This window comes from Streptomyces sp. NPDC002730 (assembly GCF_042888805.1).
Taxonomy (GTDB): Bacteria; Actinomycetota; Actinomycetes; order Streptomycetales; family Streptomycetaceae; genus Streptomyces.
Window position 1 is genome coordinate 1 of sequence record NZ_JBIAQG010000022.1, and the last position, 45,947, is coordinate 45,947.

42 protein-coding genes, 1 tRNA gene and 12 pseudogenes are annotated in these 45,947 nt (G+C 67.5%); 25 read left to right on the forward strand and 30 right to left on the reverse strand.

Annotation, left to right across the window (positions count from 1 at the left end):
* Positions 1 to 247: 247 nt before the first annotated feature.
* The 7 genes and pseudogenes from ACFYXH_RS38680 to ACFYXH_RS38710 all read right to left on the reverse strand — a co-directional run bounded on the left by ACFYXH_RS38680 (position 248) and on the right by ACFYXH_RS38710 (position 5,196).
* Entirely contained in the window at positions 248 to 1,024 is a 777-nt protein-coding gene (locus ACFYXH_RS38680; RefSeq protein ID WP_389573514.1) for a hypothetical protein, read from the reverse strand.
* A 72-nt stretch (positions 1,025 to 1,096) separates the two neighbouring features.
* Positions 1,097 to 1,528, reverse strand: coding sequence for a transposase (locus tag ACFYXH_RS38685; protein WP_389573516.1), 432 nt, complete (start codon positions 1,526 to 1,528; stop codon positions 1,097 to 1,099).
* Positions 1,521 to 1,844: a hypothetical protein gene (locus tag ACFYXH_RS38690; RefSeq protein WP_389573517.1), complete on the reverse strand. Its 324-nt coding sequence runs from the start codon at positions 1,842 to 1,844 to the stop codon at positions 1,521 to 1,523. Before ACFYXH_RS38690 ends, ACFYXH_RS38685 begins: the two co-directional genes overlap by 8 nt.
* Positions 1,845 to 1,892: 48 nt before the next feature.
* A pseudogene (locus tag ACFYXH_RS38695) lies at positions 1,893 to 2,084 on the reverse strand (transposase); the annotation flags it as partial.
* A 1,052-nt stretch (positions 2,085 to 3,136) separates the two neighbouring features.
* On the reverse strand, positions 3,137 to 3,637 hold the full coding sequence (locus tag ACFYXH_RS38700; RefSeq protein WP_389573520.1) for a type II toxin-antitoxin system Phd/YefM family antitoxin: 501 nt from the start codon (positions 3,635 to 3,637) through the stop codon (positions 3,137 to 3,139).
* A 543-nt stretch (positions 3,638 to 4,180) separates the two neighbouring features.
* Positions 4,181 to 4,355, reverse strand: a pseudogene (locus tag ACFYXH_RS38705) (HAD-IB family hydrolase); the annotation flags it as partial.
* A gap of 562 nt (positions 4,356 to 4,917) precedes the next feature.
* Entirely contained in the window at positions 4,918 to 5,196 is a 279-nt protein-coding gene (locus tag ACFYXH_RS38710) for a hypothetical protein (RefSeq protein WP_389573522.1), read from the reverse strand.
* 674 nt (positions 5,197 to 5,870) lie between these two features.
* Between ACFYXH_RS38710 and ACFYXH_RS38715 the strand changes: the two genes are divergently transcribed.
* Complete coding sequence (locus ACFYXH_RS38715; RefSeq protein ID WP_389573525.1) at positions 5,871 to 8,573, forward strand: FG-GAP repeat domain-containing protein; 2,703 nt, start codon at positions 5,871 to 5,873, stop codon at positions 8,571 to 8,573.
* A 240-nt stretch (positions 8,574 to 8,813) separates the two neighbouring features.
* Here ACFYXH_RS38715 and ACFYXH_RS38720 read toward each other — a convergent pair whose 3' ends face one another.
* Both ACFYXH_RS38720 and ACFYXH_RS38725 read right to left on the reverse strand, forming a co-directional pair.
* Positions 8,814 to 9,182 (reverse strand): VOC family protein, encoded by a 369-nt coding sequence (locus ACFYXH_RS38720; RefSeq protein WP_389573527.1) that lies wholly within the window; start codon positions 9,180 to 9,182, stop codon positions 8,814 to 8,816.
* A gap of 8 nt (positions 9,183 to 9,190) precedes the next feature.
* Positions 9,191 to 9,774: pseudogene (locus ACFYXH_RS38725) on the reverse strand (IS5 family transposase); the annotation flags it as partial.
* Between the two features lie 167 nt (positions 9,775 to 9,941).
* On the opposite strand from ACFYXH_RS38725, the gene ACFYXH_RS38730 reads away from it, so the two are divergent.
* Complete coding sequence (locus ACFYXH_RS38730) at positions 9,942 to 10,415, forward strand: hypothetical protein (RefSeq protein ID WP_389573687.1); 474 nt, start codon at positions 9,942 to 9,944, stop codon at positions 10,413 to 10,415.
* Here ACFYXH_RS38730 and ACFYXH_RS38735 read toward each other — a convergent pair.
* From ACFYXH_RS38735 to ACFYXH_RS38745, 3 genes and pseudogenes are all read right to left on the reverse strand, one after another.
* Entirely contained in the window at positions 10,372 to 11,268 is an 897-nt protein-coding gene (locus tag ACFYXH_RS38735; RefSeq protein WP_389573688.1) for an IS5 family transposase, read from the reverse strand. The two genes, ACFYXH_RS38730 and ACFYXH_RS38735, sit on opposite strands and share 44 nt — an antisense overlap.
* A 161-nt stretch (positions 11,269 to 11,429) precedes the next feature.
* Positions 11,430 to 11,933, reverse strand: a complete 504-nt coding sequence (locus ACFYXH_RS38740; protein ID WP_075026644.1) for a GNAT family N-acetyltransferase — start codon at positions 11,931 to 11,933, stop codon at positions 11,430 to 11,432.
* An 85-nt stretch (positions 11,934 to 12,018) separates the two neighbouring features.
* Positions 12,019 to 12,396 (reverse strand): annotated as a pseudogene (locus tag ACFYXH_RS38745) (transposase); the annotation flags it as partial.
* 35 nt (positions 12,397 to 12,431) lie between these two features.
* Between ACFYXH_RS38745 and ACFYXH_RS38750 the strand changes: the two are divergent.
* The 3 genes and pseudogenes from ACFYXH_RS38750 (at position 12,432) to ACFYXH_RS38760 (ending at position 14,044) form a co-directional block, all read left to right on the forward strand.
* Positions 12,432 to 12,821, forward strand: a complete 390-nt coding sequence (locus ACFYXH_RS38750; RefSeq protein ID WP_389573530.1) for a hypothetical protein — start codon at positions 12,432 to 12,434, stop codon at positions 12,819 to 12,821.
* 56 nt (positions 12,822 to 12,877) lie between these two features.
* A pseudogene (locus ACFYXH_RS38755) lies at positions 12,878 to 13,251 on the forward strand (hypothetical protein); the annotation flags it as partial.
* Between the two features lie 358 nt (positions 13,252 to 13,609).
* Positions 13,610 to 14,044, forward strand: coding sequence for a hypothetical protein (locus ACFYXH_RS38760; RefSeq protein WP_389573532.1), 435 nt, complete (start codon positions 13,610 to 13,612; stop codon positions 14,042 to 14,044).
* Positions 14,045 to 14,342: 298 nt separating this feature from the next.
* On the opposite strand, the gene ACFYXH_RS38765 is transcribed toward ACFYXH_RS38760, so the two are convergent.
* The gene (locus tag ACFYXH_RS38765) at positions 14,343 to 14,639 is read right to left on the reverse strand and encodes a hypothetical protein (RefSeq protein WP_389573534.1); all 297 of its coding nucleotides are present in this window, start codon (positions 14,637 to 14,639) and stop codon (positions 14,343 to 14,345) included.
* 351 nt (positions 14,640 to 14,990) lie between these two features.
* Between ACFYXH_RS38765 and ACFYXH_RS38770 the strand changes: the two genes are divergently transcribed.
* On the forward strand, positions 14,991 to 17,582 hold the full coding sequence (locus ACFYXH_RS38770; RefSeq protein ID WP_389573537.1) for a hypothetical protein: 2,592 nt from the start codon (positions 14,991 to 14,993) through the stop codon (positions 17,580 to 17,582).
* A 16-nt stretch (positions 17,583 to 17,598) separates the two neighbouring features.
* On the opposite strand, the pseudogene ACFYXH_RS38775 reads toward ACFYXH_RS38770, so the two are convergent.
* Positions 17,599 to 17,735: pseudogene (locus ACFYXH_RS38775) on the reverse strand (IS5/IS1182 family transposase); the annotation flags it as partial.
* A gap of 1,127 nt (positions 17,736 to 18,862) precedes the next feature.
* Here ACFYXH_RS38775 and ACFYXH_RS38780 point away from each other — a divergent pair.
* From ACFYXH_RS38780 to ACFYXH_RS38790, 3 genes are all read left to right on the forward strand, one after another.
* Entirely contained in the window at positions 18,863 to 19,384 is a 522-nt protein-coding gene (locus ACFYXH_RS38780; RefSeq protein WP_389573539.1) for a hypothetical protein, read from the forward strand.
* Positions 19,385 to 19,449: 65 nt separating this feature from the next.
* Positions 19,450 to 20,061 carry a hypothetical protein gene (locus tag ACFYXH_RS38785; RefSeq protein WP_389573542.1) on the forward strand — a complete coding sequence of 204 codons (612 nt, stop codon included), beginning with the start codon at positions 19,450 to 19,452 and terminating at the stop codon, positions 20,059 to 20,061.
* Positions 20,062 to 20,243: 182 nt separating this feature from the next.
* A complete protein-coding gene (locus ACFYXH_RS38790) occupies positions 20,244 to 21,830 on the forward strand; it encodes a PucR family transcriptional regulator (protein ID WP_389573545.1) in 1,587 nt (528 codons plus the stop codon).
* A 257-nt stretch (positions 21,831 to 22,087) separates the two neighbouring features.
* Here the strand turns inward: ACFYXH_RS38790 and ACFYXH_RS38795 are convergent, their stop codons facing one another.
* Entirely contained in the window at positions 22,088 to 22,252 is a 165-nt protein-coding gene (locus ACFYXH_RS38795) for a hypothetical protein (protein ID WP_389573547.1), read from the reverse strand.
* A gap of 498 nt (positions 22,253 to 22,750) precedes the next feature.
* Here ACFYXH_RS38795 and ACFYXH_RS38800 point away from each other — a divergent pair, with 498 nt between their 5' ends.
* From ACFYXH_RS38800 to ACFYXH_RS38820, 5 genes are all read left to right on the forward strand, one after another.
* Positions 22,751 to 22,933, forward strand: coding sequence for a hypothetical protein (locus tag ACFYXH_RS38800; protein ID WP_385311086.1), 183 nt, complete (start codon positions 22,751 to 22,753; stop codon positions 22,931 to 22,933).
* A gap of 295 nt (positions 22,934 to 23,228) precedes the next feature.
* Positions 23,229 to 23,888, forward strand: coding sequence for a lysophospholipid acyltransferase family protein (locus ACFYXH_RS38805; protein ID WP_389573551.1), 660 nt, complete (start codon positions 23,229 to 23,231; stop codon positions 23,886 to 23,888).
* 288 nt (positions 23,889 to 24,176) lie between these two features.
* Positions 24,177 to 24,434, forward strand: coding sequence for a hypothetical protein (locus tag ACFYXH_RS38810; RefSeq protein ID WP_389573553.1), 258 nt, complete (start codon positions 24,177 to 24,179; stop codon positions 24,432 to 24,434).
* Between the two features lie 87 nt (positions 24,435 to 24,521).
* Positions 24,522 to 24,737, forward strand: a complete 216-nt coding sequence (locus ACFYXH_RS38815; RefSeq protein WP_389573556.1) for a hypothetical protein — start codon at positions 24,522 to 24,524, stop codon at positions 24,735 to 24,737.
* Positions 24,738 to 24,858: 121 nt separating this feature from the next.
* A tRNA-Met gene (locus ACFYXH_RS38820) sits at positions 24,859 to 24,932 on the forward strand.
* 1 nt (position 24,933) lies between these two features.
* On the opposite strand, the gene ACFYXH_RS38825 is transcribed toward ACFYXH_RS38820, so the two are convergent.
* Positions 24,934 to 25,107, reverse strand: a complete 174-nt coding sequence (locus tag ACFYXH_RS38825) for a hypothetical protein (protein ID WP_389573559.1) — start codon at positions 25,105 to 25,107, stop codon at positions 24,934 to 24,936.
* Positions 25,108 to 25,445: 338 nt separating this feature from the next.
* Between ACFYXH_RS38825 and ACFYXH_RS38830 the strand changes: the two genes are divergently transcribed.
* Genes ACFYXH_RS38830 through ACFYXH_RS38840 form a run of 3 tightly spaced genes read left to right on the forward strand, consistent with a single transcriptional unit; the run spans position 25,446 to position 26,506 of the window.
* Positions 25,446 to 25,922, forward strand: coding sequence for a CbrC family protein (locus ACFYXH_RS38830; RefSeq protein ID WP_389573561.1), 477 nt, complete (start codon positions 25,446 to 25,448; stop codon positions 25,920 to 25,922).
* The gene (locus tag ACFYXH_RS38835; protein ID WP_389573564.1) at positions 25,856 to 26,029 is read left to right on the forward strand and encodes a CbrC family protein; all 174 of its coding nucleotides are present in this window, start codon (positions 25,856 to 25,858) and stop codon (positions 26,027 to 26,029) included. The genes ACFYXH_RS38830 and ACFYXH_RS38835 overlap by 67 nt, the downstream gene beginning before the upstream one ends.
* A 36-nt stretch (positions 26,030 to 26,065) precedes the next feature.
* Complete coding sequence (locus ACFYXH_RS38840) at positions 26,066 to 26,506, forward strand: hypothetical protein (RefSeq protein WP_389573567.1); 441 nt, start codon at positions 26,066 to 26,068, stop codon at positions 26,504 to 26,506.
* 553 nt (positions 26,507 to 27,059) lie between these two features.
* Here ACFYXH_RS38840 and ACFYXH_RS38845 read toward each other — a convergent pair.
* From ACFYXH_RS38845 to ACFYXH_RS38855, 3 genes and pseudogenes are all read right to left on the reverse strand, one after another.
* A pseudogene (locus ACFYXH_RS38845) lies at positions 27,060 to 27,184 on the reverse strand (IS5/IS1182 family transposase); the annotation flags it as partial.
* 96 nt (positions 27,185 to 27,280) lie between these two features.
* Positions 27,281 to 27,859, reverse strand: a pseudogene (locus tag ACFYXH_RS38850) (helix-turn-helix transcriptional regulator); the annotation flags it as partial.
* A gap of 298 nt (positions 27,860 to 28,157) precedes the next feature.
* Entirely contained in the window at positions 28,158 to 29,669 is a 1,512-nt protein-coding gene (locus ACFYXH_RS38855) for a serine/threonine-protein kinase (RefSeq protein WP_389573570.1), read from the reverse strand.
* Positions 29,670 to 30,236: 567 nt separating this feature from the next.
* Between ACFYXH_RS38855 and ACFYXH_RS38860 the strand changes: the two genes are divergently transcribed.
* From ACFYXH_RS38860 to ACFYXH_RS38870, 3 genes and pseudogenes are all read left to right on the forward strand, one after another.
* The gene (locus ACFYXH_RS38860) at positions 30,237 to 30,428 is read left to right on the forward strand and encodes a DUF6381 family protein (protein ID WP_389573573.1); all 192 of its coding nucleotides are present in this window, start codon (positions 30,237 to 30,239) and stop codon (positions 30,426 to 30,428) included.
* Between the two features lie 349 nt (positions 30,429 to 30,777).
* Positions 30,778 to 32,028, forward strand: a pseudogene (locus ACFYXH_RS38865) (IS256 family transposase); the annotation flags it as partial.
* A gap of 64 nt (positions 32,029 to 32,092) precedes the next feature.
* Positions 32,093 to 32,698 (forward strand): GAF domain-containing protein, encoded by a 606-nt coding sequence (locus tag ACFYXH_RS38870; RefSeq protein ID WP_389573576.1) that lies wholly within the window; start codon positions 32,093 to 32,095, stop codon positions 32,696 to 32,698.
* Positions 32,699 to 32,726: 28 nt separating this feature from the next.
* On the opposite strand, the gene ACFYXH_RS38875 is transcribed toward ACFYXH_RS38870, so the two are convergent.
* The 8 genes and pseudogenes from ACFYXH_RS38875 to ACFYXH_RS38910 form a co-directional block, all read right to left on the reverse strand.
* A complete protein-coding gene (locus tag ACFYXH_RS38875) occupies positions 32,727 to 33,356 on the reverse strand; it encodes a hypothetical protein (RefSeq protein ID WP_389573578.1) in 630 nt (209 codons plus the stop codon).
* 168 nt (positions 33,357 to 33,524) lie between these two features.
* On the reverse strand, positions 33,525 to 33,701 hold the full coding sequence (locus ACFYXH_RS38880; RefSeq protein ID WP_389573581.1) for a hypothetical protein: 177 nt from the start codon (positions 33,699 to 33,701) through the stop codon (positions 33,525 to 33,527).
* A gap of 85 nt (positions 33,702 to 33,786) precedes the next feature.
* Positions 33,787 to 34,044 carry a hypothetical protein gene (locus tag ACFYXH_RS38885; RefSeq protein WP_389573583.1) on the reverse strand — a complete coding sequence of 86 codons (258 nt, stop codon included), beginning with the start codon at positions 34,042 to 34,044 and terminating at the stop codon, positions 33,787 to 33,789.
* A gap of 421 nt (positions 34,045 to 34,465) precedes the next feature.
* Positions 34,466 to 34,615 carry a hypothetical protein gene (locus tag ACFYXH_RS38890; protein ID WP_385311141.1) on the reverse strand — a complete coding sequence of 50 codons (150 nt, stop codon included), beginning with the start codon at positions 34,613 to 34,615 and terminating at the stop codon, positions 34,466 to 34,468.
* A 332-nt stretch (positions 34,616 to 34,947) separates the two neighbouring features.
* A complete protein-coding gene (locus ACFYXH_RS38895; protein ID WP_389573586.1) occupies positions 34,948 to 35,580 on the reverse strand; it encodes an AAA family ATPase in 633 nt (210 codons plus the stop codon).
* Positions 35,581 to 35,681: 101 nt separating this feature from the next.
* Positions 35,682 to 35,918: pseudogene (locus ACFYXH_RS38900) on the reverse strand (aspartate aminotransferase family protein); the annotation flags it as partial.
* A gap of 168 nt (positions 35,919 to 36,086) precedes the next feature.
* Positions 36,087 to 37,226, reverse strand: coding sequence for a transcription termination factor Rho (rho, locus tag ACFYXH_RS38905; protein WP_389573589.1), 1,140 nt, complete (start codon positions 37,224 to 37,226; stop codon positions 36,087 to 36,089).
* A 634-nt stretch (positions 37,227 to 37,860) separates the two neighbouring features.
* A pseudogene (locus ACFYXH_RS38910) lies at positions 37,861 to 38,732 on the reverse strand (ABC transporter substrate-binding protein); the annotation flags it as partial.
* A 65-nt stretch (positions 38,733 to 38,797) separates the two neighbouring features.
* Here ACFYXH_RS38910 and ACFYXH_RS38915 point away from each other — a divergent pair.
* From ACFYXH_RS38915 to ACFYXH_RS38930, 4 genes and pseudogenes are all read left to right on the forward strand, one after another.
* A complete protein-coding gene (locus ACFYXH_RS38915; protein WP_389573592.1) occupies positions 38,798 to 39,310 on the forward strand; it encodes an MBL fold metallo-hydrolase in 513 nt (170 codons plus the stop codon).
* Entirely contained in the window at positions 39,307 to 39,669 is a 363-nt protein-coding gene (locus ACFYXH_RS38920; RefSeq protein ID WP_389573595.1) for a hypothetical protein, read from the forward strand. Before ACFYXH_RS38915 ends, ACFYXH_RS38920 begins: the two co-directional genes overlap by 4 nt.
* Positions 39,670 to 40,023: 354 nt before the next feature.
* The gene (locus ACFYXH_RS38925; protein WP_389573598.1) at positions 40,024 to 41,256 is read left to right on the forward strand and encodes a hypothetical protein; all 1,233 of its coding nucleotides are present in this window, start codon (positions 40,024 to 40,026) and stop codon (positions 41,254 to 41,256) included.
* Between the two features lie 111 nt (positions 41,257 to 41,367).
* Positions 41,368 to 42,148 (forward strand): annotated as a pseudogene (locus ACFYXH_RS38930) (IS5 family transposase); the annotation flags it as partial.
* 12 nt (positions 42,149 to 42,160) lie between these two features.
* On the opposite strand, the gene ACFYXH_RS38935 reads toward ACFYXH_RS38930, so the two are convergent.
* On the reverse strand, positions 42,161 to 43,714 hold the full coding sequence (locus tag ACFYXH_RS38935; RefSeq protein ID WP_389573601.1) for an oxidoreductase: 1,554 nt from the start codon (positions 43,712 to 43,714) through the stop codon (positions 42,161 to 42,163).
* Positions 43,715 to 43,797: 83 nt separating this feature from the next.
* Complete coding sequence (locus ACFYXH_RS38940; RefSeq protein ID WP_389573604.1) at positions 43,798 to 44,187, reverse strand: hypothetical protein; 390 nt, start codon at positions 44,185 to 44,187, stop codon at positions 43,798 to 43,800.
* Between the two features lie 194 nt (positions 44,188 to 44,381).
* Between ACFYXH_RS38940 and ACFYXH_RS38945 the strand changes: the two genes are divergently transcribed.
* Complete coding sequence (locus ACFYXH_RS38945; protein ID WP_389573606.1) at positions 44,382 to 45,017, forward strand: hypothetical protein; 636 nt, start codon at positions 44,382 to 44,384, stop codon at positions 45,015 to 45,017.
* A gap of 423 nt (positions 45,018 to 45,440) precedes the next feature.
* On the opposite strand, the gene ACFYXH_RS38950 is transcribed toward ACFYXH_RS38945, so the two are convergent.
* Entirely contained in the window at positions 45,441 to 45,746 is a 306-nt protein-coding gene (locus ACFYXH_RS38950; protein ID WP_389573609.1) for a hypothetical protein, read from the reverse strand.
* Between the last annotated feature and the right edge of the window lie 201 nt (positions 45,747 to 45,947).

Genomic DNA, 45,947 nt, shown 5'->3' on the forward strand with positions numbered 1-45,947 from the left:
CAGATGTCGCAATCCACACCAGGCCAGAAGGCCCTCACCCATTTCAAGATCACTCAGCCGAGACCTGCGTCACCAACCTCCGTGGACAGAACACCAGGGCCCGGGCAGCTTTGGGAGCGGACATCAGCACCTCATAGCGGTTGGTGGGGCGGATTGCCGGTCGTGCGGGTACGGCTGATGGGGCTCGTTGAAAATGGTTCTGACCGCAGTTTCGTGAACGATCTTCGAATGAAGACCCGATCGCTGGTTAGAACGGAAGGTCGTCGGCATCGCCCCAGTGAGCCGGTTTCGCCGTCGATGATGCTGTGGTGGTGTCTTGCGGGTCGCAGACCTCGAATGCGTCTCGTCGCACTTCCAGGCCCGCGGTGTCCTCGCCCCACGCTTCAAGCGTCTCGATCGCCCGTTCGCGGTACTGCCAGAGCTCGCTCACGGCCAACGGGTCCCGGAGAAGCGGGATCAACTCGGTTCGGTGATGGTTCAGGCGCGGGTCGTCCAGCAGAGGGATGCAGGCGGCGACGGCCGCTTCACGCACATGCGGGTCTGGGTCGTCGAGGAAGGCTGCGATTGCGGAGTAGAGCGAGGGGCGAATCTGGCAGGTCTGGACGAACGGCGGGTACTCCTCCGGCGGGAAACCGAAGCGACGGCTGACCGAGGCAGCATCGTCACTGGCGGATTCGGCGACCGAGCCCAGCCAGCCCAGCAGTTCGGCGCGCAGAGGCCCTGGGAAGTCGTGGGGTCGCTTGTCGACGGGTAGGCCGGCTCGCGGGTCGGTGAGTATCGCGGACACGTAGAGCGCGGCGGGGACCGTCGCGGCATACAGGGTGTTCTGGTGGTGCACCACGTGATGCAGGTAGTCCAACGCCTCGGACCTCAGGCGCTGGTCGGCATGGAGCAGCGCGGCCAGATTCTGCGGTGTGTCCTCGGCCAGTCCCATGGCGTGCTCCAGGGCACCCCAGTCGGAGCCTGCCAGCACCACAGCCGGATCGGGTAGGTCTGCGGATACACCCACAGCATCGCTCGTCATCTGCGGATTGTGGCAGGGCTCACCGAAGCCGACATCACCGGCTGTGAACCGCCCGGACTGGCGGCGGGCAGATCAGGCCTGCCTGAGGATCCGGGTACGAAGGAGCGCGAACGAGGCCCGGCCGTACATGACTCTCTTGATCGTTTTCACTCGGTTCACATGCCCCTCGACGACACCCGAGCTCCACGGCAGAGTCAGGCCTGCTGTCACGGCGTCGAAGTCTTGTCTCAGGGAGCCGGCGAGGGACCAGAAGGGGGCGAGGTCGCTTGTCTCGGCCAGACGGATCCACTGGGGCAGCATGGTGCCGCCGCGGTGGCGGACGAGGTCGGTGAAGGCTCGAGCCAAGTCGCAGGCATGAGTGATGTCAGGGCAGGCCAGGCGGACCTGGTCGAGCTGCGCCACGTTCTTGGTGGGGAGGCTGTCACGCGGTCGTATGATCCAGCCGGTGATCGTGCGGGGGCTTGGTAGGTCGGCGGGTGCTGGGGCGGCGGTGTTCTTACGCATCGTGTGCGCGAGGGTGGAATACCCCCCCACGGTATCCACGTTCGAGAAGTTCCTGGTAGAGCGCGGCAGCATTGGTGTTGCACGCAGCAAACTGGGCCTGCAGGAAGGGCTTGTGGCGATCGAGCGGGGAGTCGCGACGGTCTCGGGCCGAGGCGATGAGAATGTCGAGCTCGGTGTCGCGGTACCGACGCACGGTCTTGCGGTCCAGGCCGAGGCGCCGTGCGATCTCGCTGAGCGGATAGCCCACTTCGACCATACGGTTGACCTGCCCGTATCTCTGCTGGACGCGATCGACGATCAAGGTCTTCGGCAACATGTCAAGGGGCGACATCCGGGGGGTGACCTGTGGGCCCTGTTCTGCTTGTTTTCGCAGGCAGGCTCGGTGCTGATGGCAGACCTTCTCGACCGCGCGGGAAAGGTTCTGAAGCAGGTGCCACCGATCGGCTACCTCAGTGGCGCCTGGGGCGGCGTCCTTGACGGCGCGGGTGTAGGTGCTGGCCCGGTCACGGCAGATGACCTCAGCCCCTGGATGCTCTCGCAGCCAGGCGGCGAAGGTTTCCGAGGTCCGGCAGCACGTCGATCACGCGCGCTGCCTCGATGTCGACCAGCACAGTGCCGTAGGTGCGGGGCGATTCACGGAACTCCGGTCAGAGCCAATTTCACCAATCCCCATCACGGCAGGGGCAGGGGCGGTGGGACCGCCCACCCGACCACTCCCCCGCCCTAATGTCAGTGGTGACCTCTACCAACTCCCCGCCCATAGCGCCGACAGCATCACGCCGCTCTGACTCTCCTTGGTGTCGTGACACCAGCTTTGAGAAGGCGAAGTTTGGCGATGCTGCCGCGGCAACTTTTGAGACGCGATGTTCTTTGGCGGCGCCCCGGCGGTGCACTACTCGTAGGACTTCGCGGGTACGCGGCGCGGTGGGAGGCTCAGGGGCCTCGTACAAGGCCTGCTCCGCGCGTACGGCGGCTGTCAGCTGCGCGGCGCAGGCCACATGTTGTGCGGTACGGGCTGGCCCAACGGCCCGTACCGCACAACAGTCGGTCAGGCTACCTAGCGGCGACGATCGCGCAGGCGCCGAGCGCGGCGGCTACGCTCGTGCAGAGAACTACGACAAGGCGTGCAGTCCAGTTGTCCTTGTCGATTGCCAACTGGATCGTCCGCCAGAACTCCCGTCCCATATCAGCTCCCATGGCGATGTTCGGGTATCGACGGACGATGACCAGTCGGCTCACCTTCTATCGCGTCACGGCCGTAAATAGCGTCACACCCGGCTGCGTTGACGTGACTCGTCTGGCTAGTTGTCGTCCTACGTGGACCCCGACCTGGCGTTTCGGTGACGGATCGGCACGATATCTGTCGTGAATCGGCAGGCTTCTGGTGGTCTGGTGGGCATTGGCGGGCAAGTTGTCGTCACCATCGGAGATCGTCCTCGGGGCATGACGAGGCACCGCTGACCTGCGGGCGTGGACGGTCTTCAGGGTGTCAGCGCCGCAGGTACGGCCGGCACTGAGGCCCTGTCCCCACTCGCCCGCCGGGGACGGACGCTTCCGCCCCGCCGGACACTCCGGTCCCGTCTGCGTGAGGGCGTGCCCGTCTCGACGTCACTGCTCGCCGACCGGTGGCTGTCGCGCCAGGAACTCTTCGAATGCCGCTGCCTGCTTGGGGTCCATGTATCCCTGGCGCGTGTGCATGGCTTTGTCCTCAAGCCACGCCGCCTCGTCGGCAGTCAGCTGCACGGCCACCACCATCCCGCTCCGGGCGAAGCTCACGCGCCTGCCATCGGCGCGCACGTACCGGATGTAGGGTCCGTACTCCTGCGGGCCGGCCAACGGCTCGACCTGGAGCCGGCCAACGTCCCACGTCGGCTTGTTCGCGTCCTGCTCTTCATCTTCCTGCGATATCGGTGCGCGTGCGGAGTAGTCGGCACGGGCCCAGTGCTCCAGCTCGGCAACCACCCCCGCCGGGAACAGGACACTTACCGGCACGTCGGCCTCAGTGAGCACGACACGTTCGCCGGTGGACTCGACCAGCGAGACGAGGCGCTGGTAGTCGATCGGGTCGGGGGCGTACCGGCGCTCAACAACGATCTTCACATCACCCATGGAGCCGGACGCTACCGTGCAGAGCGCCAGCGGCCGACAGCCATCACGACAAATACCTCGCCGACACGACAGTTAGCGCGACGAGTCACAGTTGACTGCGGCGTCGTCAATCTGTCGGAGTAGGCTGGCAACTATCTAGGGGGCCGCTGTGGTCGTCACGCATCACACGCCTGGCTGCGCGCCAGTGCGCAAAAGCGTCACACCTGAGCGGTAGAAGCCCCGGTGGGGGGAATGTCAAGGCTGCAGTCACGTGGCTGGTGGGCTCTGGTCCCGGCCAGTGGGGTGTGATGGGCGCTTCGCAACCACGAGCGCCGCGATGCCGCCGCACGCACCACCCATGGCAGAGAGGGCTCCGGCGACCGCTGTGATGATGTCGGCCGAGCCGCCTGGGGGATACCCGGGCGGGGGCGGGCTCCCCACCGGAGGCCAAAGGGGAGTTCGGTGGACGTGGTGCGCGTCATGGAGTCGCTGGCCGAGCAGGTGTCACGGTGCCCTTCAAAGCTGACGCCGAGCGCATGCGCGAAGGCGGGAAACCATGGACCCGAACACGAACTGGGCGAACGCGGAACGCAAGTCGGCTCGGCGGTTGATCAGGCCGCCTTGGTAGAAGGACTTGCTGAAAACCAGAGTCGAAGACTTCGCAATGTCCGTCTTGTTCAGGTCAAAGAACGAACGCTGCTGTGCACGGCAAGGAGTGGTTTTCCACGGCGCCCGCCATTCGGCGTAAGCCGGGGCGCGTGGGTTTGCCTGAGAGGGCTCTCGGCTAGACCATTTGAGTTAACCGGCACCTGTGGGCCGCTGCCTGACAAGGCGGCGGCCTCCTGCTGTCACAGGAGGCCGCCGGTGGTGGTGAATCCGATCTCCCGTGAAAGGAGCGGTCTTCATGGACCATGCTAGGGCGGACAACGAAGAGAGCCCACTCCAGCCAGGCCGAGTCCACCCATTGAGGCGTCGTCGGTTGCTGCTCGCTGGCGGCATTGCGATTGCTTCAGGTGTGCTGTGTGCTCTGGTGTTGCTGAACGCGGTGTCACCAGAGCAGGCATCAGCGTTCGCTGTGATCGCAGCTTCTGGCGCTGCATCGGTCAGGGCTGTTGTTCTCGGTCAGCCACGAGGTAGCACCGTGGTCGAAGACTGACGAGACTTCGACAATGCCAACGCCGTGCGGGGTCCTGGCAAGCTGATCAGGACCCCGTTTCGGTGCCAGCGACCGTACTTCGAGCCACGTGCAGAAGCGGCTGGCATCGGGCAGATGGCTGGTTACGCCGCCGACCGTTGAGGGTCTAGCCATTCGGTTCTTCTGCGACTGTCAGAATCTGCAGTGGGCCGATGGACACGACTTCGGCTGAGGCTGCCGATGCGGGCTCCTGGATCTGCAACGGCACAGCGAACCGCTCGTCGACACCCCCAACGACGTGCTGCGTCGCGAGCTTCTGGACAAGAGGAAGCCGAACGCGGAGCAGGAGTCCCGTAGTCCAGCGTTGATGTTCATCATCGAGGCCAGCCTGGCCGCGGCTGGCGACAAGCTGCAGCACCACCAGCCCCTCCGGCAGCGGACCCACGAGGCCACTGGGGCCAGTACACCCACGTTCCCAGTGGTCGCCGCCTTCAGGAACTTCGAGAAGAGGCACAGGGCCAGAAGTCACAGACCGACTGACGACATGGCTCCGACCGCACCACGGCGGAGCCTCCGGACTACCAGGGATGCTGCACATGGACAGCAAGGCCTACAGTGCCGGCCTCGAGTCGTCCTCTCCGCGCAAGCGGAGGTGAGCCGCTCGACTCCGGCGAGCTGGCGGCGTCGTACGGGTATCCTCTCCGCGCGAGCGGAGGTGAGCTGGCTGTTGCGCTGGCGTACGCGAAGGACACCAGGTCGCCTCCGCGTGAGCGGAGGTGAGCCGGCACGGCGCCGGACCTGGTCCACCCGGCTGGTGAGCTCGGCTGGCGCGATCGCCGAGGCTGACGGCCGTCCACCACGCCTGCACCGATGAAGATCAGCAGACGACAGTGCTACCGACTCTTTTCACTTCCGGCACATATGTGACGGCTGTTAAGATCGCGCGATTCGCACGGGAGTTCACCCGGGGCGCATCCGGCTCCCTTTCCCGAAGGTCGCCTTTCTACGCATATGCGGGCGGTCATCCACTTCCCGCGTGTCCGTCACCCCTGACCTCAGGTCTCCCGGAGGGATCTCTTGGCTCACCACGCCTTCTTTCGCACGAGTGTCGCAGTAGGCGTGTCCGTACTGCTCGCGGTTGGGGTCATACCGCTGGCCGGTACTCCGGCGGCCGCAGCTGCCACTGCTGACATCGTCCTGCCGGCCGCCGACAGGTACCAGCCCCGCAACGCAGTGCTTTCCGGCTTCGGCGACACAGGGCTGCTCTCCCAGCCGGAAGGATCGGCCCACCTGCGCTGGACGGACTACGCGACCGGCGCATCGCGGGACTTGCCCCAGTACGACGCCCCCCATGGGCAGGTGACACTCGCCCAGTCGGACACCGTGTACGAGATGACTCCCACCAAGCCGTACGTCGTCCGGTTTCACGACGTCGATTCGGGCGCCACCAAGGGCACGGTCACGGTTCCCGAAGGGCTGGCATGGGCGGGCACCGCAGGTGAAACGGTGGTCGCTTACCTGGGCTCCTCTTCCGCTGTTCGCGAGGTGCACCTGCTGACGTCGGCGACCGATGGCGGCACGACCGATCTGAGGGTGACCGGCTGGCCAGAGGGCGCCAAGCTGATGGCGGTGAGCGAGCGCGATGCCGAGTCTCTGTTGATGCGCTACCGCATGCCCACCGACGATCCGAAGGTGTTCATGGAACAGCTCGCGCTCGTCGATGTGGGCGACGGGTCCGTGGCAAAGATCTTCGACTCCTACAAGGCGGGCTCCGCCCGGGTTCCCTTCCTGAGCCACGACTATGTCGGATGGTGGTATCCGGGGGCCGGTGCGCGGCTGCTACGGCGGGACGACCTGGAGGGAGCTGAGATCCAGGTCCCGGGCCAACCAACCCAGGGGAAGGTCGAGTTCACGGTTGTCGGCGACCACGTGGTGGTGCAGGACTGGGGCACACACGCTGTGCTGACGATGCCGCTCGCGGGAGGCGAGTGGCGTCAGCTGTTCCCGAGGATGGGCGGATGGCTCGATGAGGCACCGGACGGTTCAGCCATCGTCCAGGCCGGTACCGGCCCGAAGGACTGGGGCGTGCAACGCCTGACCCAGTCACCCGAAGGGCAGATCGTCGCCCGGGAGATCATCGATCTTCCGCCGGTTCCCGCTGCCATCGACGGTATGTCGCTGGCCAACGGAACGCTGGCCTACACGGACGAGACCGCGCCACCGACGCACGGGGACGTCATGTTCAACACCCGCACGGTGACGGCCGGAGACAACCCGCAGGTGGGACCCGTGCGTCAAGCCGGCGGCTCGGGCAAGCCGTGCGGGATCATCTACAGCTGTGTCCGGCTGTTCGGAGCGGGTGACCGTTCCGTCGTCTACTACTACGGCGCTTCCCAGCTCTTTAGGCGTACGCCCGAGGGGGACGTCCAGGCGGTGCTGCTGCCGGAGTCCTCCGGTGAGCTCGTGGCGGCGCATGGCCGGTACGCGGTGTTCTTCGGCGGGATCACGCGCAAGAAACACCTTGTCGACTGGGCGCAGTCCAAGGTGGTGTCCACCCATGCCGTCGCGGCCGCGACGGTGTGGGACGGCCAACTATGGACCACCACCTCCACCGCGGGACGACTGTCCATGAGCCGTCTGGGAACGGGCCTGCCCGCGGTCAGTGTCGACATCGGTGCCGCCTGTTTCCCCAGTGAGCTGCAGGTCGTTGGCCGCTGGGTGTACTGGGCCTGTGAGGCTCAGCAGAAGGCGGGCGTGTTTGACCGCTCCCGCGGCCGCTCCGTGCCCGTGCCCGTGGGGCACGCCCTGCTGGCCGACGGCTTTCTGGTCCGCCACGACACCAGCCGGGGCCAACTGGTCCGCACCACGTTCGGCTCGGGTCAAGCGGTCAGTGCCGACCTCGCCCCGCTCCCGGCCACAGAGAATCTCGCGCCGGAGAGCCACCCCTCGGACCGCCGCATCAGGTGGACCGCGGACCCGTACGGAAACCGGGTGGCCTTCGTCGATGCCTCTGAGCGCATTCACCTGGTGTACGCCGGACCGACGGCGGCGCCGGTGCACCGGGATCACGCCGGCCAGGACGGCATTGCCGATCTGCTGACTCTCAACGCGTCCGGCTCACTGACCTTCCACCACGGCGACGGCACCGGAAAGTTCGCCGGCAGCACCTCCGGCTCCGGCTGGTCGACCTCGGTCCACGCCGTGCCCTTCGGGGACCTCAACGGTGACCGCTGCAACGACGTGCTCATACGTGTCGGCGGCGAGCTGCGCGCGTACAAGCCGGGCTGTGGGAAGGCGTTGACACCGACTGCTCCGTACACGTCCCTCGGCACCGTGTGGGCCCAGTTCAATGTGCTGACGTCACCCGGTGACATGACGGGCGACGGCCGGCCAGACCTGGTCGCACGCCAGGCATCGACCGGGGACATGTACCTGTACGCCGGCAATGGTGCAGGCGGTCTGACGGCGCGAGGGCGGATCGGTACGAACTGGAAGCTGTACCGGGCGATCTTCGGTGCCGGCGATCTGAACGGCGACGGCATCGGGGAACTGCTCGCCGTGGACGCCGCCAACTCACTGTGGCGGTACAACGGCATCGCGGCGGGCACGGTGAAGCCGCGGGTTCTCGTCTTCGGGAACAACTGGGGCACGGGCCGTAATGCATTCGTCGGCGTCGGGGACATCACCGGTGACGGCAGGGCGGATCTGCTGTCGAGGAACGCGGCCGGTGATCTGCTCCGTAACGGCGGGACGGGAACCGGCTCCTTCGGCTCGACGGTGAAGATCGCGACCGGCTGGCAGGTGCACAAGGGAATCTTCTGACCGACCGATCTGCCGGTGTCGGGCGGGCACGTCCGTCGAGGACGGGCCCGCCCGTATGCCCGGCACCCAAGAATGCCGTGCGGTAGCTGACGTGGCGGCCAAACTGACCGTCTCGTAGGCGAGCTCGCTGGTCCGACGCTCCTGGCACGATGCGCCTTACTGATCGTTTCAGAATCAGGTTCGGGGACGACAAATGTGACGGTGACCTGATGGGAGTCGGTATCGCAGGCGCTTTGCTGTTCACTCCAGTGGCGTGACGAGGCAGAAGGGGTGGCCGACGGGGTCGGCGTACACCCGGTATCCGACTGGCTTGTCTGACCCGTCGAGCAGGGTTGCACCCAATGCAAGCACCTGTGGCTCGGCCACGTCGAGATCCGCGACCATCACGTCGATGTGCATCTGCTGAGGATGGTCAGGGACGGACCACTGTGGCGGTCGGAAGTCGTGGACTTGTTGGAATGCCACGACTTCAGTACGTGCCGTGGTGCCCAGCACGACGAACTCTGGAGTGTCCTCCAGCCGTGAGAGTGACAGCAGTTTCCCGTAGAAGTTGGCGAGCTCGGATGGATTGGGGCAGTCGATGACGATGGCGTACAGCTGTCCGATCATCCCGCTGACTAGGGTGCTTGCAGCTGAGATGCACCACGGTTTTGCGGATTATCCCGGAGTGATCTGCCGAGTCGGCGCAGGCAGATGATGGCGCAGGCCAGTAGTTCCAGTAGGCCTTGGTGGAGGTCGGCCCGGCGTTCGTAGCGGGTGCGGAGTCGTTTGAACTGATGGAGCCAGGCGACGGTCCTCTCAACCACCCAACGGGTCTGGCCGAGGCCGGAACCGTGCATGGTGCCCCGGCGTGCGATGAGCGGTCTGATCCCGCGCTTCCACAGCCAGCGACGGTACTTGTCGAAGTCGTCGCCGCGATCGGCGAACAGCCGCCTGGGCCTGCGGAGCGGGCGGCCACGCAGACCCCGAATGTTGGGGATCGCGTCCAGGAGCGGGATCAATTGGGTGACATCGTGGCGGTCTCCGCCGGTCAGTGAGACAGCCAATGGAGTGCCGTGCCGATCAACGATCACATGGTGCTTCGATCCTGGGCGGCCGCGATCGACGGGTGAGGGGCCGACGCGATCCCCCCTTCAAGGGCTCTGACATGAGAACCTTCGATCGCACAGTCCCCCATGTCCAGTGCCCCGTTCACTCTCAGAAGCTGTTGTCTTTCCGGGTGTGATTGGCGTGTTTCCGCTGGTTGCGGATAGGTGCGGTAGACCCGTGGGAGTAGTGGCCTGTCAGGTCGTCGTTCCCCGGGAGGTCTCGAATGCCGTCAGTCGTTGGACTACTGGAACAGCACGAGCTCGTTGCTCGGCGTCGGGTCTGCGTGAGGAGGCCGACCGTATTCAGGCCGAGTTGGCCGCGGCCGAGGAGGAATGGCAGGAGTGGGTGATCGCCCGGCGGCGGGTCGATACGGTTCTGGCTCCGTACAGCGCCGCTGACGCCGGCCCCCGAGCCGCCGCCGGGCCTCGGGAGGCGGACAGGCAGCCGGCGTCCCGTGATGCGGCCAACCCGAAATCGCAGGTGCCGGTGTGGCGTGAGGAGGTCGCCTCTTCGGTGCTGTCGGTCGACTACCAGCGCATCCTTCAAGCCGTCGCGGACCGTGTCCGTCTCGGCCAGGGGCCGCTGACCTGCCAGGAAATGGCCGCAGTGTTCGGCATGGACGTGGTGCCGGCGCGGGTGGAGGCATTGCGGTCGAAGGCGAAACGCCTGGTCGCCCGAGGCTGGCTGGCCGAGCCCGCACCCGGCCGGTTCACCCTCGGCCCCGGTGTGGCCGGGCCAGGCGACGGGTCATGAGGGCGGCCATCGACCAGTAGATCATCGCCTCGGCACTGGCGATACGACGCTCGAAGTCGCGGGCCAGGCGGCGGCTTCGCATCAGGTGCGCGAAGAGACGCTCGACGATCCACCGCTTGGGCAGCACCACGAATCCCTTCATGTTGTCGCTGCGCTTGACGATCGCCAGGACCAGGGCGAACGCGGCCAGGCAGTGCTCGATCAGACTGCCGGTGTAGCCGCCGTCGGCCCAGACCAGGGCCAGGCGATGGTGAGCGGCAGCCACCTGTTCCAGCAGGATGTGGGCAGCGGCGCGATCGCCCACATCCGCAGCGGTGACCATCACGCCCAGCAGCAGGCCGAGGGTGTCGACCACGACGTGCCGCTTGCGTCCGTTGACCAGCTTGCCGCCGTCGAAGCCACGGGTGCCGGCGCCGACCACGGCATCCGCCTTGACCGACTGCGAATCAATCACCCCAGCCGTCGGCAGGGCATCGTGCCCAGCCCTCTCCCGGACCTGCCCGCGCACCCGGTCATGGAACTCCCGGACCAGGCCGCGATCGCGCCAGCGGCGGAAGAACGCATAGACCCGGTCCCACGGCGGGAAGTCGGCCGGCATCGCCCGCCACTTGATGCCGTTGTCCACGAGATAGCCGATCGCGTCCAGCATCGCCCGGTGGCAGTACGCTTCCGGCTGCCCGCCCTGGCCCTGCATCCAACCCGGCACCGGCAGCAGCGGCCGCACCACCACCCACTCCGCGTCCGTCATGTCGCTCGGATACCGACGCTCTCGCAGGCGATTGTCGGCAGCGTTTCCGAACCGGTGAGCCAGACAGTCACACTCCCGAGTACCCGCGGTGGACTGCACGGGCATCGGCACGCAAGACTGCGACACCAGGGCCTCCTGATGCTCGGTGATTCGACACCAGCGAGCTGTTCAGGAGGCCCTCCTCGCATGCGCCGAGCACCCGACGACCACCCAATCGAGACGGCCGTTCGAGCACCAAGTCCCCAGAGCATTACGACAAAAGCTACTTACGCGTCGGGGTGCTCCGGCAGGGCGAGCCAGTCCGACCAGGAGATCTCGCGGCCGAGGAAGCGCGGCTGCTCGAACGGCCAGTCGGCGGCGATCCACTGCGGCACCAGCTCGTCGAGGGCCTGCTCGACCTTGCTGCCCACCAGCTCGTCCACCACCCACCAGGAGATCTCGCCGTCCGCGCCGGCCCTCTCCGGTGGGTCGATGTAGACGCAGCCGAGCAGAGCTGTCTCCGCCGCGTCGAACAGCGCGTAGTTGAAAGACTGGTGTGCGGCGATCTCCTTCTCGTGCCGCAACAGGTCGGCCTGGTCGGCCTCGTAGGTCATGGTGGCCGCGGGCCAGCCCCAGGCTGGGCCGAAGATGGTCCACAGCCGCTCGCGCGAACCCATCACAGCCGGATAGTCGAGCGGGGTGTCCGCCTCCCGGATCGGCCGCAGGTGATGACCACTGCCCGGCAGCGGTACCAGGACGGGATGGACGAAGTCATCGGGGAGCCAGCTCATAGCGCCCGACCGTAGCAGCGCGCGGCCGTCCGCTCCCCTGGATTTTCCCCGTATACCGCCAGGCCCTGCTCTCATGCCGGGCAGTGCCCGCGATCACCCGATCGAGACTCCCGTTCGATCGACAGACTCCATGATCGGTATGGCAACGGCTTCTCAGTTCGGCGAGCAGCGCCAGGTGCAAATGCGGCCAGACACCGGCTTCGGTCCAGTCCCGCAGCCGACGCCAGCTGGTGACTCCAGAGCAACCCACCACCTGGGCGGGGACATCACGCCAGGCAACTCCCTTGCGCAGCACATAGATGATCCCAGCCCGTGCCACTCTGTCCGGCACGGGAAGTCGCCCAGGATGTTGGTGCCTTCGCGTCGGACGCGGCGGGAGAAGCGGCGCGATGCGCTCCCATAGGTCATCAGGAACAAGATCAGCGGGCACTCCGCAGGCCTGCCCAGACAGACCCTCTGTCATCCATCGACATCGAATCCATTCTGAAACGATCAGTTATGCAGCCGCTGCCGTTCCCCTGCCCCGCCGACCTCATCCCAGACGCCACAGGCCTCGACGCGTTCAACATCGCGTACAAGGCGGCCAGGACGGCGCGCGTGGTGTTCGTCGCCGTCAAGCGCCGCGGCAGGCGGTGGACGGTAACGGCCGACGCGCTCACAGCCGCTCCGGGGCACGTCGTCGACGGCGCATGCGACGCCATCCGGGACGCCGTCATCCGCCTGGTCCGCGACCGTGAGGTCCGCTCCGGCTCGTCGGCGGGGCTGGTACACATCACGCTGTACGACGTGGCGGACGAGGAGCGGGCCCGCGAGCTCGCGGCCGCGATGCACGCCGCCCTGTACGGCGACCTGGAACCGCTGGCCCGCGCCGTGCCCGCCGGGTCCTGAGCGGTAGGGCTCCGGGAGCGTCACCGGTTTTCCAACTCCCACGCCTCGAGCCTTATCTAGGGCTATCGCGCATCGACTCCACCACTGTGCGCGCTCACCATGACGCTGCCGGGATGCACCTGGGCGAGGGGGTCATTACCGCCCTGGAGAGGGCTGCCGCCGAGGAGGAGAGGGCCAGGTCAAAGGGGGCAGCCTCGACGAGCACCACGGTCAGGACGTCGAAGCAGATCCCGGGCGGGAAGAGCGACGACGCGTCCGGCGTCGGCGCAAACTCCGGCTGAAGGCTGCCCTCCTCGGGCGCTCCAGAGGCGGGCAGACCAGCAAGGTCCACTTCGCCGTCGACCGGAAGGGCCGCCCGCTGGCGTTCGTCCTGACCGCGGGACAGACGGCAGACGGCCCGCAGTTCATCCCCGTGCTCAAGGAAGTACGCGCAAGCGGCTTCAGCCGCGCCTACCGCGCCGCCTTCGGCATGTCGCCCAAGACCACCGGCACCGGACCCTCCACAGCCACGAGTGAACTCATTGCCAACGCAGGTGTGCACTCAGCGCTAACGACGCACCGACCACACTTCGGCACGATGGAGAGACGTTCGCCAATTGATCTGGAGGCCGTCCCGGAAGAGCCATGCATCGAACAAGAGACCCGGTGCAGCACGCGGCGTCGCAAGGACGCGTCTGCGCATCTGCGTCTCCACCGACCGCAAGAGCATCTGCTCGCGCTACTACAACGTCACCACCTGATATGGGGGACAACCAGCTGTGGCATCCATCCTCGCGCGTACTGCCGCTGTGGCAGGCGCCGCAATCATCACCGCCGCCACCTTCACCTCACCGGCCGCCGCCGACTCCACCACGCCGCTTACCCCGAAGGCTGCCGCCGGGCTTCCCAACGTCACCTTCGGATCCCGCGCCGATCAGCTCGGCGAAGGCACCATCTGGGCCAAGGACCGCTACGGAAACGTCGTCGCCGAAGCCCACTGGCAGGCCGACCCCGGCGGCACCCAGTACCCCAAGGGCGACACCCTCTACGTCTCCGACTTCATGGCCGACGGCCTCGACCCGCGCGGCGAGGCGTCCATAGGCATCAAGATCAGCCCCAGCGGATCAGGCGACCGCGTCCAGCAGACCAAGAACGTCGCCGAGGGCACCAAGCTCCACATCAACCTGTGCATGTCCAACTCCTCGGGCACCCTGTGCTCGCCCGGCCTGGCGGTGAAGGCCTGATGCGTGGCGCGCACCTCGCACGCGCCGCATGCGGCTTTCGTGGGCGGTGACATCCGTGAGGACGTCAAGCACGAGCTGAGCGTGTGCTAAATCGACAACGGCTACAACATCTGCTCGCTGCCGGTGACGGTGTATTCCTGACCGGCCCAAAGGTGGCACGAACGAGGGGGCCGCACCCGGTGGGGTGCGGCTCTCTTGTGCCGTGTGCCCACACCCGCGCGTTAGAGCACGTGTTTGCCGGTTCATCCGGCATCTTGTCCATGCCCGCTCCAACGAGGCCGTCCCGCGCCGGGAAACGTCAGTCCGTGCCGAGTAAGGAGGCTGGCGGTCGACGGGCCGACCCCGAACAGCGCGGCGACCGGGCGGGGGCACAGGAAGGCAGCGATCGCCTCAGGGGTGTGGTCGAGGGGGTGATGCCGCCGGACGCGGTGGCGTCGCCGGCCATGGCGGCCAGCACGCGGTTGCTCGCCGATCCGACCGTGGTGCTGATGCCGTGCAGGGCGAGCGCGCCCAGCCGCACAAGCTGGGCGATCTGCTGCGGGTCACGGTCGAAGAACCGCAGCGCACCCGACTCAGGAACAGTTCCGTGTCTCAAAGCGCTGGCATTTCAGTCGGCAGGGCGAATCCGTCAGACCCAGTGGCCTCATGGCCCGCGGCTTCCTCGAGCCGCGCTGCGCCGTTCTAAAGGAGGATGAGGTGGTCCTCATCGCCGCTCTCACTGCATGGCGCGCGGCCGCTGTCTCCACACCAACTGTCGCCTCCCTCAGCGTCCCCACCACGGCGCACGCCCTTCCGGCGCTGCCTGCAGGCACAGGGCGGCCCGCTGCGACGAGCAAAAAAGTCTCCCTATGCGCGAACGTGATCTACACGCAGCAGCCTCTTCAATTCAAGCTTCCCGCAAGGGAGAGTTCGCACTGACGCGATCAACTGTCACCGGCTGGGAGGGATGTTGACCAAGTCTGCCGCGGATGTCGCGGTGATTCTCGCGGCATACGATCTGACCCGCTGTGCATTCTCGGCCGCCAAGCTGGCAGGGTGCGACCCGAAGACCGTGCGAAAGTACGTCGCCCGTCGCGAAGCCGGGGTGGCACCAGGCCCGGCTCGCCGCGCACAGATGATCGACCAGTTCCGACCAAAGATCGAGGAGTTGGTCGATCACTCCAAGGGGAGCATCCGGGCCAATGTGGTCCACCAGCGGCTGGTGGCCATGGGTTTCGCCGGCACCGAACGCACCACCCGCAGGGCGGTCGCCGAGGTGAAGGCGGCATGGATGGACGGCCACGCGCGCCGCGACCAACCCTGGGTGCCCGAGCCGGGCATGTGGCTGCAGGTCGACTGGGGCGAGGGGCCAATGGTCGCCGGTCGCCGCACCCAGCTGTTCTGCGCCTGGCTGTCTTGGTCGAAGTTCCGGGTGCTTCTCCCAGCATGGGACCGGACGTCGGGCACCATGGTGACCTGCCTGGACGCAACTGTTCGGCGGATCGGTGGAGTCCCGTCGTACGTCCTGACCAAAACCCTGGGGACCGAAGCGATCAACCAAGCCGCAGAGATCGCGGTCGAGCACGCGCAGCTCGTGGCCGCGGGCACACACTACGGATGCACTGTCGCGACCTGCGAGCCGTTCGGCCCGCAGACCATGGGCGGCGTCGAGACGACTGCGAAGATCGCGGAAGCCGACCTGGTGCCCACCACCGCCGGCCTGCTCGACGAGTACTGCTCGTTCGCCGGGCTCGCCGCGGCATGCGATGCCTGGTGCGAGCAAGTCAACGCCCGCCCGCACCCATCCACACAGACCGCTCCATTGCAGCAACTGGCCACCGAAAGCGATCATCTGCATCCCGTCCCGGCCACCCCGTACTACCTCGTGCTCGGGGACGAGCGGGTTGTGGACGACGACCAGACGGTCGACTTTGCCGCCGCCCGCTACCAGACCCCGCCCGGACTCGCCGGCTCCCGGGTGTGGTGCCGAATCATCGACGACGAGCTCGCCATCACCGCGATGACATCGGAGGGCCTCAAGGAGATCACCCGTCACAGACGGTACGCGCCCGTCGGCTCGCCGGTCGTTGACGCCCGTCGCAGCCACCGCCTCAACGGGGTGGACGGTCACCTGCCCCCGCCCCGGCCCCACACCGCGCAGGACATTGCGTTCTTGGGCCCGGACGGGGCCTCCCACCACAAGTCCTCGCATCATCGGGCCTCGCATACCACCACAGGCTGGAGCCACGAGCCGGACGCACCGCTGGAACGATTGCTCTGTGCCCGCCTCTCCGTCTTTGCAGGCGGCTTCGACCTGAGCGCCGCGCAGGCCGTGTGCTCCGGCGGCCCGCTCTCGCCCGAGAAGATCCCAATTCTCCTTGACGGCCTGGTTGCCAAGTCGGTCGTATGGCAACCGGACGGACCGAACCCATTGCGCTACGGGATGCACGACACGGCGCGCGAGCATGGCGCGCAGTGGCTGAAGGACCTCGGCGAGTCACGCTCGACCCGACGTCAGCACCTGGACTGCTACCTCAACCTGGTACACCTGGCTGAGGCCGAGTGGATGGGGCCCAACCAGGTCTACTGGTGCGCGCGCTTGGTCGCCGAGCACGCGAACCTCCGTGCTGCACTGGACTTCTGCCTGGCCGAGGGCGACGGTGATCGGGCGCTGGAGATGGGCGGAGCGTTGTGGTTCTTCTGGTTCGCCTGCGGGTACGCGCGCGAAGGCCGCCACTATCTGGAACGCGCGCTCGACCTCTGGCAGGAGACGGATCCGCGGCGTTCTACGGATCCGCGGCTTGCCAAGGCGCTGTGGGCATGCGGCATCACGGCCCTCCAGCAGGGCGACAGCAGGGCCAGTACCCGGCTCGGGGCCTTGCTCCGCAGGGCCGCCCATGACTGCCGCAGCCAGGAGACGCTTGGTGCTGCGGCCTACCTCCAGGGCAGCAGCCTGAGGCTACGCGGGGCGCCTTCCCGGGCCGCCGAGGTGTTCGCTACAGCATCCGGCTCACCGCGACGCGAGGGGCCCTACGAAGCGGCCTGGCTCCTGGTCCAGCTGGCCCGCGCGCTGGCCCACGCCCACTGCGGGGAGACCGGACACGCCCTGACGATCGGACAGAAGCTGCGTGCACACTGCGCGGAGCGCGGCGACCAGTGGATGAGCGGCTGGGCCGACTACGCACGGGCGGTGGCTACCCTCAGATCGGGGAGGCCGGACGAAGCGGCTGCCCTGGCCCGCTCAGCCGTCGAGGGCGCAGCGCAGCTGAACGACAGCTTTGGATGCGCCGTGGCCCTCGACCTGAAGGCCCGGGCGATCGCGGCCGTCGGCCGAGGGAAACACGCGGCCCACCTGCTCGGCCTCGGCGAGCAGGTCTGGCGGACCCTCGGCCGGCCCCAGCTGGGCATGCCCGAACTCGTCGCCGCCCGTGTCGCCACGGAGTTACGCATCCGGCAGCACATCGGCGACACCGCCTACGAAACCGAGTACAGAGCCGCTCTGGAAAGGGACACCAACACCGGCATCGTGCTCTGCCTGGCCGCCAACGGAGCCCAATGACAACGAGCGACTTGCCTTGGCGGTAGCCGGAGGCGGGGCCAGCCTGGACTGCGGTGCCAAAGACCCATCTGCGGGGCCGAGCCGTTCGCGGGAGGCCGATGCCTTGCGGGCGATGCGGACTCCGACGCGTTTGCCGCGCAACCATTTCCGCAGTCAGGCATCCACTACCCGTGCGTCCGGTACTCGTCCGCGACGCGAGGAGACGTCAGCCTGCCCGACCTGAGTACGGTCGGGGACTGGAAACGGAGCAGCAGCCACCGCGCCAGTCCCCGACCCTACTTAGGCTTTTGCCGTTGAGGATGCGCTCGCGGACGTCGAGTTCTGCTGGCGCGATGCCGAGGCACTGGACGGCGGTGAGGAGAGCTTGTGTGTCCAGGCGACGGTCTGCCGGGATCTCCCCGGCCTGCTGGAGGGCGTTGGTGCGAGCTCACGGACTTGCTGCGGCGCGGGTAGGTCCTTGGCGGAGTGGAGGGCAAGTCGGGAGGCCGGATAGTCGGTGTTGGTGGGGCGCATGACGCGGCCTTCCTCACGGACGAGCTGAGCCCATTCGACGGCTTCGATCTGCCGCTGTCGGCCGGTGAGCGCGGCGATGTTCTCGTTCGCGAGGGCGCGGCTCCGGCGGGTCTGCCGGGCGGGTATTGCCGGTGCGCGTCCCGGCCGCGAAGAGTTGGCAGCGCGGTGGCCGGGCGGCCATCGCGACGTTCGACTCGACTACGCAGGCTGCACAGCAGCCGCGGCTACCGCAGTCCCGCCGACTACGGGACCGCCCTCGCGACCTGACCACCACACCGATGGTGTCCGTTAAAGCGGAACAACGGCGGCCGAACCGGTCGGCCGCTGACCGATGATCGTCTTTGCTTCTATCGGCACGGTCGCATAAATCCGGTGAAAGCGCGGCAGGCAGGGATTTCCGCCAATGGCCATGCAGTGTCTGTAGGCGGACAGTAAATATCCCTGCTGGCGGACTTCACATTCTCCCTGGGGGCGGCCAGTCAGGTTCCCGCCCGCGAATTGGTTGAGGTCAGTTGGACCGGTGGACTGCGCTGCCGTTTGTTTTAGGGATCGGCGACGAATTTGGCGCGGCTGTCTGAGGGCGGACGACAAAGACCGGAGCCTCCTGATCGTTGCAGGCTTCTCCCGGTCGCCCGCCACCACGGTGGGCTGCTCAGGAAGCGCGTGATGCAACAGCAAGCGCACCCCCCACAGAGGAGAGTCTGCTCATGATCAGAAGACACCCGCGGCGTGCCCTGGCCGCCGCTGCGGCCGCGGCGCTGGGCGGCTTGGCCGCCGCGCCGCCTGCCTCGGCGGATCAACCAGCCCTCGAACACTGCGTACTGGCACTCGATACGGGCCGCCAGACCTGCTACGAGGGGTTCACGGCCGCGTTCTCTGCGGCATCGGGCGGCCGGATCACCGACGCGCCGGACAACCTGAAGGCGGCTTCCCGGGGCTCGGGGCTCCAGGAGCTCCGTGCGGAAACGTTACGACTGGCGGACTCCGGCGGCGCGAGCGGCGACGTCATCGTAGGCACGGTCTTCAGGGACAAGGATTACGGCGGCGGCGAAAGCCTGACCTTCACCGCCCTCTCGCCGTGCAGGAACAACGATGCCGAGGACTGGTGGAACAACATGCCGGCGGACTGGAACGACACGATCACCTCGGTGCAGCCATGGGCGAACTGCTGGATCGAGCTCTACTCCGACGTGAATCGCGGCGGTGACCGCGATGGCGCGTTCAGGGACAATACGCCCGACATCGGCTCGTACATGAACGACCGCACCAGCTCCATCGCCTTCCGGTGATCCGGTCCGAACCACACCTCAGCGCCCGGATCGGCCCTGATCGACCCAAGAGGAGAACAGGCTTCATGCGTACATCAATCCGCACCGCGATCCTCGCGGCGGCTCTCGTCCCCATGTGCGGCATCCTGCTCGCGCCCTCCGCGCAGGCCGACGACGTCCCGTCCCCGCGTGAGCTGCTGGAGGAGTGCGAGGACGGCAGCGACTGGTGCGGCTTCCACCCTGATGGCCCGCCGAAGGAGGTTGCGGGCGAGAGTCACCAGGTCGGAACGAGTGTCTTCAACTGCACGGACGGTCCGCAGACGATGAATGTCAGCTGGTCGGATACCGACACCGAGACCAACAGCGTCGGTGTCTCCATGGGCATCGACGGCGGTTTCGCCGAGGTCTTCAAGGCTTCTCTCCAGGTATCGTATTCGCACAGCTGGGCACAGGCGCACACGGAGTCGCAGACCACCGCCATCAACGTGCCTGCGGGCAGGGTCGGTTGGATCAACCGCCAGCCGACCCTGCTGGAGGTCTCGGGCCGGTACGAGCTCCACTTCGAAGACCGGTACTACGACCACTACTACTGGTACCTGCCCTTCACGGCAACCGAGCCCAAGGGGGACGCCGGCAGCGTGACCCAGCGCACCCGGTCGATGACCTCTGACGAGGCCAAGGCGCACTGCGGAAGCTAGGAGCTGAGGCTGGGCCGGTCTGCACGCGGAAGCGTGCAGACCGGCCCAGCCGCTGCGCGGCGGCCGTAGACTCGCCCGCGAGTTCCGGCTGCCCAGTGCATCCGCAAGACCGCATGGGCGGAGGGGCGGGCCTCCCGGGGGCCGCCGCGCCGAACCGGATCAAAGCGTCGAAGGGGTGGCACTTGACGGGCCGGCACGCGTACCCATCCCTGAAGCAGCTGCTCGCTCTGTTCGGGCGCTCCGAGGTCAGCCTCCTCACCGCACCGTCTGATCCCGATGTCCAGGTGACCACGCACACCGTCCTCGATCTCGCTGAGAAGGCCGGGCCCGAGTACAAGGGCGCCCTTCTGATGGCTGTCGGAATCTGCCCCGAGGACACCGCGTTGCTCGATGCACTGCCTGCCCTCGGCGAGGCAGGCATCGCGGCGATCGCTCTGAAGACACGCGGTTCGCGTACTGGACCGCTGATTGAGGCCGCCACCGCGGCAGGAATCGCTGTGGTCGACGTGAGCGATGAGTTCCCCTGGCGGCATGTCGACGCGCTGTTGGCCGCGGCGACGGGCGATGTGAGGAACGGTGCGCCGGGCTTTTCCTCGGCGGACGCGGTCGGCGACCTCTTCGCTCTGGCCAACGCTGTGGCGGCAATGGTGGGCGGTGCGATCACGATCGAGGATCCGCAGCAGCGGATCCTCGCCTACTCCAACCTGCCCGGCCAGCCGATCGACGACGTGCGCCGCGAAGTCATCCTCGGGCGGCAGGTGCCCGATCGCTATCTGCAGGCATACAGACATCTGTACCGCGCCCAGGGCGTCGTCCGGTTCGGCTGCGCGCCCTTGCCCCGCATCGCGGTGGCGGTGCGAGCCGGAGCAGACCTGCTCGGCTCAATCTGGGCGGTGGGATCCTCCGGTGAGACGTTCGGTCCCGAGGCGGAACGAGCCCTTGCCGAGGCCGCCGCGAGTGCCGCGCTCCATCTGCTCAGGGTCCGCCGTGCCACGGACCTTGAACGCCGCGCCCGCAGCGAACTGTTGCGCTCCCTGCTGGCCGGTGAGCCTGTCTCCCCGACAGCCAGGCTCGGCATCGAGCGCGGCTCCATGACCGTGCTCGCCTTCGAACTGCCTTCCTTGCCCGGGACCTCTGTCGATGTCGACATCGTCGGGCTTCAGGTCGCCGACCTGGTGGCTGCCTGCGCCGAGACGACGGCACGCGCTTCCTCCTGCGTCTTCGAGGGAGGGATTGTCTACGCCCTGCTTCCACTGCCGGACGAGTCACCCGAGGCGTCGGGCGCCACCACACTGGCCAAGACGGTCCTGACCCGCGCCGAGGAGTCCTTGCGCATCCGACTGCGCGTGGGCATCGGCTCGGCGGTGGCCCCGTTCGCAGACGTGCCCCGTTCGCGTCAGGAGGCCGACCGGGTGCTGACCGTCCTCGCAGCCGGGCGCCACAGCAGCCGACTCGCATGCATCGAGGAAGTGCGGAGTCAGGCGATCCTGCTGGAACTCGAAGACACCGTCGTCCACGACCCACTGTTCCAGTTCACATCGGTCGCCGCCATCCTCCGCCACGACACCGAGAAGCAGACGCAGTACGCCAAGACCCTGCTCGCGTACCTCGAAGGCTTCGGCGACATCGCCGCCGCCGCGGAGACCCTGCACGTGCACGCGAACACCTTCCGGTACCGCATTCGCCGGATCGGCGACCTGTTCGGCGTGGACCTCACGAATGCGGACGAACGCCTCCTGCTCTGGCTCCAACTGCGACATCTGTACTGAGCTTGTTTGTTTGGCTTGTTCAACCCTGGCAGGGGACGTGACCAGCTGGGATGCCCGATTCCCGGACATTGGGCGCTGCCGTCTGCGACTAACTCTCGAAGTCGAAGTCCGAAGCAAAGAGCGGCCGCTGTGATGAGTCTTGCGCTGCCGGACCTGCCGTCGCCCCGTTGATTGTGTTGTTGAGCAGCCCATGCCGGTGGCGATCGAGACTCACCAAGGCTCCTGGTTGCCTGCCTCCGCGCGACCAAACGGACCGTTTACGCGATCAACCCAACGGCGGCCGCAGACTGCCATGACCCCGTACGGGCAAGCGTCGCCAGCCGGTTCGGCGGCACCTTGTCGATCCTCACCCGGCCCAGACCGAGCGAGGCGATTTCATCAACCCGCTCCAGGGCCTTCGCCATGCCCGTGCACGCCGCCACGGCGCCGCACTCCGTCCCGCTCCACCACCCACTGCGGAGGCGGCCGAGTACGGCTGCGCCGCTACTGCGAGCGCGAGGGCATCGAGGAGAAGCCCCGTACGAGGAAGTCGCGCGGCTTCGAGTCCCCCGACGAGCGGGTCGTCGCCTGAGGGGCTCACACCCCGAACCCTGATGCCGTCCGGCACCCCGAGCGCGGGGAGCCACCCGTGGACTTGATCCAGTAGATGACCTGCGCGGGGCCATCCCGCGGCCGCGAGGAGCAGCGCGCGAGTGCGTCACGAGTGGAGCGTTCGTCGGGATCATCCCCGCAGGCGCGGCGTGATCAATCCGCTGACCTGTGGAAGTGCCAGACACCGAGAGCCGGACCCAGTCCCCGGGTCCGGCTCTTTGTCGATATCCGGCACCCCACCCTGCCAGGCGGCCGGCTCTCGCTTTCGTCTCGCCGCAATCACCGGAGAAGGTGGAGGATTGGGGGTGAGCGAGTGAAGGAGGCCCGTCATGAAATCCCGCGCCTCGGATTCAGATTACGACACCTGGTTGTATTCACACACGCCGTCGCAGGCGGAGGGCGAGCGCGACGAACCGAGCGAGCGCAGTGCCATGGAGGTGCACCCGGACGTGCCCAGGACTGAACCGTCGCAGGCTGAGGGCGAGCGGGTGGACGACAAACCGACCGGGTGATCTCCGCGCCGGGAATCGACGGAACAGGAGCACGCCACATTTCGGCTTCATGCAGCTGTACGGCCAGACCCCCCAAGGTCTCCACCGACGCGGCCCGCGACCTGGTGAAGCAGACGCTCGCAGGCAGAGTAGACGTCCGTCAGATCGCGGCAACGCTCAAGAGCTGGACAAGCTGACCTCGGACCGAGCCTCTGATCGCGGCACCACCAGAAGAGATGAGTACGCGGGCTCAGGCTCCCTGTCGGCCCCTGCGCGATGATGAAGATCACCTCGCCGTCCGAAACGCAGGAGTTCCGTGCTCAGCCGCGTCGCCGCCGCCATCGTCCCCTCCCTCGGCCGTCTGACGACGTCTGCCGAACTGGCCACCGTCCCGGCCCCCGGCATCCTCGTTGCCAACCACACATCCCTGGCTGACCCCGGCATCGTGCTGGCCGCTCTGCGCCGGATGGACATCGAACCCGTCATCCTCGCCACCGCTGGCCTGTGGCGCGTCCCCGTCCTGCGGTACCTCCTGGACCGCGACGGGCACGTCCCCGTCTACCGCCGCACCACCCATGCGGCCGACGCCCTGGACAAGGCCGCGGCAGCGCTCGACGCCGGCCGCCACGTGCTCATCTACGGCGAAGGGCGCCTGCCGCGCCGCAGAGACGCCGCCGAAGCCACTCCCGACTCCTTCCGCAGCGGCCCCGCACGCCTCGCCTTCGCCTCCGGCGCGCCCATCATTCCGATCGGCCAGGCCGGAGCCCGCCGAGTCGCCTCGGGCAGTCGTACCAAGCAGGTCGCAGGGCTCCTCACGGCCCCCGCCCGCCGTCCCCGCCTGCACGTGCACGTCGGCGCCCCGATTCACCTGCCCGCCGAGATTTCGACGGCTAGCGCGGCCGCCCACCAGGCCGTCACCGCTGCCTGGCGAACCGCCGCCCGGCGCCTGGGCGAGCCCGCAGCGCTCGCGGCCTGATCAATCGTTCCGCGCTGCTGGGTAACGGGCAGATGCCGAGGTCGGGGTGCCGGATGGGCGCGAAGGGGATCAGACAGCGTCCCTGCCGGCAGCTGGCCATTGGGGAAGGGTGCAGGACGTGAGGAGGGACGGCGCAGACTGGCTTCCTCGGGTGCGGCGGCGGTAATGGACGGGGCATTGTCGTCCGGGTGCGGGGCGGCGCCCTTCTCTGGAGCCGCACCGGGGAACGCGGCGCTTACGAAGGCGTTGTCCTTCCGCTACGTGGGGGATTCAGGTGCGGACGAGACAATGAATCAGCAGCTGGAGATCGAGAACGTCTATCGAGGGTCGGCGGTCCCGGTCCTGTCCTTCAGCGCGCTCGACAAGAACCGTCAGGTGCTGCCACAGGTCAAGGTGAGCACGGTGTACGGAAGCGACCGGGGCAATCTGGTGGCGCCGTACGGGACGAGCATCGACATCCTGCGGTTCTCCGGCCCTGGAGAGCATGACGTGTCGGATGTCCGTGTGACGGTGCAGAGTACGGCCGTCGCCAAGATGCCGGGATGAACGAGGTGACGACTCAGGCATTGGACGGCAAGGGCCGTGAGATCACCAGGTTCAAGCGATTCTCGGGGGTCAGGCTTACCAACAAGGATGACCACCCGGTCTTCGCGGATCGTCCATGTCCTGTGGGACCAGCCGCCCAAGGGCGTCACCCAACAGGCCGTCGAGGTAACCGCGGTCGGCGGCCTGACGGTGATACCGGCTCACGGCACTGCCGTGGTACAGGTGACTGGGGATGCGGCCGCTGCCGTCGCACGCAATTCCAACGGCCCGGCGGTGAGCATCAAGGCCCACAACTCGCAGTAGCTTCAAAAGGCTTGCGGTGTCTGCCGCGCAGGAGAGCACCGCAAGTCGGCGGGTGAGAGGTGATGCCGCGCGAAATCTGGTTCGGCAGAGGCTGCCCGTACCGTAGAGTTCTGTTCACCGACGCGGGGTGGAGCAGCTCGGTAGCTCGCTGGGCTCATAACCCAGAGGTCGTGGGTTCAAATCCCGCCCCCGCTACTCAATACGACTTCGGGCCCGGCGCTTCGCGCCGGGCCCGAAGTCGTATGCCCGCCCGTGCCGGTGTGCGCGACGACGCGATCGGCGCGCCATCCGCCGATTCGGCGGTGAGCTTGCCTTCGTCGCCGCACAGTGCGGTCAAGTCGTCTCCGGATAGCTCCTTCAACTGGCCCATGGCGGCCCCTTCTTCGTAGGCGCCGCCCCTGTGGCAGCGGCCTACGACAATCCGCGGAGCGTACGACCGGCGTTCGACGACCGTGGTGCTCGTGCGCTTCCCCGCTGGCTTCGTGGGTGGGAACGGCCGGAGATAGCCAGCTGTGTCAGCTCAGGCGAGCCGCGCTCCGCAAGGCTCCGTGACCGGCGCATCGGTCGGCCACAGCGGCAGACCCACGCAGCTCCGGCGTCGTCCACGCTTCGGCCACAGACCCCACGTTCCGCCGATCCGGCCTACACTCGGCAGCCGCTTCCGGACCAGCGGGAGCGGCACTCATTTCGAGAGGACTGATTGACGGTATGGCAGGAAGCGCCGATTTACGACCAGCTCGTCACGGAACTCGGCGACATTCCCTCACAGGTGCGCAGCGAGGCCGAGCGCACCGTACGACATCTGGAACAGGTCATCCGCCCGAGCACGCCTTGGACCGGTGGACTCCCCCAGCCTGCCGGGCCGTTCACGAGCGAACAGCGATAGCGGCGCGCCCCCTTCCCGACCCTGTAAGCACGGGCTCGATCGCTCCTTCCGATACAGCCTGCGTCAACTGTGGGCTGGTACGCGGGTACATCTACAAGGGCCCGGTTTACGCGGCCTATGAGCTTGATGGGCGGCTGTGCCGTGGTGCATCGCGGACGGTAGCGTTGCCGAGCAGTATGACGGTCTGGCCGGGGCCACCGAACTTGCCGACCAGCCGGACGCAGTGGAGGCCATGCGTCAGGAGATCAGAGGTTGGGGCTGGCCTCCGACCCAAGTCGAGCACTACCTCGACTCCCTGAAGAAGGATGGCCAGCCAACTGCCTACCTCTTCCAGTGCCGGGTCTGTGCAACCCTTTCTTGTGGCGGTCTGGGCCTCGCTGAAAGGACCACAGCAGCCTGGGAGTAGGCCGAGCCTGGATGTCAGAGCCATGAGAATGACGACATGAGGACTGAAGAGGACACCCCACTCGCTGACCGCGTTCTGCTCATCGAGAGCCGTGCTGGCAACGGCGCTCTCGCCTCCATTGGTCAAGGGCTTCCCCGGCGCTCCGCGAACGAGGAAGCCCTCTTCCTCTCTTACAACTACGCCGACGTGCCGGTAGGTAGAAGCTTCGGCTGCTGCTTCCGAGGCTCCGACGAAAGCGATGTCGTCTGGGTGACCGCGACTGTCGTCGCCGTCACCCAGCAGTTCGGATTCGGGTGGGACGTGATCCCTCACGGCTGGAAGACACTGGCCGTGTTGAGGTTCGAGCCCAAGGCTCCCGCACTGATCCGTGATCTTCCGGAGGCCGCTGGATGGTTCGATCAGCCGGTCTCCGTCCATGTCTCCGACACAGACACCTGGGAAGCGCGAGCCGCGAGCAGGCTGGGCAGTATGAGCTGACGCGGCAGCGTGATCTACGCGGCCTGCTTGAGCGGCCGCTTGTCCGTGGGCACTCGTCCCTGGCGTTGGGTCGGCGGGCGGGTGTACCGAGCCATTGTGTCGACGAGCGGCCTTCCTTGAACTCAGGAACCACGAGGGCTTCGGGTCCGCGTCGCCCCCGTTCTGACCGATGTGCATTCAGCGGCTGGTCCACCATGCGACCCAGGCACCGGTTGCTGTGGTCACCAGCGTGACAAACCAAGCGGGCACTCGCTGAATGATCAAGTGCAGCCCGCCGCAGTGGAGTTCGAAGTGTGGACGTTGTTGATGCATGTCAGGAGTCGGTTTCATGCATTCACCCTGCATGAACATGCCAAAATGCCGCAATACGGACTTCCGTTGTTGGGTGCCTGGACGAACGCGCGATTGACCATCGAGCCCGCGCCGGAGCCGCGGGGCCGCGCCCCTGGATGCCCATCTCCCCGTTCTTGCACTGTCTTATCAGGGGACAGGGGCGCTTCGTCTCACGATCTTGTCCCATGCCGGCTGCGGAGGATGGGTCGCGGCTCGCCTACCCCCGCAGGGCAGCCCGGGCGTCCACCGGCAACCGCCCCGGATATCGCCGGCGCCTCGGTAGACGGGGCGGCAGCAGCGGAGCGGCACGTCCCACAGCTCATCAGGCACAAGATCATCCGACACCCGCAGAACTCTGCCGTCGGCAACCTCAACCGCCAAGCCCCTGCACCCAACTCATTCCGAAATGATCAGTTGGCCAAACGAGATGGCATCTCACTCTCAGGATGAGTCTCCGTAGCGGGTGGCAATCGCGGCGGCGCGGTTGCGTAGGGAGGTGCGCAACGACTGCGGGGCCAGGGCTTCCGCGGCAGTGCTGAGCTGCCACAGCGCCCATTCGGCGTGTCGTGAATCTTGGAAGGTCACCTCCAGCCGCAGCCAGCCGTCTGCGTCGGGTTCTTCTGCGCGGACGGCCAGCGCGGTGTCCAGCAGGTCCTCCCGCCGCACCGGGTTCACCCGTACCAGCACGGTGATGTGGTCGCCGCCGGAGAGAAACTGCGCGGAGCGTTCACGCCAGATCCGGTCCAGATCGACCCGGTTTGGTCGCTGTGCCGTTTCGGGGAGTTCCTCGGCGGCCAAGACCCGGGACAGCCGGTAGGTGCGGTCCGCGCCCGATCTCGTGGCCACCAAGTAGCCCTGGTCGCGTACGGTGACCAGGCCGATCGGGTCCACCGTGCGCCACTTCGGGGTCTGGTCCACAGCCGCGTAGTGGATGCGCAGCTTGTGTCCGGCGAGCACCGCGCGCCGGACCTCGATCATGGTGGTGTCGGGTACCTCTTCGGTGACCAGCCGACGTGAGAGCGTTGGACGTGTCCAAAGTTGCTCGCCAAGGAGCGCGCCGGCAAACGTCTGGACGCCGGCCGGGCCCACCTCGGTCGCCGATCAGCTCGGCAGGGGCCCGAGAAGACCGAATACCGACTTCGACACGCTCGTACGGACGAAGTCCGTTTTCAGGAGCGGAGCCCCGTAGACGACCGTGGACCTGGTAGCCACGTTCGAAGCGACGTTGCAGCCCGCGCTCGAGCGGGACAACTGGCTGCGGGCGGGATGGCTCATGCGACGGGACGGCAGTTGCGGCTCCGGGGCCCTCGGAGCACGGTCAGTCGGCGGAGCTCCGGAAGGAGCGCAGGAAGACGTCCAGCGCGCGCCGGTTAGCGGCGTCGTTCCAGTTGTCGGCCGGGGTCGTCCAGCGTAAGGAGAAGCCACGGCCGGAGCCGATGAGGAAACCGCGGCCGAGCGTGCGCTCGCGGACACCGGTGTCCTCGGAGAACCACTCCATGTCCGCCGCGTCGAGGCCACGGTAGTCGGCGGCGCGGATGTCGCCCAGCCGCTCGTAGTCGACGAACACCCGCTTCAAGGACGGCTCCAGTGCCCGCCAGACTGCGACGGGGTCCGGTCCGAGCTGGTCGCTGTAGGTGATCGCCAGCGTGCGAGGGTCGCCGGACGCGCCGAACGTGACGCGGTAGGACGCATCGGCTGAACCGCTGCGGTCGAGCGGCTTCCACCCGGTGGGCAGGTCGATGGAGAAGCCCTCCGGAGCCTCGTAGCCGTAGAAAGAGTTAGGGTCGGCGGTTCCGCTGGGGGCCGGGCGGGACGGCGTGGGGCCCGACGCGGAGGGGCCGTCGTCCGATCCTCCGGTCAGGGCGAGGGCGGTGAGCGAGGCCCCGACCACAGCCAGCGCCAGGACCTCGAGGAGCGCGGGCCGATCGACGGTTCGCCTGCTCCATACCCGCCCGGTCCGCCGGACGGCAGCGTACGCGTCGCGCAGGCAGGGGAGCGGCGCCGCCTGCTTTGGTTCCTCGGGATCCTCGCGCAGGATGCGGGTGAACGCCGCGCGGACCACCGGCGCGGGCAGGCGCTCCTGCGGGTCCCTGCGGAGCAGCCCCTGGATGGCAGGGCCGAGCAACCCCGCGCTCCGCGGGGACCGGATGGGCCGCAGGTCAACCGCTCGCAGCGTCGCCTCGACCGGTCCACGGTCCCGGACAGGCGGACGCCCCTCTACCATCATGTACAAGATTGCCCCAAGTGCCCACAGATCTGACGCGGGTTCCGTGCCCTCGCCGCGGGCTTGCTCGGGAGAGGCGTACGACGGCGCGGTAACGCGTGGGGCCGACGCGTTCCCCAGCAGCCCGAAGCCGGCGACCAGCGTTCCGCCGTCCTTGCGCACAAATACTTGCCCGGGGCTGAGATCGCCGTGCGTGATGCCTTCACGATGGGCCGCCGCGACAACGTCGAGGATCTCCAGGCCTATGCGGGCAGCGCGGACGTAGTTGACCGGGCCTCGCCACAGGAGGTCGCTGAGGGGAGCGCCCTCAATCCGATCCATGACCGTCCACACGGCGCCGTCCTCCTCCAGGACGTCGAAGACAGTGGCCGCCCGGCCGGGGCAGGTCAGCTCCATGGCCTCGGACTCGCGCAGAATCCGAGCGGCGGTGCGGCGTGCACCGGTGGCCTGAACTGGCCGCGCCTCCATCAAGGAAACCGGCCGTCCGAACCGGACGTCCTGACCGTGCCAGCCGGTGCGGCCTTCCTCACGGTGTACGACCTCCTGCGGCCAGTAGCGTCCGGCGATCAACTCCTGCGTGGTGGCTTGCCCTTCGGTCACTGTCATCCCTTGCTGCGCGCCGGTCTCTCCCCTTTCTCAGTTGTACGGCGGGACTGACCGCGGGTGTTCAACGCGTACGTGATTTGGGGCCGGATCTTCGTCCACCCCAGCCCAAAGGCGAAGCTGTTGTGCCGGCACAGCCTGCCGGAGAAGTTCGACCTCGGGCAGCCGCGGACCGGCCGGTTGTACCTGGATGTGCCCGCCTGCCGGCTCCTTGTGGCTGCGCGTCACGACTCCTACCGCTCGCTCCCGCACCAGCCGACGTTGTGCCTTCCTCGCTTCCCACCCCAGCCGACCAAGGTCAAAGGGCGAGTTGAAGATCTGCCCGCCCTGGATCCTTGGCACAGGGTCTGGACAAGGCCCCGGCGTGCAGCATGCGGCGTTTCAAGGAGTTCATCGAACGGCGCGGCGAGGAATCCGGATCGTGGCGGGGCCGCGTCGGCCCCGCCTGAACATCAACCCGGCATGAAAGATGCCAAGGATTCCTGCCCAAGACCGTTCGGGATGCAAAAACCCAAGGGCGCTGATTCCCTGAGGGGGCCAGGGCTCATCCCGAACGTCCGAGGAGTGGTCATGAGCGGTACAGGCGAATCCGGGAGCCACGTCCGTCAACTGCGACACGAGGCCGATGCCCTTAAAAAGGAGGCGGAACGGGCGACCGACCCGGAGGAGCGTCAGCGCCTCCTGGACAGGGCGCGCAAACTGCTCGCGCAGAGCGAGCAGGAGAGCGCCATGGCCGCTGGGGATATCTACCCCCAGGAGTAACAGCCGTTACTCCACGTTACGTCCTTCACCTGGCCGGAAAGGCCCACACACCCGGCCGACGGGGGCGGCCCCGTCAGCCTGTGTTCACTGACGCGTGCGCGGCGGACGGGGTTGGCAGTCGTGTCGATGGCCCCGCATTGTGGCATCCAGCACCTGAGCAGCCTCGGACAGGGGCAGATCCCTGGCTCCGCCGAGGGTGTCAGTGCTGGCTGGGCAGGAGCGTGACGAGCCATGCTCAAGACCTGTGGATCGAGCTCGGGGAACGCGCGAAGGGCGTACCTTCCCGAGTGATCGACTGATGGTCATCGAGTAGGCCGGTGTTCGCGGTACCGGTCAGAAAAGCACGCCCGTGCTCAGCGTAGTCAACGACGACGGCACCACGCCGAACGGCTCCCTGATCGACGAGATCGTCCGGGAGGGTGCCCGCCGGATGCTGGCCGCCGCGCTGGAAGTCGAAGTAAACGCCTATATAGCCGAGTTGGCCGACGAACGGGACGAGAAGGGCCGGCGCCTGGTCGTCCGTAAATGGCTACCACCAGCCGCGTAAGGTCACCACCGCGGCCGGGGTGGTGGAGGTGAAGGCGCCGCGCGTGAACGACAAGCGCGTCAACGAAGCCACGGGCGAGCGCAAGCGGTTCTCCTCGGCGATCCTGCCGCCCTGGTGCCGCAAGTCCCCGAAGGTCAGCGAGGTGCTGCCCCTGCTCTACCTGCACGGCCTGTCGTCCGGGGACTTCCTGCCGGCGCTGGAGCAGTTCCTCGGCTCCGCAGCCGGACTGTCACCCGCCACCGTGACGCGGCTGACCCAGCAGTGGCAGGCCGACCATGCCGCGTTCATGGACCGCGACCACGCGGAGGTCGACTACGTGTACGTCTGGGCAGACGGCATCCACCTCAACGTCCGCCTGGAAGAGGCCAAGGCGTGCGTGCTCGTACTCGTCGGCGTGCGCGCGGACGGCAGCAAGGAACTGGTCGCGCTCAAGGACGGCTACCGCGAATCGGGCGAGTCCTGGGCAGACCTGCTGCGCGACTGCGCCCGCCGAGGCATGCGTGCCCCGGTCCTGGCGGTCGGCGACGGGGCCCTGGGCTACTGGAAGGCCCTGGCCGAGGCCTTCCCCGCCTCCCGGCATCAGAGGTGCTGGGTTCACAAAACAGCCAACATCCTCGACTCCCTTCCGAAGTCCGCCCAGCCCGGCGCGAAGAAGGCCATCCAGGACATCTACAACGCTGAGGACCGCGACCACGCGGCGCGGGCGATCAAGACGTTCGCCCAGCTCTACGGCGCGAAGTTCCCCAAGGCCGTCAAGAAGATCACCGACGACGAAGCCGAGCTGCTGGCGTTCTTCGACTTCCCCGCCGAGCACTGGATCCATCTGCGGACCACGAATCCGATCGAGTCCACGTTCTCCACGGTCCGGCTGCGGACCAAGGTCACTCGCGGGGCCGGCTCCCGCACCGCTGCCCTGGCCATGGTCTCAAGCTCGTCGAGTCCGCCCAGCAGCGGTGGCGGGCCGTGAACGCACCTCACCTCGTCGCCCTCGTCCGCGCCGGAGCCCGCTTCGAACGCGGTCAGCTCGTCGAGCGCCCGAGCTCAGCGCCGCCTGAGCCACCTCAAGGAACCGGCCAACGCACCCCTGTCGGTCCCCGGGATGCTGCGACTGCGCATCATGGCCGTCTCGGCGGCTCGGGAACTGAGGAGGTACCTGCTGTTGTTGGGACTGCCGGGAGACCACCTGGACATCGCACGCGGCCACGTGGCGCGTCGCTGCATGGACAGCGGCCGGCCATGGTTGGCCAATCACGCCTCGGACGACCTAATGCGCAAGGTGGCGCCCATCCCCGAGCGGGTAGGTGTCTACCGTTCGGCTGGCATCCACTCGCTTCTCCTCGTCCCCCTCCCCACCGCAGGCCGCTCGATCGGCGCCATGCTCCTGGGGCGGGCGGGTGCATCGGCACCCTTCAGTGACGAGGACATACTGACAGCCCAGGGCCTGGCTGCCCGCGCCGCCGTCGCCAGTGTCCACCGGTACACCACCGAACGCACCATGGCGCGCGAACTCCAGACAGCTCTGCTGTCCGAACATGATAGCCCTCACCTTGATGTCGGAGTTGCTGCCTGCTATGGCGCCGGACTGTCCGCAAGCCGCAGGGGGTGGTCCCGACGGGGACCGCCCTGCGTGGAGGGATCGGCGGCGCGGCGGTGGGCCGCAGGCGCCTGCGACGGCGCGGCAGTTACCGGGAGGTTCGTGCAGCCCGTCACTGCCGCGCCATGAGACCGCGGGTGCGTGCGCTGTGGCCGTGCTACGGGGTGATGTCGGCGCACACCACGCGGGCGATGATCCCGATGCCCTCGGTGGTCTCATTTCTGATGATCACTCTCCATCCCACCACCACGCCGGACCCATCGAGGATCGAAGAACTTTCGAGGTTGCCTGGCCATGGACCAAAGACGTTGAACCCGCCGCCGGTGCCAATGTCCCCGGTGTCACAAAACACGAGGGCCTGGCCGAAGACCCCAGGGGGCACTGTTACTGGCTCTCCCTGGCGTTCGTAGGTGGTCGTCGGGGGTCCGGTGGGGCCGGTCGGGCCCGTCTCACCAGTGGGCCCGGTGGGACCCGTGGCACCGGCGGCGCCGCTCTCACCGGCCAGACCCGTGTCGCCCGTGGGCCCGGTCGCGCCCGTGGGGCCCGTCGGCCCGGTCGCGCCCGTGGGGCCCGTCGGCCCGGTCGCGCCCTTGCACCGCTTTCCGTCTCGGTCCCCGAACACGCCGGCCACGAGGTCGTAGCGGTACCTGTCACACCTGTCGTCCCCTGACGCCGGTGCCTTGCTCGCCTCGGGCGGCGTTCGGTGGGCGAGGGCGGCGGCCAGGGCGGGGGTGGTGGGGCCCAGAGCCAGCAGGGCCAGTGACGCCGCGGCCGCGCTGGTGAGCAATCTCGCGCGATGGGTAAGTGGACCGAGTCCGTGCTCGGGACGCATGCGTGCCCTGCTTTCTGGATCGAATCAGTCATTCCAAGGCTGGTGGAGCACCGTGAGGCTCCTGCGGAGCTTCCTTGGCCATGATTCGGTCGGGTCCGGCAGGGCGGTGGGAGGCGCGCTCCGTCATCGGCTGAACGGCCTATGAGGGCTGCCACGGGGCCACGCGACAGAGCGACTGAGCTTGTTCTTTAAGTTCTGAGGCGGTTGCGCCTTGCGCTTGCCGGTGGGGATGATCAGGTCGGGTTGGATCTGCTCGACGGATTCGCTGCCGGCGCGGCGGCGCAGCACGGTGTACAGCATGTCGTCGGTGATGACCGGGGCCGTCCGCCGTGCTTGCCCTTGCGGGAGGGGGTGTCAAGACTCTCGAGCATGGACTCGCGGATGTTCACTCGTTCGGTCTCCGCCATCGCCGCGAAGAACGCGATATTGGACGTGGAACCGGCACCCTGCCGACGGCGGGGGCTTCCATGGCGATCGGGGTGCGGTAGGCGACGACCACACATCGGCGGGCGTGTTTGCTGCTCCCGGTCACGTTGTGTATCTCGCGTACGAGAGTATCGATCTGCCTGGCTCGCGGGATCCGGTGCCCGCTTCGGGCCGTGCCGTCGAGCAGCAGTCCGACCGCGTACTGCTGCCTCTTCATCCCGTCCACCTCCCGGCGGAGGGCGTCGATATCGGTTCGCAGAGGGCTTCGCCGTACGGGCCACACCGCGCTCCACGAGCTGATCGATCGCGTGAGGGCAGGGTGCAGGACTTGCTTGGTCAAGCGGTTGCGCAGGAGAGACGCCATGCCCGGGAACGTACGGGTGGACGTCCGCCATGCACACCACGCGCCAGTGTGGTGCGGGGTGAAGTGTTGGTTGCGCCGCGGCGACGGGAGGGCGGCGGCGCGGGTGGTGTCGTCCCCCGGGTTCGTGCTCTGTGCGTCCACGTGCGAAGTGCCGTAGGGGCTGCCGTCCGCGAACCAACCGGGCCGGTGAAGCCGGGGGCGACCACGATGCCGCCCAAGTGGTGGAGCTGGTACAGAGCGTCTGCAGCGTGGTCTCCTGGCCGGGCATGGAGGGTCACAGAGGAGGTGAACCCGCTGTAGACCTTGTAGGCCTGCTTGCCCTGCGCCCAGAGCCCGCCGAGGTGTCGATGGACTGCTTGAGCTGGGAGGAGATGTTGCCGAAGCGGGTCGCGGAACCGAACAGCACGGCGTCGGCCCACTCGATGTCCTCGGGGACGTCCGTAGTGGCGGCATGGTTGGCCCCAGCCGGATTGGCACCGGCATTCGCAGCGACATCGGGACGAACTCGTCAGGCCGAGGAGTTCCCCGAATCGGGCATGCAGGCGGTCAGCATGCGCCAGGTGCGCGAGACAGTTGCTCCGGCCACGCCGAGGAGAGCCATGGGAGGGCCAGCCCAATAGGCGAGTTCATGGTGCACCTCCGGGGCCAACTCGATAGTCACCTGAACGTACCGGTTCCGGAGCACGGCGACCTTGGTCATGCTCCGCGGTTCTGGATTCCGGTGCAGGGCTGCACGGTAGCTGTCCTTGCGTCGGCTCACGCCGTGTGCCGCTTCATGAGTTCCTCCGCGAGGTCCATATAGGCCGACCCTTTGACCTTGACTTGCATGCCGAATGACTGGGCGTACAGATCGAGCCGGGGGATCTGCGTCCCCAATACGTCGTAGCCGCGCTCGGTGAGCACCTCGCGTGCGTCGGCATCCGGACCGGTACGAGTGGGCTCATGGCGATTGGTGCGGTTGAGCAGTACCGCGGTGCGTGCCGGCTCGACACGCAGGGACTCCACGTCGTCCATCTCTGTCCGAATAGGCGCCATCCGGTCGAGCTCGATGGGCGCCGGCGTCACGGGGATGATCCACTCGTTCGCGTGGCGCATGATGCTGCGGGCAATACGTGCATGGTCCTCCAGCTGCGGAGCGTCGAAGACGACCGCCCGCCGGTCACCGAGGAAGTCGTCAACCCGGCGGTGTACATCACCGACTGGCAGGGCGACCACCGGGAACGGGAATCCGTCGGCTAGATCGCTCCAGCGCAGGGCGGAGCCAGCCGGATCCCCGTCAACGAAGAGGGGAGACATGCCCGACTCATGGAGCGCGTGGGCCAGCCAGATCGCGCTCGTCGTTTTGCCGACTCCCGGCTTGAGATTCACGAACGCACAGCTCAACAGCACTCGCGAATCGTAGCACTCAGGCATAATTCGTAAGAGAATTACCCAATCCTCGGCGAGCCGCTACCCGCTCCCACTGGCGGGCGCCGAGCCGACCGCACGATCAGTGCCGCGATCGCCGGCAGGTCGTCGAAGTCGACCGTGTTCACGATGCCCGCGTTCGCCACGACAATCGCCGGCCGGCCATCCAGCTCTGCCGGCGCGGCATCGAGCTCGGCCACGTCGACGTCTTCGCGATCACCGGGCAGTACGGGTACCTGCCGCAGCCGGTTGCGGCCGATGCCGAGGGCAGGCAGCACCTTGCTGATGCTGGGGTCCGGACTGCCGGAGAGGACGTCGACGGCTCATGAGGTTTACGGCGGCAAGGTTGACGCGGGTGCGGCCCCCTCTTCGCTCGCTGCCAGGCATTGGCAACCCGTAGGCCCGGCGGCCGGGGATCGTGTGGCCACGGCTGCTCTCGCACGCAGCCTCAGTGACAGTGCCGCCGGCGCTTGTGTCGTGCTCGGCCCTCAGACCGCGGGAACTGTGTGGTGGATCTGCCGCAGGAACGTGGCATTGTTCGGCGTATGCCGGATCCTGTCGAGCAGGGTCTCCAGGGCCGGCTGCCCGTCCCGCGAGTGCAGAGCGCGGCGCAGCCCACGAAGCGCTGCCAACTCCGCAGGAGAACGTAGGAGTTCTTCGCGCCGAGTGCCGGAGGGGGTGATGGCCACTGCCGGGAAGATCCGTCTGTCCGCCAGCGCGCGGTCCAGTCGGAGCTCCATGTTGCCCGTGCTCTTCAGCTCTTCGAAGAAGTAGTCGTCAGCGCGGAATCCGGTGTCGACCAGCGCCGTGGCGAGGATGGTCAGCGAGCCTCCTTCCTCGGCGAGGCGGGCGGCTCCAAAGAGACGCTTGGGACCCTGTACGGCCGCGGCGTCCACGCCGCCGGTGAGGGTTCGGCCGCCCGAAGCCGCCGCGTTGTTGTGCGCCCGGCACAGCCGGGTGAGGGAATCCAGCAGAATGACGACGTCCTGGCCCTGCTCCACAAGCCGCTTCGCTCGCTCCACCGCGAGTTCAGCAAGGGCGATGTGTTCCTTGGCGGAGCGGTCGAAGGTCGAGGCGAGTACTTCACCTCGTACCGAACGGCGCATGTCGGTGACCTCTTCAGGGCGTTCGTCGAGCAGCACCACCATGAGATGGCATTCAGGATGGTTGGCGGACACGGCGGCAGCCAGTTGCTGCAGAAGTACCGTCTTGCCGGTCTTGGGCGGCGCGACAATGAGCCCCCGCTGCCCCTTGCCGACGGGCGCGACCAGGTCGACGAGCCGTGTTGTCAAGCTCCCCGCTCCGTGTTCGAGATGCAGGCGTTGCCTGGGGTGGAGCGGAGTGAGGTCGCCGAAGTGCGGACGGCCGCAGAGCTCCTTCGGTGGGCGGCCGTTGACCAGCTCCACCTGGGCGAGGGAGCGCGGCCGGCCGACGCGACCTTCGATGACATCGCCCTTCCGCAGGCCGTGCTGGCGGATCTGGGCTGATGACACCTGCACGTCGCCCGTGCTCGGCAGAATGCCTTGGGTGCGGAGGAAGCCCTGCCCGTTGCTGGCGATGTCGAGGACGCCGACGGCCTGAACCGGTAGTTGTTGCTGGACAGAGGGGGTTTCAAGAGTGCTGGTCACGCGGGTCCTTTCGCGGACATGATGAAGGAGGGCCCGGGGGATGCTGCAGAGTTACGCATCGTGCGGCGGGCAAAGGGCCGAGGGCCAGGAGGAAGATCTGGTGCTGAGAGCTGGACTGCCGGTCATGAATAGACGGGCGTAACAGCGAAATGAAGGAAACAAGCACTGGCGCCGATGTGAAGGCGTACACACGTGCTGTTTGCAAGGTACCACTCAGCGCAAGGGAATGCTAGCGGCCGTGTTGCGGAGCCCGTTCGCCCCAGTGACCAAGCGCCTGGTGGGGAGGGCTTGGGTGGCTCTGGCACGACCGACCTTGTTGTCGTCGTGTGCCGAGCTCGTCCGGGACCAGGCGGTGGATTTTGGCCACACCCGCGGGTCCCAGAACAAGCTCTACGGCCACAGCCCGCCAAGAGCTGGTCCAGGTCCCGGAGTTCTGCCGCCCGGCCGCACGCTCTCTCCGGGACACGTCCACATCGCCCATCGTCTGTGCCAACTTCTCCCCGCACCTGACGACGAAGAAGTGCGACGAGTCGGCGACTGGGCCGCGGCGAACCATGACGACGCGGCCTCCGGCCACCGCGCCCGATAGATGCCTCGGGTCGCTGGTGGTGGTCGGAGGCCGCTGCTGCGTCGGTCAGCCCGCGTTCTTCACGAATTCGGTGGTGTAGGTCTTGCTCAGGTCCACCGTGGCGTTCTTCAGGTTCGGGTTGAATGCCTTCAAGACGCACTCGACGGTCTCCGGTCCGTTCGCCAGCATGACTCCGTCCGCCGTGAACATAGGCGTGCTCTTGATCGACTGAGCGATCAGCTCCTTGCCGCCCTTCACGTAGTCAGCGGGCATCTTCGCGGCGATCTCTTCGGGCGTATGGGGGGACATCCACTTGAGGGTCTTCACGAAAGCGGTGGCCAGCTTTGCACCTGCTCCTTGTGGCTGTTCACCCAGTCGGTGTTCATGTAGAGGCTGGAGGAGGGATAGGGGCCGCCGAGAGCCTTCTTGGAGCCTTCCGGGCGTACGCATGTCGATCAGGACCTTGCCGAGCTTCTTGTCCAGGATCTGCGCGACGGTCGGGTCGGTGGTCATGCCGCCCTGGATCGAGCCTTGCTGCAGGGCCGAGATGAAGGTCTGGCCCGCGCCGACGGCCACCAGCGTGAACTCACTTGTTTTCACACCATCGTTGACCGCGAGGTACTTGGTGAGGAAGTCCGTGGACGAGCCGAGGCCGGTGACGCCGAGCTTCTGGCCTTGAAGTCCTTGGGAGACGTGATGTCGCCCGCCGCCTTGTTGGAGACCACCTCGACCTCACCGGGCGTGTGTGAGAACTGCACCACTGATTCCACCTGCTTGGCCTTGACCTGCAGGTCGAGCGTGTGGTCGTAGAAGCCGACGACGCCCTGCACGTCACCGGAGACGAGCGAGGTGGTGGCCTGCACGCCGGCCGGCTCGGTGAGCAGCTGGACGTCGATACCCTGCTCCTTGAAGTAGCCGAGCTGCTGGGTGAGCATCGACCGCACTCGGCCCGGTCCGGCGGCCACGCCGGCCATGCAAGCCAACTCGCACGAGGGCCAGACGAATGAGACTCCCACTCGCTCACCCCAGCATGCAGCGCTACCTCCCCTACATGGAGAAACCGGCGGCGGCACCCGTCGGCGCGGTCACCGCACGCTTCCTCGGCACATCGTCGCTGCTGCTGCAGGACGGCACAACGACCGTACTCAGCGACGGATTCGTCACCCGCCCCTCCATCGCCCGCACCGTGGCCGGCACGATCCAACCCGACCGGGACGTCATCACCCGCGCCATCAACCGCCTCGACATCACCACGATGTCAGCAGTGTTCTGCTGCCACTCCCACTACGACCACGCCCTCGACGCACCCATCTGGGCAGCACAGACCGGCGCGCAACTCCTCGGATCGCAATCAACCGCCAACGTAGGACGCGGCCTCGGCCTGCAAGAGCAGTGCCCTACGGGTCGTCGGCGACGGCGACACCATGACCTACGGCGACTTCCAGCTGACCTTCCTGGAATCCGTCCACATCCCGGGCGACCACTACCCCGGCACGATCGACGAGCCGCGCGGTGACCACGCCCACAGTCACCGAGCTCCTGCTGCCAGCGGCCGGAGACCTGTCCTGGGAGCAGTACGCGGGCCGCGCCTGCGTCTGGTGCGACAGGCCCATCACCCGTGGCGGACGAAGCGTCGGTATAGCCAGCGGCCGAATGGGCGCCGATGTTCTCGACATCGAGGTGTACGCGGGCCCCGTGCTGCAAGCAGGAGGTACAACGGCCATGACGACGATGAGCGGCATCCGTTTCTGCTGCATCTGTGACAGACCCATCGCGGGCAAGGCGCAGAAAGTCGAGCAGTTCTCTGCAAGCGGCGCGCGGCCGGACAAGCTCCGGCATCCGCCGGGAGACCCGGCCTGCAGACCGCACTGTTAGTCCCCTGCCCGTGCTCCGTCCCCCGTACCGACTCGGATGAGCACGGGCAGGTCCGCCCCAGCCGTGGTCGCCGTCAATCGGCCCTGGCGGGCTGCAGGTCCGGCCTGTCCGCGTCCTAGGTTCGGCACCAAGACGGGGTGCCGGGACGCACAGGGGAAGTGGCGTCCGCTTCGCTGGAAGCGCCTTCGCGACGCCCCGCCGACGACGGACCGGCGGGACGACTCGCGTCACCTCCCACGAAGAGCGCACGTCCCTTCTCCCCGTTCGCTCGGGCCCCGCGGCACTCCGGGTTAAGATCAACAGATGTCCGAACCGTCATCACCAGCCCGTCAGTTGATGAGGTGGTCGCGGCTGATGATTGCCGTTGTGGTCAGCGTCTGCGCGCTGGTTGGCGTGGTGCGATTGGTCGCGCCCGCCACCGCGGGTACGAAGGGTGAGCCGGCCGGGGTTCAGCGGCAGCTGGCGTTCATACGCGCTGCACTGGACGGCGGGGCCGGTGACGAGGCGCAACGTCAGTTCCCTGAGGGGTACTTCTTTCTGCACGCGCTGTACGGCCTGGGCTGGGTCGAGATCGGGATGCGCCAACCGGTCGGCGATCGGTCAGCGGCGCTGCGGGAGGCACGGTGGGCGTTGGATCGGTTGGATTCGCCGTCCGGCCGCGCCCCGTTCAGCCCGGACCTCGTCCCGTCGTACGGTGTCTTCTTCTGCGGCTGGAGCAACTGGCTGCGCGGCGGCTTGCTGAGCCTGCAGCCTGCCGGGCAGCGCGATCCGGCCGAGCTGCACCGCTTCGCCGCGGATTCCGCCGCGCTCGGCGCGGCGTTCGGCGCCTCGGCGTCGCCGTACCTGGCGGCGTATCCTGGTCAGGCGTGGCCGGTCGATTCGACCGTGGCGATCGCGTCGTTGCGGCTGCACGACGCGCTGCTGCCCACCCGGTTCGCAGGGACTGTCGAGCGATGGCTTGAGGGAGTACGCCAGCGGCTTGATCCGAGGACCGGACTGCTTCCGCATCGTGCCGACCCCAGCACTGGCGACCCGGTCGAGGTGGCCAGGGGCACTTCGCAAAGCTTGATTCAGCGTTTTCTGCTCGACGTCGATCCGGGCTTCGCCGGTGAGCAGTACCTGCGCTTCCGCGACCTGTACGTCGTCTCGCCGCTCGGCCTCGGGCCAGCCGTGCGGGAGTATCCCAAGGGCGTGGATGGTCCGGCCGACGTCGACTCCGGCCCGCTGCCACTCGGTGTGAGTCTGTCGGCCAGCGTGGTCACCATCGGCGCGGCTCAAGTGCACGGCGACGCCCCGCTCGCCGAAGCAATGTCCAACTACAGCGAGTTGGCCGGCCTACCGGTCGACACCCCCTGGACCAAGCGGTACGCCTTCGGCCTGCTCCCGATCGGTGACGCGTTCCTCGCCTGGTCGAAGAGCGCACAGCCCTGGGTGGCGGAAACGCCGTCGCCACCCCCGGCGAGTATCTCCTCGTGGTGGCGGCTGCCGCTGCTGACGGTACTGGTCGTACTCGGCGCTGCGCCGTGGTCGCTAGCCCTGCGGCGGCGCTGGCAACGCCGCCGGGCTCGTCCCAGTCCGGTCGAGTGAAGCAGTCAGCAGCAACCCCACCGACTGACCGATCTCTGTACCGAGGTCGATTGGCGACGGTACGGAGGTTCTCTGGGGGCAGACTTGGCCCGGTTCCGGCTCGAAGACCTCGTGGTCCCGCACCGGCCGCTCACGCAGTTGTGCACTGTGTCGGACGAGCCAACCGAGCGTCGGGCACGGCACCCCGGGCGCAAGCGGCATCCGGACCGGCTGGTGTTCCAGGGCATCCTGTTCGTGCTGCACACCGGGATCGCCTGGGAACATCTGCCGCAGGAACTCGGCTTCGGCTCAGGCATGACCTGCTGGCGCCGGCTGGCTGAGTGGACTGAGGCCGGTGTGTGGCGCCGGCTGCACGAGGTCCTCCTGGTCAAGCTGCGCAGTGTGGATGCCCTGGACTTCTCCCGGGCGGCCGTCGACCGCTCCCACATCCGGGCGTTAAAAGGGGCTCCAAGAGCGGACGAAGCCCCATCGATCGGGGCAGGACGGGCTGCAACCACCACCTGATCACCGACCCCACCGGCATCCCTCTGGCCGCCACCCTGAGGGCAACCGCAACGACGTCACCCAGCTGATCCCACTGCTGGAGGCGATCCCGCCAGTATGGGGCAAGCGCGGTCGGCCCCGTCGCCGCCCCAACGTGATCCTGGGCCACCGCGGCTACGACCACGACAAGTACCGCCGCCTGGTCTGGGCGCTCGGTGTGAAGCCGGTGATCGCCCGCCGGGGCACCGAGCATGGCGGCCTGGGCACCCAATGCTGGGTCGTCGAGCGGGCGTTCGCCCACCTGCACTGGTTCCGCCGCCTGCGGATCCGCTGGGAGATACGCGACGACATTCACGAGGCCTTGCTCACCCTCGGATGCACACTGCTCTGCTGGCGACGCCTGAACACTAGCTGTCGACCGCTAACTCTTCTGCAGGGTGCGGGTGACACCCGCGATGACCGCGGTCGTCAGCACCCAGCCGAAGGCGATCAGCAGGTAAGCCAGCCACTGGAGGCTGCCGTTCGACCAGTACCAGGCCGTGCGCTGGCCCAGACCACCGATGGGGATCAAGAGGTCGAGTGTGTAGACGAGGGGCTGGAATGGGGCGCCTTCGCCTTGTTTGACTGGGTTGGGGGAGTGAGTGCCGAAGGACAGCGTGCCCAGCAAGGTCAGCGCGAGAAGCCAGACGCCGGCCAGCCAGGGGCGGTAGCCATAGCCGACGGTCACGTCGAGCAGGTGCCCCCACACGCGCGCGGCCGGGAGCAGAGTTTGACGCCGATGGCGCTGTTTGGCCAGGAGTACGCGGCGGGCGTCGTCGTCGTGGCCGGCCTTCCGGTACCAGCTCGCCAACTGCTCATAGGGCTGGGGGTTGTAGCCCGGGCCGCGTATCCACGCCACGCGGCGGGCCACGGAGTCCCGCCGCCCCACTGCCTCCCGTCGCTCGCCCGCCTCGTCCACCTTGATGGAGCCGTAGACAAAGCCGTCCAGCTCCACCACGTCCGGCCAGCTGTGCTCACTGTCGTGGAGGTAGGACACCTGCCCGCCCCGCAGGTCCACGGTGCCGGACGGTGGCCGGGCGAGGGTGAAGTCGAAGTCGACGGCCTGCATCAGCAGGGCGACCAATGACGGGCCGTGGCCGTCGGGCGGCCCGTTCAGGACGGCTCCTTCAAAGGTCAGGTTGTCCGAGATCCGAGCACCCCGCAGCCGAACGGTCCCGTTCGCGATGAACCCGTCGGAGAAGTCGAGCGTCGAGGCCACGGCGTTGTCCAGGGCGAGCGCCACCCCACGCTGGCCGGGGCGTTCCAGTAGTGCGCCCCGCATGTGCAGTCCGCCTGGCAACTGTGCCCCCATGAGACGGACTTCACCGTGCGCGACGAATCCGTCCACGCAGTAGACGCCGCCCTCCGCGACCAGGCCGCCAGCGGACACCGCCCATTCCTCGGGTGCGGTGATCTCGGCGCCACTGAGGTTCACGGCGCCGCTCACATGGGCGTTGATGAGCGACAAGGCGGTGACCCTGCGGTGGAAGGGCGAGGCAGAGCCGCTTTCCAGGCGAGAGCGCCGCAGGTCGAGGCGCCCCTCGATACGGATCAAGCCGGCTTCCACGCCCGGCACTCGGCTGCCCACGATCGCAATCGACTGGGTCGACGCACCAGAGAGGTCCACGCCCTCCTCGAACCAGCAGTCCTCGAGCCAGAGGGCGTGAGCGACCTGCGCACCGGCCAGGTTGAGGTGCCCGGATATCCGCGCCCCGGCGAGCCTCAGGCACGCGACGACGCCTGGCTGCGCGGTGTTCGCGCCCAGGAGGAGCGCCACGATCACGGCGGCCCGAACCGTCCGCCCGGGGCTCCACTGCCCACCCTCGGCGACACGGTCGTCCGCGGGCACACCCGTGCGCAGGTCCACGCGGCGTCTCTCGGGGAACGCATCCCACAGCTCACGCTCCGGTGAAGTCAACTCGTCGTATGAGAGCACTCATGCAGAATAGTGATCTTCCTTCGCGCTCGCCTTGCCCCACCGCGCACGGATCGGAGGGCGGCCCATTCTGTTAGGAGTTCTTAGGCAGCGGTGCCTTGATCGGTGCGGCCGGACGGTGCAATGGCAGTGAACGCGGTGAAGAAGACGCTGGATGCAGCGCCGGATGCCGAGGCCATGACACCGTCCTGGGCCCACAGGTGCCACAACATGAACATGCTGCAGGCGGCCGCGGCCAGGCAGGTCACCCCGGCGAGCACGTAGCGGACTGTCATGAGAAGACGTCGGCTGAAACAGGCGGATGGAAACGTCATCGCTGCACTCTCCGGCGGCTGGTTGGGCGGCGGCTCGTGTGGTGAGTGTCGGTTCGGTTCTCTTCGCAGCGCGATGGTTGCCGCGTTTGGCTGCCTTCCGTGTGCGAAGCCCGCAACCATGGAGCAGAGCCACTCCGCGTGGCTGCTGTCGATTGCCATTGACTTGGGTGACCACTACGCGCTAGGGCCGCGCAAGATGAGGGGGACCGTTGCGACAGACCTGGGAATGGGCAGAGTGGACACGGCGCCTGTCCAGCCCCGAGGGCGAAGACCTGGCGCAGGTGTTATCGCATGTCAAGGTTCAAACTCGACGCGATACGCAGATCAAGTGTGCCCGAGATCCTCGTACGCGCATGTTTCTGGATCTCGGCCTGCATCTGCTCTACGAGCATCACTTCGCTGGCGCAGCCCACCGCTCGGTGACGTCAGAGATCAAGCTGTTCAGGAACCTGGGCCCCGAAGACCTCATGCGGCACGCTGCACTGCTGATCCCCGACCCTGCGGCAGCGGAGGAAATCGACCGGCAGCGCTGGCTCGACACCTGGCACCACCACTCAGCTTTCCTCGAGGACCTGATCGCCTATCTGTTCCGTCCGGCCATCACCGTAGGACGCGTGCGAGAGGTGCAGGTGCTGCTGCTCGCCGAGGCACCCGGCCTGACGTTGGGACAGCTCGTCAGAGAAGGCACCGCAGCAGAGCTGAGATCGACGCTTGACGACCCCACGGTCAGCCTGCAGACATTCCTCCAGGCGGCACTTCCAGGGCATCCCTTGATCCGGGACGCCACTGAGACCATCGAGCACGCGTTACTTGGCATGTGGGCGTCGCTGTACGCAGCGGTGTTTCCCGCCTATGGGATCGAAATACGCCCCGGCTTCAGCTGGGGGGGGACATGGCCCGCCTGTTCGACACTGCTATCGAGGGTGCTCTCCTCAAAGCGAGATTGCGCGGAGACGTGCCATGCCTGGACAACGACGACAACGTGCTAGCAGGAGCCATCTTCGCGATGCTGCCCGGGCTGTGTGACGTAGCTGTAGGAGACATTGAGCACCGCACCGTCAGATGGCCAATCCGTCTGGAGCCGGGGTACCAGCTCGCCCTGGACGCGATACCCCCGCAGCCACCCGGCCGATCGGTCGGCCGCCGTTGAGCGTTCGCCGGAGGGAGCTGCGCCACGGGGTCGCACTCGCCCATGAGACCGCAGGGGCGCGACCGCGCTCCGGTGTCGGCGGCGCCGCTCAGGCCGCGACGCCGGAAGGCCCCTTCCGGGCCCTCCGCCTCGCCCCACCAGCTCGCTCTGGTGCGCACCACGGACCACCGGACTCGACAGCATCAGGGATGCCCTTTCTCGGGGGGTGTTCTCGGCGCGGCGGGTGTGCCACTCCCCCGCCCCCGGGTGGGGCGGGGGGGTGTCAGCCCCAGGTGGCGCGCAGGCCTCGGGCCTGGGCGTACTCGGCGAGCTCGCGCAGCTCGTTCAGCCGCGACTGGGCGTAGCCCTCGATGCGGCCGCAGTCCGTGAAGCGGCCGTCCGTGACGGCGGGGCGCCCGGCGTCCTCGGGGTCGAGGGCGAGCGCGAGCAGGACGCGGCCGAGGAAAGGCCGGGCGTCCTCGACGCCGTACGGCTCGGCGTATCCGAGGGTTTCCAGCACGCGGGCGGCGTTGGAGTTGGCCATGTTGACCGGCTCGCCGGTGAGTTGGGCGGTGAAGGTGACCGACATGCTGGGCTCCTCTCGGCGGGTGGGTGTTTCCGGTTGCGGCGGGGGTGCCACTCCCCCGCCGCGGGGGCCCGGGGGGCCCCCCGCGGGGGGCCCCCCCCCCCCCCGCCCGCGGGGGGGGGGGGGGGGGCCGGGGGGGCGCCCCCCCCGGTGTATGGGGGGGCGGGGGGTGACCGCGGGGGGCGGGCCCCCAGCCAACCGGGG

Bases quoted from the DNA above. Each gene is read 5' to 3' on its own strand.
- ACFYXH_RS38680 (WP_389573514.1), bottom strand. From the start codon at position 1,024: ATGACGAGCGATGCTGTGGGTGTATCCGCAGACCTACCCGATCCGGCT.
- ACFYXH_RS38685 (WP_389573516.1), bottom strand. From the start codon at position 1,528: ATGCGTAAGAACACCGCCGCCCCAGCACCCGCCGACCTACCAAGCCCC.
- ACFYXH_RS38690 (WP_389573517.1), bottom strand. From the start codon at position 1,844: ATGTTGCCGAAGACCTTGATCGTCGATCGCGTCCAGCAGAGATACGGG.
- ACFYXH_RS38700 (WP_389573520.1), bottom strand. From the start codon at position 3,637: ATGGGTGATGTGAAGATCGTTGTTGAGCGCCGGTACGCCCCCGACCCG.
- ACFYXH_RS38720 (WP_389573527.1), bottom strand. From the start codon at position 9,182: ATGATCGGACAGCTGTACGCCATCGTCATCGACTGCCCCAATCCATCC.
- ACFYXH_RS38735 (WP_389573688.1), bottom strand. From the start codon at position 11,268: ATGCCCGTGCAGTCCACCGCGGGTACTCGGGAGTGTGACTGTCTGGCT.
- ACFYXH_RS38740 (WP_075026644.1), bottom strand. From the start codon at position 11,933: ATGAGCTGGCTCCCCGATGACTTCGTCCATCCCGTCCTGGTACCGCTG.
- ACFYXH_RS38750 (WP_389573530.1), top strand. From the start codon at position 12,432: ATGCAGCCGCTGCCGTTCCCCTGCCCCGCCGACCTCATCCCAGACGCC.
- ACFYXH_RS38770 (WP_389573537.1), top strand. From the start codon at position 14,991: ATGTTGACCAAGTCTGCCGCGGATGTCGCGGTGATTCTCGCGGCATAC.
- ACFYXH_RS38785 (WP_389573542.1), top strand. From the start codon at position 19,450: ATGCGTACATCAATCCGCACCGCGATCCTCGCGGCGGCTCTCGTCCCC.
- ACFYXH_RS38800 (WP_385311086.1), top strand. From the start codon at position 22,751: ATGAAATCCCGCGCCTCGGATTCAGATTACGACACCTGGTTGTATTCA.
- ACFYXH_RS38810 (WP_389573553.1), top strand. From the start codon at position 24,177: ATGAATCAGCAGCTGGAGATCGAGAACGTCTATCGAGGGTCGGCGGTC.
- ACFYXH_RS38815 (WP_389573556.1), top strand. From the start codon at position 24,522: ATGACCACCCGGTCTTCGCGGATCGTCCATGTCCTGTGGGACCAGCCG.
- ACFYXH_RS38825 (WP_389573559.1), bottom strand. From the start codon at position 25,107: ATGGGCCAGTTGAAGGAGCTATCCGGAGACGACTTGACCGCACTGTGC.
- ACFYXH_RS38830 (WP_389573561.1), top strand. From the start codon at position 25,446: ATGGCAGGAAGCGCCGATTTACGACCAGCTCGTCACGGAACTCGGCGA.
- ACFYXH_RS38835 (WP_389573564.1), top strand. From the start codon at position 25,856: ATGCGTCAGGAGATCAGAGGTTGGGGCTGGCCTCCGACCCAAGTCGAG.
- ACFYXH_RS38840 (WP_389573567.1), top strand. From the start codon at position 26,066: ATGAGGACTGAAGAGGACACCCCACTCGCTGACCGCGTTCTGCTCATC.
- ACFYXH_RS38855 (WP_389573570.1), bottom strand. From the start codon at position 29,669: ATGACAGTGACCGAAGGGCAAGCCACCACGCAGGAGTTGATCGCCGGA.
- ACFYXH_RS38860 (WP_389573573.1), top strand. From the start codon at position 30,237: ATGAGCGGTACAGGCGAATCCGGGAGCCACGTCCGTCAACTGCGACAC.
- ACFYXH_RS38870 (WP_389573576.1), top strand. From the start codon at position 32,093: ATGGCCGTCTCGGCGGCTCGGGAACTGAGGAGGTACCTGCTGTTGTTG.
- ACFYXH_RS38880 (WP_389573581.1), bottom strand. From the start codon at position 33,701: ATGCTGTACACCGTGCTGCGCCGCCGCGCCGGCAGCGAATCCGTCGAG.
- ACFYXH_RS38885 (WP_389573583.1), bottom strand. From the start codon at position 34,044: ATGAAGAGGCAGCAGTACGCGGTCGGACTGCTGCTCGACGGCACGGCC.
- ACFYXH_RS38915 (WP_389573592.1), top strand. From the start codon at position 38,798: ATGAGACTCCCACTCGCTCACCCCAGCATGCAGCGCTACCTCCCCTAC.
- ACFYXH_RS38925 (WP_389573598.1), top strand. From the start codon at position 40,024: ATGATTGCCGTTGTGGTCAGCGTCTGCGCGCTGGTTGGCGTGGTGCGA.
- ACFYXH_RS38940 (WP_389573604.1), bottom strand. From the start codon at position 44,187: ATGGCAATCGACAGCAGCCACGCGGAGTGGCTCTGCTCCATGGTTGCG.
- ACFYXH_RS38945 (WP_389573606.1), top strand. From the start codon at position 44,382: ATGTTTCTGGATCTCGGCCTGCATCTGCTCTACGAGCATCACTTCGCT.
- ACFYXH_RS38950 (WP_389573609.1), bottom strand. From the start codon at position 45,746: ATGTCGGTCACCTTCACCGCCCAACTCACCGGCGAGCCGGTCAACATG.